The 57671-nt window shown below is 33.4% G+C and carries 39 protein-coding genes and 2 pseudogenes (1 of these 41 running past the window's edge); 10 read left to right on the plus strand and 31 right to left on the minus strand.

The window, feature by feature from the left end; all coding sequences use genetic code 11:
* Nucleotides 1-47: 47 nt before the first annotated feature.
* From nifJ to ACWJKS_RS11830, 4 genes are all read right to left on the minus strand, one after another.
* Complete coding sequence (gene nifJ / locus ACWJKS_RS11815) at nt 48-3560, minus strand: pyruvate:ferredoxin (flavodoxin) oxidoreductase (RefSeq protein WP_220285942.1); 3513 nt, start codon at nt 3558-3560, stop codon at nt 48-50.
* Between the two features lie 208 nt (nt 3561-3768).
* Complete coding sequence (locus ACWJKS_RS11820) at nt 3769-4194, minus strand: flavodoxin (RefSeq protein ID WP_216302462.1); 426 nt, start codon at nt 4192-4194, stop codon at nt 3769-3771.
* A gap of 236 nt (nt 4195-4430) precedes the next feature.
* A complete protein-coding gene (locus tag ACWJKS_RS11825) occupies nt 4431-5822 on the minus strand; it encodes an MBL fold metallo-hydrolase RNA specificity domain-containing protein (RefSeq protein WP_462959627.1) in 1392 nt (463 codons plus the stop codon).
* A 175-nt stretch (nt 5823-5997) separates the two neighbouring features.
* Complete coding sequence (locus ACWJKS_RS11830) at nt 5998-7071, minus strand: undecaprenyldiphospho-muramoylpentapeptide beta-N-acetylglucosaminyltransferase (protein ID WP_462959628.1); 1074 nt, start codon at nt 7069-7071, stop codon at nt 5998-6000.
* A 222-nt stretch (nt 7072-7293) separates the two neighbouring features.
* Between ACWJKS_RS11830 and ACWJKS_RS11835 the strand changes: the two genes are divergently transcribed.
* The 3 genes from ACWJKS_RS11835 to ACWJKS_RS11845 all read left to right on the plus strand — a co-directional run bounded on the left by ACWJKS_RS11835 (nt 7294) and on the right by ACWJKS_RS11845 (nt 8188).
* A complete protein-coding gene (locus ACWJKS_RS11835) occupies nt 7294-7479 on the plus strand; it encodes an alpha/beta-type small acid-soluble spore protein (protein WP_165412135.1) in 186 nt (61 codons plus the stop codon).
* Between the two features lie 51 nt (nt 7480-7530).
* Nucleotides 7531-7716 carry an alpha/beta-type small acid-soluble spore protein gene (locus tag ACWJKS_RS11840; protein WP_165412136.1) on the plus strand — a complete coding sequence of 62 codons (186 nt, stop codon included), beginning with the start codon at nt 7531-7533 and terminating at the stop codon, nt 7714-7716.
* Nucleotides 7717-8005: 289 nt separating this feature from the next.
* Nucleotides 8006-8188 (plus strand): alpha/beta-type small acid-soluble spore protein, encoded by a 183-nt coding sequence (locus ACWJKS_RS11845; protein ID WP_165412137.1) that lies wholly within the window; start codon nt 8006-8008, stop codon nt 8186-8188.
* A gap of 151 nt (nt 8189-8339) precedes the next feature.
* On the opposite strand, the gene recJ is transcribed toward ACWJKS_RS11845, so the two are convergent.
* A complete protein-coding gene (recJ, locus tag ACWJKS_RS11850; RefSeq protein ID WP_462959629.1) occupies nt 8340-10109 on the minus strand; it encodes a single-stranded-DNA-specific exonuclease RecJ in 1770 nt (589 codons plus the stop codon).
* A gap of 2 nt (nt 10110-10111) precedes the next feature.
* Entirely contained in the window at nt 10112-11371 is a 1260-nt protein-coding gene (locus ACWJKS_RS11855; RefSeq protein WP_462959630.1) for a M16 family metallopeptidase, read from the minus strand.
* Nucleotides 11372-11528: 157 nt separating this feature from the next.
* Here ACWJKS_RS11855 and ACWJKS_RS11860 point away from each other — a divergent pair, with 157 nt between their 5' ends.
* Nucleotides 11529-11996 (plus strand): GtrA family protein, encoded by a 468-nt coding sequence (locus ACWJKS_RS11860; protein ID WP_462959631.1) that lies wholly within the window; start codon nt 11529-11531, stop codon nt 11994-11996.
* A gap of 47 nt (nt 11997-12043) precedes the next feature.
* On the opposite strand, the gene ACWJKS_RS11865 is transcribed toward ACWJKS_RS11860, so the two are convergent.
* The 6 genes from ACWJKS_RS11865 to ACWJKS_RS11890 form a co-directional block, all read right to left on the minus strand.
* Nucleotides 12044-14968 (minus strand): DNA topoisomerase IV subunit A, encoded by a 2925-nt coding sequence (locus ACWJKS_RS11865; protein ID WP_462959632.1) that lies wholly within the window; start codon nt 14966-14968, stop codon nt 12044-12046.
* Nucleotides 14969-15071: 103 nt separating this feature from the next.
* On the minus strand, nt 15072-17027 hold the full coding sequence (locus ACWJKS_RS11870; protein WP_462959633.1) for a DNA gyrase/topoisomerase IV subunit B: 1956 nt from the start codon (nt 17025-17027) through the stop codon (nt 15072-15074).
* Between the two features lie 227 nt (nt 17028-17254).
* On the minus strand, nt 17255-17641 hold the full coding sequence (locus ACWJKS_RS11875) for a hypothetical protein (protein ID WP_462959634.1): 387 nt from the start codon (nt 17639-17641) through the stop codon (nt 17255-17257).
* A gap of 430 nt (nt 17642-18071) precedes the next feature.
* A complete protein-coding gene (locus ACWJKS_RS11880; protein ID WP_462959514.1) occupies nt 18072-19607 on the minus strand; it encodes a transposase in 1536 nt (511 codons plus the stop codon).
* An 838-nt stretch (nt 19608-20445) separates the two neighbouring features.
* Nucleotides 20446-22491, minus strand: a complete 2046-nt coding sequence (locus ACWJKS_RS11885; protein WP_462959635.1) for a hypothetical protein — start codon at nt 22489-22491, stop codon at nt 20446-20448.
* 381 nt (nt 22492-22872) lie between these two features.
* Entirely contained in the window at nt 22873-23223 is a 351-nt protein-coding gene (locus ACWJKS_RS11890; protein ID WP_462959636.1) for a hypothetical protein, read from the minus strand.
* A 248-nt stretch (nt 23224-23471) separates the two neighbouring features.
* On the opposite strand from ACWJKS_RS11890, the gene ACWJKS_RS11895 reads away from it, so the two are divergent.
* The 3 genes and pseudogenes from ACWJKS_RS11895 to tnpC all read left to right on the plus strand — a co-directional run bounded on the left by ACWJKS_RS11895 (nt 23472) and on the right by tnpC (nt 26999).
* Nucleotides 23472-24616 (plus strand): IS3 family transposase gene (locus ACWJKS_RS11895; protein WP_462959637.1). Its coding sequence is split into 2 segments (ribosomal slippage): nt 23472-23721 and nt 23721-24616, totalling 1146 coding nucleotides; the frame shifts between segments, so codons are not numbered across the junction.
* A gap of 265 nt (nt 24617-24881) precedes the next feature.
* Nucleotides 24882-25220 (plus strand): IS66 family insertion sequence element accessory protein TnpB, encoded by a 339-nt coding sequence (gene tnpB, locus ACWJKS_RS11900; protein WP_462959638.1) that lies wholly within the window; start codon nt 24882-24884, stop codon nt 25218-25220.
* A 154-nt stretch (nt 25221-25374) separates the two neighbouring features.
* Nucleotides 25375-26999: pseudogene (gene tnpC, locus ACWJKS_RS11905) on the plus strand (IS66 family transposase).
* A 49-nt stretch (nt 27000-27048) separates the two neighbouring features.
* Here the strand turns inward: tnpC and ACWJKS_RS11910 are convergent.
* The 5 genes and pseudogenes from ACWJKS_RS11910 to ACWJKS_RS11930 form a co-directional block, all read right to left on the minus strand.
* A complete protein-coding gene (locus ACWJKS_RS11910) occupies nt 27049-27756 on the minus strand; it encodes an IS66 family transposase (protein ID WP_462959639.1) in 708 nt (235 codons plus the stop codon).
* A 404-nt stretch (nt 27757-28160) separates the two neighbouring features.
* Complete coding sequence (locus ACWJKS_RS11915) at nt 28161-28355, minus strand: hypothetical protein (RefSeq protein WP_462959640.1); 195 nt, start codon at nt 28353-28355, stop codon at nt 28161-28163.
* 255 nt (nt 28356-28610) lie between these two features.
* Complete coding sequence (locus tag ACWJKS_RS11920) at nt 28611-29051, minus strand: cation transporter (protein ID WP_462959641.1); 441 nt, start codon at nt 29049-29051, stop codon at nt 28611-28613.
* A gap of 19 nt (nt 29052-29070) precedes the next feature.
* On the minus strand, nt 29071-29439 hold the full coding sequence (locus ACWJKS_RS11925; protein WP_462959642.1) for an ArsR/SmtB family transcription factor: 369 nt from the start codon (nt 29437-29439) through the stop codon (nt 29071-29073).
* 182 nt (nt 29440-29621) lie between these two features.
* Nucleotides 29622-29959, minus strand: a pseudogene (locus tag ACWJKS_RS11930) (heavy metal translocating P-type ATPase); the annotation flags it as partial.
* A 13-nt stretch (nt 29960-29972) separates the two neighbouring features.
* On the opposite strand from ACWJKS_RS11930, the gene ACWJKS_RS11935 reads away from it, so the two are divergent.
* The gene (locus ACWJKS_RS11935) at nt 29973-30155 is read left to right on the plus strand and encodes a HepT-like ribonuclease domain-containing protein (protein ID WP_462961072.1); all 183 of its coding nucleotides are present in this window, start codon (nt 29973-29975) and stop codon (nt 30153-30155) included.
* Between the two features lie 430 nt (nt 30156-30585).
* On the opposite strand, the gene ACWJKS_RS11940 is transcribed toward ACWJKS_RS11935, so the two are convergent.
* From ACWJKS_RS11940 to ltrA, 11 genes are all read right to left on the minus strand, one after another.
* Nucleotides 30586-31320 carry a 4'-phosphopantetheinyl transferase family protein gene (locus ACWJKS_RS11940; protein WP_462959643.1) on the minus strand — a complete coding sequence of 245 codons (735 nt, stop codon included), beginning with the start codon at nt 31318-31320 and terminating at the stop codon, nt 30586-30588.
* Complete coding sequence (locus ACWJKS_RS11945) at nt 31317-33533, minus strand: ABC transporter permease (RefSeq protein WP_462959644.1); 2217 nt, start codon at nt 33531-33533, stop codon at nt 31317-31319. The genes ACWJKS_RS11940 and ACWJKS_RS11945 overlap by 4 nt, the downstream gene beginning before the upstream one ends.
* Nucleotides 33530-34228, minus strand: coding sequence for an ABC transporter ATP-binding protein (locus tag ACWJKS_RS11950; RefSeq protein WP_462959645.1), 699 nt, complete (start codon nt 34226-34228; stop codon nt 33530-33532). Before ACWJKS_RS11950 ends, ACWJKS_RS11945 begins: the two co-directional genes overlap by 4 nt.
* A 58-nt stretch (nt 34229-34286) precedes the next feature.
* The gene (locus ACWJKS_RS11955; protein ID WP_462959646.1) at nt 34287-35042 is read right to left on the minus strand and encodes a thioesterase II family protein; all 756 of its coding nucleotides are present in this window, start codon (nt 35040-35042) and stop codon (nt 34287-34289) included.
* Nucleotides 35039-36172 (minus strand): saccharopine dehydrogenase NADP-binding domain-containing protein, encoded by a 1134-nt coding sequence (locus ACWJKS_RS11960; protein WP_462959647.1) that lies wholly within the window; start codon nt 36170-36172, stop codon nt 35039-35041. The genes ACWJKS_RS11955 and ACWJKS_RS11960 overlap by 4 nt, the downstream gene beginning before the upstream one ends.
* 28 nt (nt 36173-36200) lie before the next feature.
* Entirely contained in the window at nt 36201-36425 is a 225-nt protein-coding gene (locus tag ACWJKS_RS11965; protein WP_462959648.1) for an acyl carrier protein, read from the minus strand.
* Nucleotides 36426-36441: 16 nt separating this feature from the next.
* Nucleotides 36442-37182: a thioesterase II family protein gene (locus ACWJKS_RS11970; RefSeq protein WP_462959649.1), complete on the minus strand. Its 741-nt coding sequence runs from the start codon at nt 37180-37182 to the stop codon at nt 36442-36444.
* Nucleotides 37183-37210: 28 nt separating this feature from the next.
* A complete protein-coding gene (locus tag ACWJKS_RS11975; protein ID WP_462959650.1) occupies nt 37211-38599 on the minus strand; it encodes a condensation domain-containing protein in 1389 nt (462 codons plus the stop codon).
* Nucleotides 38600-38770: 171 nt separating this feature from the next.
* The gene (locus tag ACWJKS_RS11980; RefSeq protein ID WP_462959651.1) at nt 38771-48493 is read right to left on the minus strand and encodes an amino acid adenylation domain-containing protein; all 9723 of its coding nucleotides are present in this window, start codon (nt 48491-48493) and stop codon (nt 38771-38773) included.
* 1 nt (nt 48494) lies between these two features.
* Nucleotides 48495-50360 (minus strand): AMP-binding protein, encoded by a 1866-nt coding sequence (locus ACWJKS_RS11985; protein ID WP_462959652.1) that lies wholly within the window; start codon nt 50358-50360, stop codon nt 48495-48497.
* A gap of 425 nt (nt 50361-50785) precedes the next feature.
* Nucleotides 50786-52195 carry a group II intron reverse transcriptase/maturase gene (gene ltrA / locus ACWJKS_RS11990; protein ID WP_165415056.1) on the minus strand — a complete coding sequence of 470 codons (1410 nt, stop codon included), beginning with the start codon at nt 52193-52195 and terminating at the stop codon, nt 50786-50788.
* 619 nt (nt 52196-52814) lie between these two features.
* On the opposite strand from ltrA, the gene ACWJKS_RS11995 reads away from it, so the two are divergent.
* Nucleotides 52815-52997, plus strand: coding sequence for a hypothetical protein (locus tag ACWJKS_RS11995; RefSeq protein ID WP_462959653.1), 183 nt, complete (start codon nt 52815-52817; stop codon nt 52995-52997).
* A gap of 21 nt (nt 52998-53018) precedes the next feature.
* A complete protein-coding gene (locus ACWJKS_RS12000; protein ID WP_462959654.1) occupies nt 53019-53390 on the plus strand; it encodes a Druantia anti-phage system protein DruA in 372 nt (123 codons plus the stop codon).
* A gap of 352 nt (nt 53391-53742) precedes the next feature.
* On the opposite strand, the gene ACWJKS_RS12005 is transcribed toward ACWJKS_RS12000, so the two are convergent.
* The 3 genes from ACWJKS_RS12005 to ACWJKS_RS12015 all read right to left on the minus strand — a co-directional run.
* Nucleotides 53743-55185, minus strand: a complete 1443-nt coding sequence (locus ACWJKS_RS12005) for an IS4 family transposase (RefSeq protein ID WP_462959655.1) — start codon at nt 55183-55185, stop codon at nt 53743-53745.
* 543 nt (nt 55186-55728) lie between these two features.
* A complete protein-coding gene (locus ACWJKS_RS12010) occupies nt 55729-56916 on the minus strand; it encodes an IS91 family transposase (protein WP_462959520.1) in 1188 nt (395 codons plus the stop codon).
* A gap of 42 nt (nt 56917-56958) precedes the next feature.
* Nucleotides 56959-57671 carry the 3' portion of a site-specific integrase gene (locus ACWJKS_RS12015; RefSeq protein ID WP_462959521.1) on the minus strand. 91 nt of this gene lie beyond the right edge of the window, so the window shows 713 of its 804 coding nt (coding positions 92-804); its start codon lies off the right edge, out of view; the stop codon is at nt 56959-56961.

Consider the following 57671-nt stretch of genomic DNA (forward strand, 5'->3'; position numbering starts at 1 on the left):
GAAGATGAAATTTAATCCATCTTCCTTTTACTTTATAATTTTAAATACTATTTTTCACTAGCAAGTTTTTTGTATCCTGCTAATCTTTCCTTAGCATCATTTTCTGTTTTAACAAATAATTCTTCTGCTACTTCTGGGAATGTTTTTGCTAGTGAAGAATATCTTACTTCACCCATTAAGTATTCTCTAAATGAAGTAGTTGGTTCTTTAGAGTCTAATATAAATGGATTCTTTCCTGCTTCTTTTAAAGTTGGATTAAATCTATACATAGCCCAGTATCCAGATTCAACAGCTCTCTTAGTTTCAAGTTGTGTACAACCCATTCCAACCTTAAGACCGTGATTGATACATGGAGCATAAGCAATTATAAGTGATGGTCCTTTATAAGCTTCTGCTTCTTTTATAGCTTTTAGTGTTTGAGCTTTATCAGCACCCATAGCTATTTGAGCAACATAAACGTATCCGTAAGTCATTGCCATCATACCTAAATCTTTTTTCTTAGTTCTCTTACCAGTTGCTGCAAACTTCGCAACAGCAGCAGTTGGAGTAGATTTTGATGATTGACCTCCTGTATTTGAATATACTTCTGTATCAAATACAAATATATTTACATCTTCACCAGATGCTAATACATGATCAACTCCACCAAATCCTATATCATAAGCCCAGCCATCTCCACCAAATATCCATTGAGATTTTTTAACTAAATGATCTCTCTTACTGAATATTTCTTTTAATGCTTCATTATTGTCTTTTTCAGCGTTTAATAATGGTAGCATTTTAGATGTTGCAGCTTTTGAACCCTCAGCATCTTCCTTATTTTCAATCCATTCATTAAGAACTGATTTTAATTCATCACTTGTTTTCATTGTTAATGCTTCTTTAGCTGACATTTCAACTTTATTTCTTAATTGGCTAGTTCCAAGGAACATTCCAAATCCAAATTCAGCATTATCTTCAAATAATGAGTTAGCCCAAGCTGGTCCCTTACCACATTTATTAACTGTGTATGGTGAAGCTGGTGAACTTCCTCCCCAAATTGAAGAACATCCTGTAGCGTTCGCAATGAGCATTCTATCTCCAAATAATTGAGTAATAAGTTTAGCATATGGTGTTTCTCCACATCCAGCACAAGCTCCGCTGAATTCCATTAATGGTTGCTCAAATTGGCTTCCCTTAACATTTGATGTTCCCATTGGATTTTCTTTCTTAGGTAAATTTATATTGAATTTCCAATTTGGCATTTTATCTACTTGAGACGCATATGGCTTCATGATTAAAGCTTTTTCTTTTGCAGGGCATACTTCTGCACAGTTACCACAGCCGCTACAATCTTCATTACTTATACCTATTGAAAAATGTAGACCTTCAAAACCCTTACCTACACCTTTTTTACTTTCATAAGTCTTTGGAGCATTTTTAAGTTCTTCATCATTTGTTAAGAAAGGTCTTATTACAGCATGTGGACATACATACGCACATTGATTACATTGTATACATTTATCTACTTGCCATTCTGGTACATTAACAGCAATTCCTCTCTTCTCAAATGCAGCTGTTCCTGGCATTAGTGTTCCATCTTCTATCCCAACAAATGCACTAACTGGTAAAGAGTCTCCTTCTTGTCTGTTCATTACATCAGCAATATTTTTAACGAAATCTGGTCTAGCTTCTTCTGTTTCATTATTATCTTTAACAGTTTTCCAGCTCTCTGGAACATTAATTTTAACAACTGATTGAACACCTTTATCAATTGCTGCATTATTCATGTTAATAACTTTTTCGCCTTTTTTACCGTAAGATGTAATAACAGCTGCTTTAAGATACTTAACTGCATCTTCTACAGGGATAATGTCTGCAAGTTCAAAGAAAGCAGATTGCATTATCATGTTAACTCTTCCGCCAAGACCTATCTCTCCAGCTATTCCAACTGCATCAATAGTATTGAAGTTGATATTGTGATTAGCAATATATCTCTTCATTGAAGCTGGTAAATGTATTTCTAAATCTTCCATATTCCATATGCAATTTAATAGGAATGTTCCACCATCTTTAATTCCTTTTAAAACATCATATTTAGTTACATAAGCTTGATTACCACAAGCAACATAGTTTGCAGAACTAATTAAATATGTTGATTTTATAGCTTTCTTACCAAATCTTAAGTGAGAAATTGTTACTCCACCTGATTTTTTAGAATCATATGCAAAGTACGCTTGAGCAAACATATCTGTATGGTTTCCTATGATTTTTATTGCACTTTTGTTAGCTCCGACAGTACCATCTGATCCAAGGCCCCAGAATTTACATTCTTTAGTTCCTTCAGGTGTTGTTGTTATAGCTTCTCCAATTGTAAGTGATTTGTTAGTAACATCATCAACTATTCCTATAGTAAAGTTATTTACTGGAGACTCCGCTTTTAAAGCATCATATACAGCAACAATTTGAGCTGGAGTAGTATCTTTTGAACCGAGTCCATATCTTCCACCAACTATAACTGGTCTGTTTTCTTTATCAAAATAAGCACTTCTAACATCTTGGAATAATGGTTCTCCAATTGATCCTGGCTCTTTTGTTCTATCAAGTACTGATATTTTCTTAACTGTTTTAGGTATGTATTTAAAGAAATGATCTAATGAGAATGGTCTGAAAAGATGTACTTTAAGCACTCCAACCTTTTCTCCTTTTGCATTTAAATAATCTATAGTTTCTTCAATTGTTTCACAAACTGATCCCATTGCTATTATTATTCTATCTGCATCAGGTGCACCATAGTAATTAAATAAATGGTAGTCAGTTCCGATTAATGAATTTATTTTTCCCATACATGTTTCAACTTTTTCTGGAAGAACATCATAGAATGTGTTTGAAGCTTCTCTTCCTTGGAAATAAACGTCTGGATTTTGTGCTGTTCCACGAGTTACAGGATGTTCTGGATTCATTGCACTATTTCTAAATGCTTCTAGTGATTCTTTGTTTAACAAACTTCCTAGAGTTTCATAATCCCATGCCTCAATTTTTTGTATTTCATGAGAAGTTCTAAATCCATCAAAGAAGTTCACAAAAGGAATTTTCCCTTCGATAGCTGTTAAATGAGCAACTGGTGAAAGATCCATTACTTCTTGTACACTATTAGATGCAAGTAAAGCAAATCCAGTTTGTCTTGTAGCCATTACGTCTTGATGATCTCCAAAAATATTAAGTGCGTGAGTAGTTAATGCTCTAGCAGCTACATGGAATACTCCAGGTAAAAGTTCTCCTGCTATTTTATACATATTTGGGATCATTAATAATAATCCTTGAGAGCAAGTAAAAGTTGAAGTTAATGCTCCTGTTTGAAGTGAACCATGAACTGCTCCTGCAGCTCCCGCTTCTGATTGCATTTCCATCATTTTAACTTTTTGACCAAATACATTCTTTGTTCCTTTAGCTGCTAATTCATCACAATACTCTGCCATTGTTGAAGATGGTGTTATTGGGTAAATTGCTGCCACATCAGTATATGCATAGGCAACGTGTGCTGCTGCTGTATTCCCGTCCATAGTTTTCATTTTTCTCATTTAATAGGCCTTCTTTCTTAAATAATTTTATCAGAATTACAAATAAGCGTATTGTATTAAAAATAACTCTACACCTAAAATAATAACTTTCTAACAGGTTTTGTGCAAAACTAGCTAACACTCCTAAGCATTAGCTAGCCATGATAGGCTTTTATAATCTACATAATTTGCAAACTACCTCATTATTACATATTTCTGTAATAAAAAGTTACTTAGCTAACATTCTACCCATTTCTTCTGCTTTAACTAATTGTTCATTAGTAGGAGCTTCATTAACAGTTAAGCTTTGTATAACATTAAATTCATATTCTTTCATTAGACTTACCCATTTGTTCATAAATTCTCCATTATCCCATCCATAAGATCCAAATAAAGCTGTGACTTTATTATTAATTGGGATTAATTTAAACTTATCAATAAAAGGTTGCATCTCTAGTTGATCAATTCTATTATTATCCATTGATGGACTTCCAAACGCAACTGCATCTGCTCTAGTTACATCTTCAACTGTAGCTTCACTAGCTAATTTAACTAGAACCTCAGCCCCTGCATCTTTTGCACCTTTAGCAATGTGATTAGCTAAAACTTCAACGTTTCCACCATTGCTCAAATAAATTATTGTTAATTTTTTCATTACTATCACCCCATACTTTCATATTATTAGATAGTTTATATTACCCCTTAATTATACATCAAAATGAAAAATATTCAAGTTTTTTTGTTATAATTGGTGTATTCTTCTTTATTTTTTTCATACAATAATAAAACAACTGACTTCCACTAGCATCCTACTGTACGTTTACATATTAGAATATATCAATTTTAGCCATTAATTGTTATTTTTTTATCAATACTATAAGGTCTTACTCGTTATTCTAGCTTATATTTTTCTCCACTCTTAACAATTACAGACTCGTATCCTTTTAAATCTAATAATTCTTTAAAACTTTTTCGAGAATTTTCGTCACCATGTACAAGAAAAACCTGTTTAGGTTTTCCCTCAATATTTTTTATCCAATTAATTAAACCATTTCTATCTGCATGGCCAGAAAGGCTTTGCAAATTATATATTGACGCTGCAACCGAAATATCTTTCCCAAAAATTTTTACCATTTTATTCCCTTCTAAAATTTCACGACCCAAAGTACCCTCAGCTTGATATCCTACAAATACTATTGAGCTTTCGCTTCTCCATAAATTATGCTTTAAATGATGTTTTATTCTACCTGCATCACACATTCCGCTTGTAGATATTATTACTATCCCCCTTTGCATTTTATTTAATTCCATAGATTCTTCTGAGGAATGAGTAAATTTTAACCCCTCAAAATCCAGTATGTTAGTATCATGTTTTTCTAATTCCTTTGCCTCATCATCAAAAATTTCTCTGTTATTTTCAAATATTTTTGTCGCTTTTTCCGCAAGAGGACTATCCACATATACGTAGCAGTTTTTAACCAGCCCCTCTTCAATATACTTATTCAATGCATATAGAACCTCTTGGGTTCTACCTACTGCAAAAGATGGGATTATAACATTTCCTCCTCTATCGAAAGTTTTTTTTACTATATCTGATAATTCTTTCATTACATTTTCGAAATTATTATGCACTTTATCTCCATAGGTTGTTTCCATAATTACATAGTCTGCAGCGCCAATAAATGTAGGATCATTTATAAGCGGTATGTTAAAATTACCCAAGTCACCACTATAAACAAGTTTAATATTTGAGCCTTCTTTCTCTTCCATTTGAAGCTCTATAATAGCTGACCCCAATAGATGCCCTGCATCCTTAAAGATAACTGTTAATCCATCGAAAGGTTTTATTTCTGCGTTATATGAATAACTTTTAAAGAGTTTTAAACATTCTTCTGCAATTTTGGAAGAATACAATGTTTCTTTAGGTTGTAACCCTCTTTCTTTGAGTTTTCTATTTTTCCACGCTACTTCCATCTCCTGAATATGACCACTATCTGTTAGCATCACCTGACATAATTCCATTGTAGCTTTTGTGCAAATTATTTCGCCTTTAAATCCCTTCCTATATAGTAAAGGAATTCTACCACTATGGTCTATGTGAGCATGAGATAATATAACTAAATCTATATCTTTCGGGTTAAATTGAAACTTTTCATTTTTTCCATGGTCTCCGTCTCTTCCTTGGTATAATCCACAATCCAATAAAATAGTTTTATTTCGCACTTTTATCAAATGACATGACCCTGTAACGCATTCTGCTGCTCCTAAACATTGAAGTTCCATCTTTTTTCTCCTTTATTTTACATTGTAAAAATATTTTATATTTATATAATAAGCAAAAACATATTCTTATAATTACAGTTTGCACTCTTTTTTGTTTTTTATATAAAAAATGTTGCTTTTTAAATAATATTTATGATTTTATTAAATAAAAAAAGATGAAGAAATTTTACTTTCTTCATCTTTTCCTATATTTCTCTATTAATTCTACTATTAAATCAATGCTTTTTTCAGTGTTGCTAGAATTCATTTTTTCAATATATTTATACCTACCATTATACAGTTCTTTAATTTTCATTTCTAAATTTTCAGGCGTTAACTCCTCGTCTTGAATAACCATACTATAACCGCTTTTTTCAAAAGATTTTGCATTAAGTATTTGATCGCCACGGCTAGCCTTAGCTGATAATGGAATTAATAAATTAGGTTTTCTAAGTGCTAAGAGTTCAAAAATGACATTTGCTCCTGCTCTAGAGACTACAATATCTGCACTAGCTAATAAATGAGGCAATTCATCCGTCGTGTATTCAAACTGCTTATAACCATTTTTACTTTGGAGTGATTTTTCAAAATTACCACTTCCACAGATATGAATAATATTATACTCCAAAATTAATTTTTCAAGCATTGACCTCACCACTTCATTTATAACTTTAGAGCCTAAACTACCACCAATAATCATTAATGTTGGCTTTTTATTTTTAAATCCGCATATTTCGTTCCCTTTTATTTTACTTCCTTCAAACAATTCGTATCTTATAGGATTACCAGTTATTACCCCTTTCCCATTTTTTATTTCATTTAATGCTTCTGGAAAAGTTACACATACTTTTGTGCAGTAAGGAGCTACTAATTTATTAGCAAGTCCTGGTGTAATATCACATTCATGAGCAATTACAGGTACTTTATTAAAAAATGCAGCAAGCACTACAGGTACGGAAACAAATCCGCCTTTAGAGAAAACAATATCCGGTTTTTGTGTTTTTATTATTTTTTTTGCTTCAAATATACCCTTAACTACTTTTAAAGGATCTGTAAAGTTTTTCACATCAAAATATCTTCGGAGTTTCCCGCTAGATATAGGATAATACTTTATATTTTCACTCTCTATTATCTTTCTTTCAATACCTTCTTTTGTACCAATATATTCAACTTCATAACCTAGCATTTTAAGTTTTGGTATAAGTGCAAGATTTGGTGTTACATGTCCTGCTGAACCGCCACCGGTCATTATTATTTTGTGTTTTTCCACTTTAACACCCCTTCTAAAAAACATACTTTATGCAGTATGTACTAAATCATTATATACCAATTAGACTAAAAAGTTTAGTATTTATTAAAAATCATTTTACCCATAATTTTCTAAAGGGTTTATAATTTTCAAAATCACCCTTCAATTCACTAATATAAAAATCGAATATAGGGATAAACTACTATCATAAAGTAATTACAAAAAAAAAGGAGGGAATTTATTATGGCAAACAGAAATTTGGTACCACAAGCAAAAGCAGGTTTAAACAAATTTAAAATGGAAGCTGCTCAAGAAGTTGGTGTTAATCTAACAGAAGGTTACAACGGAGATCTTACTTCTAGACAAAATGGATCTGTTGGCGGACAAATGGTTAAAAAGATGGTAGAACAATACGAAAAGAATTTATAATTAGAAACCCTAGATCATATAAAAATAAAATATAGAAGGAGTGATTGACAAATGTCAAACAAAACATTAGTACCACAAGCTAAAGCAGGTTTAAACAAATTTAAAATGGAAGCTGCTCAGGAAGTTGGAGTTAATTTAACAGAGGGTTATAATGGAGATCTTACTTCTAGACAAAATGGATCTGTTGGTGGACAAATGGTTAAAAAAATGGTAGAACAATACGAAAAAAACTTATAATTTAAAATTCTAAATTGTTAAGAGGTATATGCAAGTCATATGCCTCTTAACTTTGCTATTTTGACCTAAATTGTATATGTATATGTACTCTTTTTTTATATTCATTGTGGTAAATCAACTTAATTGTATGTAATTATTTGAATCTTATTAAAATATTTCATATGCTAACAGGTATTAATTTAAAATGTTGTACTTACCTTATTTCCCTTAAGTATTCTATTATATTTTATAAATTTCTGCACAAGATACTATCATAACAAAAATAAAATATAAAAGGAGTGATTAACAAATGTCAAACAGAAAGTTAGTACCTGAAGCTAAAGCTGGATTAAATTCATTTAAAATGGAAACTGCAAAAGAGTTAGGAGTAAATTTTACTGATTATAATGGAAACTTAACTTCTAGAGAATGCGGTTCTGTTGGTGGAGAGATGGTAAAAAAAATGGTAGAGCAATATGAGAAAAATTTATAATTTAAAAATAATATGATAAAAGTACATAGACCAAGGTCTATGTACCTTTATTTAACGAAGGCTTCAGCTCTGCCGGAGATAACATCTCTGAAAGAGATGATATCTCATTAGGCGATTAGCTTGAAAAAGATGCAGCTCCGTAGGAAATAATTTAACTAAGTTTAAATTCTAAAATTTTTAATTGAATAGATTTATATCCGTTATATTCATTAATTTGAGGTGAAAAAATTAAATCTATTTTCATTCCTTTTGGGCTCTTAAGATAGTTCATATATTCTTCTCCATATTTATCTTTTAGCATTTCTATAAATTCTTCCACTCTATTAAAACATATTCCATTAATTGTTTTATTTACACCGGGCATTACGCATTTTATTTTTAATGTATTTGCATTTTTACCTAATATATCTATTTTTAAAACAGGAATATTTTTTTCTGCAAGTAATGGGGTTGAATTTCCTTTACCAAAAGGCTCTAAAATTTCTAATTCATGAATCATCTCATAATTTATTTTGTTTAATGGCATTCGCTGGTCTATTCGTACCTTAGGTACAATATCATCATTGGTTAACTTGCAAAGAGAATTTAATTTCCACCTGAATTTTTCTATATTTTCTTCTTTTATAGATAAACCCGCAGCCATTGGATGACCCCCGAATTTTTCAAGTAACTCTCCGCAATTTATTAATTCCTCAAATAAATTGTATTCATCAATAGATCTTGCTGAACCTTTTGGGTTCTCTTTTCCTTTAGTTAAAATTATTGTTGGCACATTGAAAGTTTCCCTAACACGGCCTGCTACAATACCTGCGATGCTCTCATGAATAGTATCTTTATAAATTACTAACACTTTGTCATTTTTAAAAGTGGAGTGATGTATAAGTTCTATTACTTCTTCCACATTTTCGGTTGTCATCTCTTGTCTTTTTTTATTAAGTTCAAATAATGTTTTAGCTAGTTCTTTTGCTCTAGTCTCTTCTTCGCATAGAAGTAATTCTACTGAAATCGCTGCCGATTCTAACCTTCCAGTAGCATTTATACATGGTCCTATTTGAAACCCAACATGATAACATTTTATCTCTTTATCATTAATGCTTAAAATTTCCTTTAAACATTTTAGCCCAAGATTTTTTGTATTTGTTAACATAACTAAAGCATTTTTAGCAATTATTCTATTTTCAGAAATTAAATCTACCACATCACAAATAGTACCTATTCCTGCTATTTCTATAAATTCCTTTACATATTCCTTATTAATTCCAAGCTTTATATATAGTGCTTGTACAAATTTAAAAGCAATACCTGCACCACACAATTGTTTAAATGGGTAATTACATTCCTTTTGCTTTGGATTAATAACAGCATCTGCTGGTGGAACCTTGAAAGTTCGAATGCCCTTATCATCTTCTTCAAATGATAATTCATGGTGATCAGTTATTATGACAATCATTCCTAGTTCCTTTGCCAATTTAACCTGCTCAGTAGCTGCGATTCCATTATCGCAAGTTATAATCACTTCAAAACCTTGCTCATTTAGTTTTCTTATCCTATCAATATTTATTCCATAACCTTCATGTTCCCTATCCGGAACATAGTATTCCACATTTGCACCACAATGTTTTAATGCCTTATACATTATAACAGTACTAGTAACGCCGTCCGCATCATAATCACCATATACTACAATTTTTTCATTGTTTTCAATTGCTAGTTTAATTAAATCTGTAGCTTTTTCCATATCTTTCATTAAAAATGGATCATACAAATCCTCTATACTGGCTCTCATAAATTTTTTTATGTCTATTCCATTATCAAATCCCCTGTTAATTAGGATCTTAGCTACAACCTCACTTACACCTGAGCTTTTAGCTATTGAACTAACGTCTTTAGAAGTATTCCTTATCAACCACTTTTTTGCCATATTTATTTCCCACTTCCATTCTGAAATGTCGTTAAAACCTGTATAGTAGCATTCACTAAAACTTTGTTAACCACTCTCATTATTTCTTCATCCACAATGTTTCTCATACCATCAAATTCCGAGAAAATTTGTGAACTGTCTCCATACATAATTTCATATACACATAAATTTACGCTAGTTTGAATAGATTTTTCAAGGGCTATCATTCTTCTTAATTTGTAACTTTTGCATAGCTTTAAAATACACTGCTTATCAAAAAAATTCCTAAGATCTTTAACTTTTTCAATTTCATCATTAATAATTCCTATGGTCTTTTTAACATTTTCACATGAAGTTCCAAGGGTTATTGTGAAAAGTTTTATTCCTGTTTCATTTTTTATTTTGCTACTTATATCATATACAAGCCCTCTTTTAGTCCTAATTTCATCATACAAAATACTGCTTGTACCTTCTCCAAAAGCTAAGCTAAATAGCTTTAAAGCACTAATTTCTCTCTGGTTTAAATCATGTATTGGAAAACAATATTGGATTTTTGCACCTTGCAAGTCATCTCTATATTGAAAATAGGTGCCTGGCTTATTAATTTCATATAGACACCCTTTATCCCTTTCCAAATGGTCATTCCCACTAGATAATTTAGGATTTAAATTACCCATATACTTCTCCACTATCTCTGAAACCTTTTTAATGCCCATGGAAGATATTACACTTACTACGCAATTATCCGAGGTGTAATGCCTCTCATAAAAATCTTTGATTTGCTTAATGGTTATAGCACGGATGCTTACCTCTGTACCTATAATTAAATTCTTTATTCTTCGCTTTTCAAACCCATTATAGAGCATGGAATCTTCGCAAAACTGGTACGAATCATCTTTCCATTCTTTTAGTTCAGCGCTGATCACTTCTATTTCTTCTTTGAACCCATGCACTTTAAATGAAGGATTCAAAAGAATATCAGAGTAAATTTCAAACCCCTTTTCAAAATCTTCATCTAATGTGGTTCCGTAATATACTGCGTAGGGATAATTAGTCATCGCATTACAAAACCCAAAGGTTTCATCACATAATTTGTTTATTTCATATTCCGTGCGAGAAGCCGTCCCCTTAAAAAGCATATGCTCTACCACGTGAGCAATTCCTAAATATTCACTTTTCTCTTGATTTGCCCCTGCATTAAACCCTATTGTAAATGAAGTTAAATTATTTTCCGCTTTCTTGTACAATAACTTTATTCCATTTTCAAATATTACTTTTTCCATACATCCACTTTCCTTCTTTTATTTGTTTTTAAAATATTTCCCTTTTATTTTGTTTTCTTTTGTTGTACACTAATGTGTATGAGTGCATCATAATATTCTTTTCATAAAAAGGGTGGTGACTAATTTCTTAACATATTTTATTTAAGAATAAAGTTCTATGAATAATAAAAATAAAACACTGCAGTCCTTATCTCAATTTATAAATTATACTTTAGTTGGTGCTACTAACATTATAATAGAAATTATAATACTAAATACTCTTTCATTTACCACAGGCATAACGCATGGAAAAACATTGTTTGTTTTTAACATAATCGCATTCTCAGTTTATTCAATTTCTAGTTATAAATTAAATAAGAAGTTCACCTTTAAAGAAACTCCGCAGCAAAAAGGCTACCTTCAATATGCATCTGTACTATTTTTTAGTATGATTTTAAACAGCTCTATGTTAGTGCTATTAACAAGTAGGAATCCTTTAATTTCTCTTCTGCATTACCATAGTAATATAGTCCGCTTAAACCACTTGTGGTTTAACATATGTATCCTAATAGATTCTACAGTTATAGGCCTACTTGGTTTTTTAATTAACAAGTTTTTTGTTTTTAATAAAAAGAAGACATGCTAAAATTAAGTTTTATTTAACTTTTATTGCATGTCTTTTTTATATTTTTTTCAGATGCCTAAAATAACCTCCTCTACATAATCATCTATGAGTGCACTGGTTAAGTTTTTACCTCTACCTGCTCTATTTTGAACATTTATATCCTCAAGTCTTATAATCTTTTTTTCACCTTTAAATGAATTGACTGTTAAACTTAAATTCTCGTCAAGCGTCACAAGTATTTCATTGCAGCCATCTACCTTTTCCGTTACTGAATTTACCAAATCTACAAATATAACTTCATCATCATCTTTTAAGCTTATACCCGTTACCCCAGATGCAACTTTCCCCATAAAATTAATATTATTTACGTTAAATCTTATGCACATTGCCTTTTTGGTAACCATTAACACATCTTTATCTACATTATCTTTGTTAATTTTTACAAAGATTAATTTATCTTCTTTTGTTTTAAGTTTGCACACCAACGTAGAGAAGAAATTACCATCTAATTCACAAATCTTAGTTCGTTTTGTAAATCCTTTCTTTGTAAAAAGGTATATACTTGTTTCTTCGTTGAAATCATCAACAGACATAATCCCTATTATTTTATCATCAATATTAAAATTATCCAGCAAAGTATTAATACATATGCCTTTCTTATTAATATTCTGAACCATATAACTCGGTAGTTTATGTACTAATCCTTTTTGAGTAAATATAAGCAATGTAGCCGATGATTTGGTATAAGTGCTTAATGGAGCATTAGTTTTTTTACTAGATATTTTTATTGCACCTTTTGCATTTATACTAAAATTAAATTCTTTATAATCATACCCCTCTGTAAATTCTAATTTTACCACAACGTCTCCTTGGGTTAAATTAAATAACTGAGTGCCCACTACATTTCTAGGAACATCTTCAAGTATAGGTTCTTCTACAGAAAATTCCAGGCCTTCTTTAGTCAGTATCTTTATAAACCTTTCCTGTCTTTCCACAGGGATTAACTTAACTTTAAGAAGCTTTTCATTTTCTCTTAGTTTCAAAGCTGATAATTTAGTATAACTCGTAACGAATTTATCCACCCCTGTTTTCTTTATGTTTCCTTTGTTAGTAAAGAACATAAACTCCTTGTTAGCTGATAAGTTCTCCAATAAAAAACAAGAAACCACTTTTTCTTTTGTTAAATCTATCCCGCGAATAAGGGTATCAATTCTTTCACCCTTTTCCTTCCACTTATATTCTGGCACTAAATCTCCTCTTAGTTGATACATATTGCCTAGATCAGTAAAGATAATTAATGTATCTTTAGTATTGGTCTGTAGTAAATATGTATTAAAATCTCCCTCTCTATACTCTATATCTTCTATGTTAATGTTTGATCTATTATAGGATTTCATAGGCACTCTCTTTATATAACCCTCGTTAGATAAAGTTATCATAACATCCTCTACTACTAGTATATCTTCTACTTCTATTTTAGCTTGGCTATCATCCTCAATAATTTCCGTTCTTCTCGGATCATTATATTTTTCTTTAATTTCTGAGATTTCTGCTTTTATTACTTTAAGAAGTTCATTCTCATTTTCAAGAATTTTTTTATACCCCTTAATTAGTATTTCTAATTTTTTATATTCCTTTAAAAATATCTTTATTTCAAGTCCTGTTAGCTTATATAACATCATTTCAAGTATTGCTTCTGTTTGAAGCTCAGTAAAATTAAACTTAACTATCAGGTTCTGTCCAGCATCTTTTTTAGATTTTGAACTTCTAATTGTTGCAATTATTTCATCCATTACATCTACAGCCTTAATAAATCCTTCTACAATATGGAATCTACTTTCTGCAACCTCTAGCTCTCTTTGGGTTCTTTTAGTAACAACATCTTTTTGGTGGTTTAAGTAGTGCATTAATATGGTTTTAAGCCCCATAGTTTGGGGTTTACCATTGGCTAAAGCTACCATGTTAAAAGATATATTGCACTGAAGTTCTGTTTTCATCATTAAATATTTAAGTACCTTGGTAGCAGTTTCCCTATTTGTGGACTTTTTAAATTCAATTACTGATCTAAGTCCACTTCTATCAGATTCATCTCTAATGTCTACAATAGACTCTAAAGACTTTAAATGTTTTTTATCTGCTGTCATATCAGAAATAGATTGAAGTAATTTCGCCTTGTTTTTTCTATATGGAAACTCCGTAATAACTATGCCAAGGCGTCCACTTTCTAAAGCTTCAATTTTCATTTTGGAACGTAACGTTACCTTACCTTCCCCAGTCTCATAGGCAGATTCCATAGCATTTTTGCCAATTATTATGCCTCCTGTTGGTAAATCGGGTCCTTTAATATACTGCATAAGCTCTTTTGTTGTAATTTCTTTATTATCAGCATAAGCGAGTAACCCATCAATTACCTCTCCTAAATTGTGAGGTGGTATATTTGTTGCTATTCCTACCGCTATACCAAAGGTTCCATTTACTAATAGATTTGGATATCTTGATGGCAGTACCGATGGTTCTTTCTCTGTATCGGAATAATTATCTACCATATCCACAACGCCTTTATCAATATCTCTTATCATTTCAAGCGCAATAGGAGAAAGCCTTGCTTCTGTATAACGCATAGCAGCTGCATTATCCCCATCTTGACTTCCCCAATTTCCATGACCATCTATCAATGGTTTTCTTGTAGCAAAAGATTGAGCTAGTATTACCATGGCTCCATAAACAGAGCTATCTCCATGCGGATGGTATTTACCAAGAATATCTCCAACTATTCTTGCTGATTTATAATAAGGCTTATCTGGAAATGCCTTTAGCATATATGCTCCATAAAGAATCCTTCTATGCACTGGTTTTAAACCATCGCGTACATCTGGCAGTGCTCTTTCTCTTGCAACTTCCACTGCATATGGAAGATAGTTATCTGGCATAGCTTCTTCAATTGGAATCATTACTATATTATTATCTTTAGGTACATCAATTTTTCTTGCCATTTAGCAAATCCCCCCATTAATCATCACCTATGGTGCTGTTAATCATCACCTACTGTGCTGCTTTCATCACACAATGTGATGCTAACGGCTTTCAAAAGCGTCGTTAGAACTCAGCATATTTATACATATAATTTTTTCTAGGTGCAACAACATCGCCCATTAGAAGTGAAACCATCTTCTCAGCCTTTGCTGCATCCTCTATAGTAACCTGTTGAAGCGTCCTTGTAGCTGGGTTTAGTGTAGTTTCCCAAAGTTGATCTGGATTCATTTCTCCAAGCCCCTTATATCTTTGGATAAGAGCACCTTTTCCAATTTCTTTTTTTGTCTCAGCTAATTGCTCATCACTATATGCATACCTAGCCACTTCACCATTTTTCGTGTTCTTATAAACCTTATAAAGTGGTGGCATTCCCATATAAAGATGACCTTTTGCAATTAGTGGCCTCATATACCTATAAATAAAAGTCATCCATAATGTTCTAATATGATAGCCATCAACATCTGCATCACTTAAAATAATTATTTTATCATATTTTAAATCTTTTTCATGGTAATTATCTAAAACTCCCGTTCCAATTGCAGTGTTGAATATTTTTAACTCTTCGCTAGCTAGTACATTTTCTAGCTTTTGCTTTTCTGTATTCATAATTTTACCTTTTGATGGCATTATAGATTGAAACCTTCTATCTCTAGCTTGCTTAGCACTTCCACCAGCTGAGTCTCCTTCGACTACTATAAATTCTGTAACATTTGAATCTTTTATTGTACATACTGCAATCTTCCCCGCAAGAGGAGCTGCTCCCTTACCTACTTTTTTTCTTTCCGCTTCATTAATCTTTTTTATTTTGTCCCGCCTAGATGCGGCAGAAAGTGCATTATTTATTATATTAGTAGCCATCTCTTTATTATCTTCTATCCATTCTAAAATTTTAACATAACACAATTCATTCATCATGCTGTATGCCTCATTATTTCCTAGCTTGCTTTTAGTTTGGCCTTCAAAGATTGGGTTACTTATTTTAATTCTAACTATTGCTGTCATGCCTTCTCTTAAATCGTCACCTTCAAATTCCTTATCTTTCTCTTTTAAAAGATTAAGCTTTTTAGCTCCTTCTTTAAAAGCCCTTGTCATCCCTGTTTTAAATCCAGTTTCATGAGTTCCAGATTCTGTAGTTGGTATGTTGTTAACATAGCTAGCAATGTATTCTGTAGTAGAATCAGTAAATTGAATACATATTTCTCCATACAATTGCATCCCATTTATCTCCTTTTCACCTTGAAAGAATATAGGGTCCTTGTGAAGAAGAGTTTTGCTTTCATTTAAATAATCAATAAAATCTAGAAGACCCCTGTCAGAGTGATATTCCTTCATGACGTTTCCATCTTTTCTCTTATCTTTAAACACTAAGGTAATTCCTTTATTTTGGAACGCCAATTCTTGTAATCTTTCATCAATAAAATCGTAACTGAATTCCAAAGTAGTAAATACATTTTTATCCGGCATAAAAGTAATTTTACTACCTGTTTTTTTTGTTTCTCCTATTATTTCAAGCTTACCCACCGGTGTACCTGGCATAAGTCTTTTTAACTCAGCATCATAAGCATATTCAAATCTTTGAGTGAAAATTTTCCCCTTTTGTTTTATTTCAACTAGTAACCATTCTGATAATGCATTTACAACTGCTGCTCCAACACCATGAAGTCCACCAGAAGTTTTATAATTTTTATTATTAAACTTTCCGCCAGTATGAAGCTCAGTAAATACCATTTCTACACCAGATTTATTTTTTATAGGATGTATTCCTGTTGGAATACCCCTACCATTATCAACAATAGTGACACTTTTATCTTTATTTAATATAATTTCAGCTCTATCGCCGTAGCCATTAGCTATCTCATCTATAGAATTATCCAATATCTCCCATATACAATGATGTAGGCCTTTACTTCCTGTAGACCCTATGTACATACCAGGTCTTATCCTTACAGGCTCTAGTTTTTCTAGAGAAGTCAAGTCTGTTACATCATATGTTTGAATTTCTTCTTTATCAAAACTCATAAAAATCCTCCAGTAAAATTTTATCATACATTTGTTATTTTATATGTTTATTAGCAAAAGGTAAAGGGATTTATATAAAAAATCAGAACATTAGTTTCTGTTTTCAGAGGAGTTTTTATTCTTTTATATTGCTTTTACCCAATTTTATATAAAAATATTGACCGGCAGAATAAGATTTTTCTACTGGTCAATGCAGTAATTCACTCTAATTTTAGTCACCAATATGCTCAATCTATTTTTTTATTAGTTGGTGGCAATAACGCCGCAGCTACTCTTATTAAATATTTTACGCTTTCATCATCTACATTACTTTTAAAATCCAATAGATTAGTGCCTTCTTTTACAATTTTAATAGCTTCCTCTTCTTTAAGGGTATTTTCGCTGTTTTTATAGTTAATTTCTACATATTGCACTGCTTTTGAAACAATCCTAATAATTTTCTTAGCGTTTTCAGGTGTAGATTCTGCAGCAGTTAAAGAACCAAGTATTATATAAGCAAGACCAAAATAGTCGTCCTTAATATTTACACCTTTTTCTTTTAACAAATAGGCTAAATACCCAAGTCCCATTGCTAAAAGCACTATTAATACATATTGTGTAATTATCTCTACCATCACGTACCCTCCTTATTTGAGTTTATACTACTTTAATATGCTATCCAAATAAAAAAGGGTACATGTTTTGATTAAATTACAGAAATAATAAAAATAGAACTAAGAAAAACCACTCCTTAGTTCTATCTTAGCCCTTGATATATATGACTACATAACTTTTACTATATCCACAATAGTCTCAATATGAGGAGTGTGTCTATACTTTGCATTTTATTTTATCTGTTTATATTTTATAATACTCTGTGAACATAGATATAATACCGAGTGTACTCGAAAAACAATAATTAACAATTCCCATATTTGAGGAATAAAAGTATTTATTTGGATGAAATGCTATACTTGAATTAATAGTAGGCATGACAAAAAGGCTTTTTTATACACTATTTTAAAAAAGCCGTAGGCTGGTTATTGAGTTAAAACTGATTATAAATTAGGCAGCTATTTTCTTGAAAACCGGGAAGATATCAGCAATTGTTACCTCTTTTTCATTAGCCCAAGCATCTATAAAACAGCAAAATGCACCAAGAAATACTCTTGTTATTCTGCGACCAACGGAATAGATAATCGATTTTTCAGCATGGAAGTCGTTGTTTATTCTATCCCAACACCTTTCAGTAGTTGAACGTCGTTTATAAAGAGATTTCCATTGCTTTGAACCTCTTAGTATAGGAGTAAAATATCTTGGATTATCTAATGTTTTAGTGTAATAAATTTTCTTGCTTTTAATAGGACATTTTTCACAGTGGTCACATTGAACTGGGAATAACCATTTATGCCTAAATTCCTTACGGACGATTCCCCAATTACGAAGCTGATGTCCACAAATTTTCCCATGAGGAATGCCCTTATCGTCAAGTTCAACAAAATCACTGCCTGATGAAGGTTTTAAAGAACGTGAATTTAAATCAATAATAGGATTTATTCCATAATGCATGCATAAAAGATAAAATGCATTAGCATCATAGGCAGAATCTAAGGCTACGGAATAGAATTTAATTTCAGGGTATAAATCTACAATCTCTTTAAGTGCATAAACACCGGTAACAGAATCATGCCGTGCTGCACTAACAAATTTAATATGGATAGGTAGGCTGTAAAAACTATCACAGGCAGTGAACCCGTGATAAGTTTGACCATAGTAATAGTGTTCATTAAAGCTATCCCAACCCCAGCTAGCACTGGGATCGGTAAACTTTCGATAACAAGCACAATGCTCTCCTGGTTTAAGTTTGCAATCACAAACTTTTTTACCATAAGGCGAAGCCTGTGTAGGCATACAAGTTCCATCACCAGCAATATTTAGTTTAGAAGGGTCACCCAAAATGCCCATTGATAAGGAAGGAATAACAAATAATTCCTTAAGTATGTTGTTCATTTTGGATTCTATTCTGTCAGAAAGCTTAGAATTATCATATTTTAAGATTCTTTTAACTAAACGTTCGACTACACCAGATTTGGAGTTATTCATCTTTTGGTTTTTCTTTTGTTTTTTACTTGGTTTACGTTTCAATTTACGCAGTTTGGATTTATATAGGATTTTATCCTTATGAATCAGCCTATCCATAAAATCATAAAAAGTACCTATGCCAGGTATTTGATCAGCAACTATGCCTTCGGCTTTAAAAGGCGAGTAGCAAGCAGGGATAAAGCCTGACAGAATTGCATAAAACGGTTCTGAACGTAATGTCTTTATCCAAGATGATATGCTGGTTTCTTTACAATAAGCCATAATAATAAGTGATCTGAGTAAAGCTACCGCATCTTTGGGCGGAGCCCCTTGATTGGAGTTAGAATAAGCACTTTGTATTAGAGGGACAATTCCGGTTAGGTCGGCAGACCAGATTTTTGTTATTATTGAACTACGCTCAAACAAAGTAATTTCTTGATTATTTTGAATAAAGAATTTTTCTAGAAATGTTTCAACGAAATTTTGATATTGAGTATGTGAGGCCTTAACAGTTAACATAAAAATCACTCCTTATAAATGAAAAATGGTAATAATATACATAATTCATTTTGCGAAATTTTTACTGCTGTCAAGTCTTATTTAAAACTATTTAATTAAAATAAATCGATAATACTAAGGATAGCTTAGACTATCTATGCTATCCGAAAGATATAAAACTCGAAGAAATTCTGGGGTGAAGTTGATATATGAATAAAAATGAACCTAGAATTAGCAATGGCTTGAGAGTTTCCGAGAGTACTATAATACCATCTATGAGGTATATAATAATTTTTAAGCACTAAAATTATTTAATTATATCTAATCATATTTTATGGACCGGTGGAAATTAGTCGGAATTTCCGCCGCATCATTAAGAATGGCAAACGGGTGCCATTGCCACCATAAACTTAACTTTTGTAATAACCTACATACCATATCTCAGCCCGTGGATATTTCTAAATTTACACTTAACATTCTATAAAATAGAGCTTATGATTCTAGTGCTGTTAAATATTAGTGATGCTGATAAATAAAGGTTTGATGGGGTTTTAATAAAAATTCGACATCTCTCTGTTATTCTTTGGCAGAGAGGGATTTTTATAAAATATGATTTTATAATATCCTTCACATTCCTTACACTTATCAATTAAATATTTATTTTACAACTTCTAATTGTAAGAATAATCAGAAGTTAAAACTACCGGTTTTGTATAAATATCTTTACAGGACCTATATACTCAACCAACTGTAATAGAAATTATATACGTGATTTTTTCTACTTTCCTTATTTTCTAACCAGTTTCTTCAATCCAAAAACATCAATTTGATACAGTAGCCTATACATCCATTCTGGCAATTACGTAGTTCCGGATAACCCAAATAAGTATCCTAATCCTTGTGGAGTATCGTAACTACTCAGTTGCATATATGCAATCGTCTTAACCTTTGAGAATGGGTCAGAAGCTTCAGCCATGCCTTGGGTAAGGTTATACAATAAGTCAAATGGGATGAGAAGTGTTCGTTGTGTTATATTGTGGAAGTATTGTCCATTATCACGTTTGTAGTATTCCTTCATACTATCCCATACTTTCAGCAACTCATCCCTGTCCTTATGCATTTCTACAATAGATGAATGAAGACTTGGATCATCCACCTTGTAGTCGTAATAACAAATAGCCTTTAGAATTCCTTTACTTACAATATTTTCACCTAGTGTTCCAAACCCAAGCGTAGTGCAGGATATCCTCCAAAAGGTTGGATTTTCCGGTAGCTTTAAAGTAGCGATATGTTTTCCTTTTCCTTTTCCTTTGAGAATATCCTTATCCCCATACTCTTTGTCATACAGCACCAGTTCACCAGTTCTAAAAGCAGCTTCACAGCGATATGCCTGCAAAGTACTTTTGAGATACGATTTGGACAAGTCAATCAGCAGTCTACCAATATGTCCTGAACGTGAATCCCTTCTTAAAGGCTTTGTTTTGCATTCAAAGAGAAATATATCATTCCCGTTCATAACTACCCCATCTGATTCAAACACTTGCTTATTTAAGATATACTTTCCAGTATGTACATGTAACTGTGAATTTGTCTCTATCCATCTCCTTATGAAGTCCTCGTACACTATCCCAATATTAGGGTATCCTATCTTCTCCAATATCTTATCATATAGACCAGTACATGCTACAGATGGTAGCTGAAGAAAGCATTCCCTCTGTGTAGACCCCGGCACCTGTATTAGCCACATAGAATCATCGTTGTTAGAGCTCATATCCATCGGCTGGTTAAATTTGTTGTTAACTGGAGAATCGGTTATCATATTCTGAAAATATGATGTGACCTTCTGCTTATCAATATTTTGAGATAGGATTTTCTCACTTAAAATATCTGCAGGCTTAATTCGGAATTTTGCCCTTTCTTTAAGCCTTAGTTGCTGTGTCGCATACTGAATAATCGCTCTTGAAATACAGATAAACTCATTCACATTCACCCCAATTTTTGAAATTATTTCACTTTCGTAGGGCAATAGAATATTTCCCAGGAGGATTAAAACACTTTCCGGATTATACTGCTTATCTTTAAATAACGCATCATGAAAGATGACTTTCTGTAAGTATTGAATCGGATCTCCCTGAAAAAACATAAACTCAAATTGTGAATTAATTCGGTAGTCAAATAAATTAACTAAAGCATTAGTAAGCCTATTAATAGTTTGTAGGCGGGAAGTATCACCATCTCCAGAAGAAGAAGAAGTGCTACGTATTGTAGCATGTTTGATTGCGATATGATATAAAAATTTCCGTGATGTACTATTTGTTGTAAATAATCTAGAATTTTCATCATACGCCTCCATGTACAGCAAGTATATTGCAGACAAGAATCTAAAAGCACCATAATTTACGACATTTTCTTCAATTACATGGAAAAGATATTGTGAAACATCATCCTCATTTTGCAACTCCCCATCTTCTATTACACACTGTGTTACCAACTGCTCCAACTCCAAAATATTTTCTGTATATCTCCACTCTTTTGGGTACAGTCGCTTATAGTATTCTTCAACTTCATTAGGTCCTTCACATTGCAGTGCATAATAGAAAACAGCCAGCTTTACAAGTTTGACTATCTCATGTTTATTTAGGTCTCTATCTGTTCTTTTCGCCGCCCTATTAAGCTCAGATATGCTATAAGAAACCTTTTCTAATACCTTTAGAGGCTCTTGTACATCAATAAGATTCTTTTTATATTGATAAAAGTAATGCCTTCGCAGTTTTGTTAACTTGCTTTCACACCTCTCATAGCCAGCAATTTGAAGGATGGCCTTTATTTGTTGACGTAATTCCACAATGACCCGGTCCAAAGAATAATACTCACCATCAGATTCTATTCCAAAATATTCATACAAATTATCAAGCCCATTCGGATAAATCGGAAGATAAGGTTCAATTTTTTTTTATATTTGCTGATCGCCAGGGTGAATGTCTCAATCATTTTCATTCTATTTTGCCTCACTTTACTTAATATGATTAGTTTTCCTTCTCTTTCAGAGGAGTATGTAGCCCTCGTCAGTAAATATAATAGACATGATATTGGCAGTAATAGTCTTTTGGGCAACTACTAATTATTAGCCTAATGGGTGTATGAAAGTTATAAGTTTTGTCTTTAATAAAAATTTATATAGAATTTTGCTTAAATTGTCCTTAACATTAACTAGACTAGCCTAGCCTTCACAATGTCAACAGTAACTCAATCATGGTTTTTTCTACAATAATAGTTGTGTCTTTATTTACTCTAAATTTATTAAGTTATTATATTGTTCCAATGCATACCTATCAGTCATTCCTGAAATATAATCTACAATTACAATTATATTTTTTTCATTTTTACAACTTTCGTATTTATTATAGGTCTCTTTTGGTAGTTTTGATGGATTTTCTTTATAAAAATTAAATAAACTCTTAATAATTATTTTCCCTCTTCTATCCATTTCTTGAATTTTATAATTACTTAAAAGAAGTTCGTTTAGATTGTTATGAAAATCATTAATAATAGATTTTAGAGGTTCGTTATATACAATATATTCTTTGTTTACTTCTAAAGCTTTAACATTTTCACCTTTAAGGTAAGCGTCAAACACTCCCCACATTCCTATACTTTTGAATTCGTGAGATAATAACCTCAAAGCAAGGAGGTTATTGTTATGTCAAGAACAAAAGTTAGCTATATTTGGGAACAACGAGTGACAGACTTTAAGGCCAGTGGTCAAACAGCACAAATGTGGTGTGAATCAAAAAAGATTAGGCCGGCTACTTGGTGTTAGTATAATATTGTAGACACGGAAAGCCGAACACATTAAAATATAAATAAGATAAGGATGTGTTTATAATGGCAAGAGGTCAAAAACAATATACAGATGAATTTAAAAACACAATAGTAGAGCTATATAACTCTGGAAAAAGCTTAGCAGAGTTAAGCAGTGAATATGCCCTTTCAAAATCAACGGTAACAGGTTGGATAAATAAAAATAAGCCAATAGCTGTGGATAAAAATATAACTTTAACTGCAGAAGGATACAAAAACTTATTAAAGAAAAATGCTAAGCTTGAAGAAGAAGTTGAAATATTAAAAAAAGCAATGGGTATATTCGCAAGGAAATAACTACTGTATTTGAATTCATTACTAACAACAAAAAATATCATGATATCAAACTAATGTGTGAGGTTTTAGGTGTTGCACGAAGCTCTTATTACAATTATTTACACAAGAAACCAAGCAAGCGAGAAATTGAAAACAAGAATATAGAAAAAGAAATTATAAATATCCACAGCACAAGCAAAAATCGATATGGGGCTCCTAAAATAAATAAATCACTAAATGCACTGGGGATAACTATTAGTTTAAAAAGAACACAAAGATTGATGAAAAAATTGGGGATAAGATCTTTAATAGTAAAAAAATATAGACCAACTTCATCTAAAAATAAAATAATAGAGCAGGAAAACATTTTAAAGAGAGATTTTACAGCTACTACAGTTAATGAAAAGTGGGTAACAGATATCACTTACATCCATACTATTAAAGATGGTTGGTGCTATTTAGCATCAGTCATGGATCTTTATAGCAGAAAAATAATAGGTCACGCTATGGCTAAATTCATTGATACTACATTAGCCCTACAAGCTGTTAAAAATGGTATACAGCTACAAAAACCAACTAAGCCTCTAATACTTCATAGCGATTTGGGATGCCAATATACAAGCTTCGCTTTTAAAGAATATATAGAGAGCACTAAAATTATTAAACACTCATTTAGTGCCAAAGGTTGCCCATATGATAATGCTTGCATTGAGTCATTTCATGCCTCATTGAAAAAAGAAGAAGTTTACCATGTTAAATATTTTGATTATGATGCTGCAAGATTAGGAATATTTGAATATATAGAAGCTTGGTACAATATAAAAAGGATACATAGTAGTATTGGATATATTACTCCTCAACAGTGTGAAGATTTGGCTAAAAAGGCTTCATAAAAAGTTCGACTTTTTATGTCTAAGATATTGACATAGATCCAACTCTACGTTACTGGATTCGCGTATTCAAACTAAACAATACTACAAATGAAAAAGCAACTAGTTGGATTTCAGTTGACACCTCTGAATTAAAAGTCATGTCTAAAGAACAACCCTTAATTGTGAAAATAGGTAATGCATCCCTGGAGATAAATTCAGATTTCAATAAGGATTTATTTTTAAAAGTGACAGAACTGTTGTTAGTGCTATGTTAGGAGATAATATAGTGGATAACGTTTATCTTGCTTGCGGCGCCACTGATTTCCGTAAAAATATTGATGGTTTAGCAATTATAGTCCAGGAAAGCTTTAATCTAGATCCTTTCTCTAGATGCCTTTTTGTTTTTTCTAATAGAAACAAAGACAAGCTAAAAATATTAGAATGGGAAAATGATGGATTTTGGCTTCACTACAAGCGTCTAGAAAAAGGAAAATTTAAATGGCCTTCTAATAAAGAAGGTGAAACATTAAATATAAGTCAAAGGCAACTTAGGTGGTTGTTAGATGGATTAACATTAGAACAAAAGCAAGCACATAAGCCAGTAACAGAGCGAATAATTATTTGATAAAAAACGATAAATATACAACAATAAATTCATATTGGTAATACGCTTTAAAAGCCTGTGAAATCAGCACTTTAGGACATGTTTTTCTTTCTTTTTCGGGCGAAATATGGTATAATAAAAGAAAAGAAATTAAAGGAAATATAGGTGATTATGAATGGAAATATCTAAAAAATCTTCTGCAAATACTGAAACTGAATATACATTAGATGACCTAAAAAATCGGTGCTTTAAGCAAGCGTTCCAGATTGAGGAACTAACTGCTAAGCTTAATTGGTATGAAGAACAATTTCGATTGAGCCAACAGAAACGTTTTGGAACCTCTAGTGAAAAAACAGATATTGATCAGCTTAATTTCTTATTTGATGAAGCTGAAAAAGAAGCTGATTCAAAGATTCCTGAACCTACTGTAGAAGAAATTACCTATAAGCGAAAAAAACAAGTTGGAATCGAGAAGCTGACCTAAAAAAACTTCCCGTTGAAGTTATAGAATATCGTCTTACTGATGAGGAACGCATATGTGATCAATGTGGTAATATTCTACATGAGATGACCACGGAAATAAGACAAGAGCTTAAAATAATTCCTGCAAAAGTAGTAGTTGTAAAACACATTAAATATGTTTACAGCTGCCGTGATTGCGAACAAAATGAAATAAAAACCCCTGTAATTACGGCTCCAATGCCAAAATCAATATTACCAGGGAGTCTTGTGTCACCTTCACTAATGGCATACATAATGGTTCAAAAATATGTAAATGCTATGCCTCTATATCGTCAAGAGAAAATGTTTGGTCGTTTGGATATAGAAATATCTAGGCAAAACATGGCTAACTGGATGATGCATGGAGGTAATGACTGGCTTAAAGTTCTGTATGATCGTTTGCATGTTAATTTATTGAAAAATGACATTCTTCATGCGGATGAAACTAGATTACAGGTATTAAATGAGCCAGGGCGCTCCGCGCAATCTGATTCTTACATGTGGTTATATCGTACCGGAGTTGATAATGAAACTCAAATTGTCCTGTATGAATATCAAACTACAAGGGCCGGTAAATATCCACGTAAGTTTCTAGAAAATTTCAAAGGATATATTCATGTAGATGGTTATGCAGGGTATCATGGGATACCTAATGTCAAACTAGTTGGATGCTGGGCTCACGCCCGAAGATACTTTACAGATACTCTAAAAGCAATGCCAGACAAAAAAAGTAAAGCAGCGCTGGAAGCTACAAAGGGATTGAATTTCTGTAATCAGCTTTTTTCTATAGAACACGCTACGTCAGCTCTAACGAGTGAAGAACGTTTTGAGGCTCGTTTAGAAAAAAGCAAACCTCTTTTGGAGGCTTTTTCGTCATGGCTTAATATACAAAGCAAGCGAGTTCTACCCAAAAGTGCGCTTGGTAAGGCCATTACTTATTGTAGAAATCAATGGACTAATCTAGAAGCATTTCTCTTGGATGGAAGACTAGAGCTAACCAATAATTTGGCTGAACGATCAATAAAACCTTTTGTAATAGGAAGAAAAAATTGGTTATTCAGTAATTCTCAACGCGGAGCTAGGGCTAGTGCCATAATTTATAGTATCATCGTAACAGCAGAAGAAAATGATTTAAAGCCTTATGAATATTTAACTTACCTCTTTGAGCAGCTTCCTAATACTGATATAACTGACGTAAATTCATTGGATAAGTTACTTCCTTGGTCAGCCACTATACCAGAAATTTGTAAAGCACCAGCTGAAACAGAAACTGAAAAATTAGAGAGTGCAAAAGCATAAATTACTCCCCCTCTTCAGCGGAAGGTGGGGGTCTTTTGTTTATAGTTTTTCATGAATATATGTATTTAAGAATGTGGTTAAGGTTTACGCTTACATCATACATGAATAACAAATGATTATTCTTGTATTCTTTTAACCTAGTTATTAACCTTCTTTCTTCATCTTTGTATGCATTGGCAGCATAATCAGATTGATATTGGTTATTAGCCTTATCAAGTATTTCATCATAAGTTTTAACATACATAGCCAATGAAGCTATATCAAAAAAATCAACACCATCTTCTTTTAATGAATTCTTTTGATGCAATATCTCTTTTAAGAGTTTTGACATGTCTATAGGCCAGTTATGTTTAGTAAAATCCTCAACACCCTGTAAGTACCGTAGAATATGTGCGTTACATTCTGCGTGGTTAGTTCCAAAATTATACTGTACCCTATTATGGTCATGTATTAATGTCCCTATATAATTAGGCAAAAATCCGAGTTCTTCCATAGCGTTTTTGCTTTTGCTCTCGTGTACATATTGAAGTGTATATTTATCATCGCTGTAGTTGTGCAATTGATGATTCTTGCCGTTAATATTAATTGGAGATTCATCAGTATGGACGTAATTAGCATTATATAGTCCTTGAAGAATTTCTTCTGTAAAAGGCGTAAGTTTGCCAGCTAGAGAATTGCTCCAATTAACTAATGTAGCTTTTGTAAGGACAAAGGCATCTTTTGTAATGGCTTTTAAAAAATCAACACTCTGATCCATTGAAGCTGGAACTCTATGAATTAAAAGCATAGCAACAGCTTTTAGTTCATTACCATATGTTACTACATTATTTTGTTCTTTAGGAATATCATAATTACCTGAATCGTTTAGATAATACCTGTACTCCTTAATAACTGAAATAATTTCAATGTCCTGAATATACCTAGTAACGTAAGGTTTATCCTGATTTTCATTGGTTTTGTTTACATTAATAATCGAGTGTTTAACAGCGCCAGCATCAATTAATTGTTTGATTTTATAAACATCCGTAGTACTACCTTTATGACCAGGCTGTCCGCCTTGTTTCTTTGTAGTTTCAGTCCTAGAGTTATGAATTATCTTCTTAAACCCATCTTTGCTAGACGGTTTTCCAGAGTTTGAGCTATTTTTATCTTTATTGTTTTTTAACCGTTCAATTTCAAGGATAAGTTTTTTTTTTCCTCATCTTTTTTTTCACTCGTCACGTTCATTGCATTAATGGTGTCATTAAGAGTTCCAATAGTGGAAGTAAGATTTTTTAGTAATATTTTTAAATCTCCTACTTCATAAACTAAATTTTCATATTCTTTTTGATACTGTTTTTGATAATTAGAACCCATAAAACACACCACTTTTTGATTAATTTGTATACTAAGATTATACCATAAAACGAGTAAAAAAACAAGCTAAACCGTGGAAAATACATGGTTTAAGCTTGTTTTAGTTTGAAGATTTTTTCTCAGAAAATTAAATGTTTAATATGCTTATTTCTTTAATTATTATAATAAAATAATACTGATTTTAGAGTAGACACATCTGAACTGTAACAAAGTTTTCTGTGGCAGCCTTTTTACTACTTGCGTTTTGAACTAACTCTAATATTTTTGTAACAGTAGATTCTCCACTCCACCAACTAAAACATAACTAATGAAAAACAGAGCAAATTCAGTAGCAGTAGAAAATTTAAATATAATAGCAACACCAAAAATTGCAGCACCAAGGATTAATTTTATAGGGATTTTCTTATTATTATCCCCTTCATCAGGACTACTATTAACCTGTTTTATCTTTTCATCCTCTGCTACAATTTTCACATCCGGTTCAACTTTTTTAACAACAACTTTTATTTCTTCAATAATGCTATTTAATTCAACTTCACTACTAACTTCTAAGAATAATTTTTTTGCAGCAAAATTTACTGAAGCTGATTTTACCCCACTAATATCTTTTACTTTTGTTTCAATTTTTGATGTACAGTTTGCACAATTTAAACCTTCTAATGTAAGTTCTTTTTTTATATTCGAGCTCATTTGCATCACTCCTTAATAAATCGTTTCATTTTTCATTAATATGTTGTAATCCTTGATTAAATATTTGTTTAATATGGTTATCATCTAATGAATAGTAGACAACTTTGCCTTCCTTTCGTGGCGTTATTAATTTTGATTGCCTTAATCCTCTTAATTGATGTGATATAGCTGATTGACTCATTTCTAATAATACTGAAATATCACAAACACACATTTCCTCCATAGAAAGAGCATGTATTATTTTTATTCTTGTTTTATCAGCGAAAAACTTAAAGAATTCTGAAAGAGTGTATGATTTTTCATCAGTTAACAGAATCACTTTTACCTTCTCGACTATATCATTATTCATTACCGTACATTTACATATTTGTATATTATTAATAGCTTTTTCCATTGTGTCACCTCTCAATTATTATGTATGTTCACATATAGTATCTCTCCAAATTTTTTTTATATTATATGTTTCTATATAAACTAATAAAAAAATCCACCTTAACAAATAGTTAAGGTAGATTTTATTCTATAAATAATTTATAACATTAGTTTGTAATCCAGTTGTCATTTTCAAATTTAAAACTATACATCATCTACATTCAATATTCTCATTGCATTTAAAAGTGCTAATATTGTCACACCTACATCTCCAAACACAGCTTCCCACATTGTAGCAAATCCACCAACACCTAAAGATAATATTATTACCTTTACGCTTAAAGCTAATATTATATTTTGCATTACTATAGTTCTTGTTTTCCTTTCTATATTAATTGCAGTTACTATCTTTGATGGTTCATCAGTCATGATTACAACATCTGAAGCCTCTATAGCTGCATCCGATCCTAACCCGCCCATGGCACTCCTACATCGGCCATTGCTAGTACTGGGGCATCATTTACACCATCACCAACAAACATTTCAAATTATTTTATAAAAAGAACTGGCGATAGATTAATACAGCTCATTGTGGAAAATATGGTAGATATAAATTCTATTTTAATTAGTGAAATGAATCATGCACCATCTAAAAATTACTATTCTTCATTTGAAATTATTGGTAAATTAGGAGTCATCCCAATAAATTTTGCAACTGAATTAGTACCGAGGATATAAGCATGGTGAATTGGTTATTATACATTCAGAACTATTCATAGCAGAATTGCTAACTGATTTGGTAGGAAAAATTTCATGAAAAAACATCATTATGAATATAATTTTTGCTTAATAGCCAACAATAGAATACATGCTATTTGATGTGGTAATTACTACATAAGCACCTCAAAAATGAACCCGTTATAATAATAGTAATAGTATTCCTTTTCTAGTGGATAGCTTTTTCTACTTCCTTCAATAACAAGCAAAAGCCCAGCATGGGTAGCATCAGCCCCTTTAACTAAATATTGAGAAGCTTTAGTAACAGGATGCAGTTATTTCTGAAAACTCCTTTATTTGATTATCATAAGAATTAGATTTGAAAATCACTATGTTTTGTGTTAACTATTTTCTAAATCTTATATTGCTAAATATACAAAAACTTATCAAATCAGAATCCATTTTTTGCATTTATTTGTTTTGTACAAACGGCTATCTTATACATTCCATCATCAATATTACAGAGCTGTGCATTATATTCAGCAGCATCATAATCCTGCATCACACGTATTGTATTTTGTCCGCGAAGAAAACTAAAGCGGTTGAACTGTATAGATAATCCTGTACCGATTGTCTTCAAAAAACTCTCATACAACACCCATGATTCATAAAAGGCCGACAATTGTTCCTCTCCGTGAAGCGCACAAATCCCTTTATATTCCTGTTCATTAAAAAATTTTTCAGCTATGCTAATTTCAAATGGCTGAATTTGCTGTATATCTACACCAACCTCATGTTTTGAAAAGACACAGACAACATATTTTCCTGAATGACTTATGTTGAAAAATATGTTAGGATAATATTTTAAATATGGCTTGCCATTTCTTGATATTGTCCGCTCTATCCACTTTGAGTTTTTCCTGTCATAAGCGTTGATATTAAAAAGCTCTGCAAGCCCGGATTGGAACACCAGTTCACTTCCTAAAAGTCTTCCCTTATCCTCAAAAAAACGAAACCTGTTCATTCTTTCAAATCGTTCTGCTGACATTAAAGAGTCTGCAAAAGCAAGATCTTTTTCTTCAATAAACGAAATATCCAGAAGATAAACTATTGCATCAATTCCAACAAATGAGAATTTCTGAAGATTTCGTTTTAAACAATCCTCAAATCGATCAAGCATATTCATTCTCGGTTATCCTTAAGACTTTCAATCATATTTACCTTAAATACCTTTCTCTTAAGCAGATAAAGTGAAATAACGTAGCTTGCCACAATACAGATTATATAAAGCAATATACTCTTCGAGCTAACATATGTTTCGATGTTTAATTGAAAGTCTGCGATGGACTCCTTAAAATACGCCTTACATACTAAATATCCCAGCCCGAAGCCTACAGCCGTACCAATAGGAACAAGAATATGATAAATGTGTACAACCAGTTTGTTGATTTTACTGTTTTTATAGCCCAGTACTTTCAGCATCGATATACTAGTAACACTCTCCTCAATGAGCATATTTACCATAAGGTATACACTGATTATACATATGAGACAACCGAAGAGGATTATTAAATTCATCATCATTTCCATACCATCAATACTTGTCTGCATCTGATCTTTCAGCGATGCCTTAGTTATTGTCGAGATTACTTCTTCATCTTTATAATTCAAATTCTTATTACTCATTACAATGTTATAGCTGTCTTTTGGCAATTCAAGCAAATCACAGGCTGTTGTCTTTGTTGTGTAAATAAGTATCTGGGAATCATTATCAATCAAATCGTTAATTTTAATTTTATAATCTTTAAGAGATACTGCATTTGTAAATGTAAACTTGTCCCCTTTTTTAATACCATAAAGTTTAGCAGCAAGTGTAGTCATATAGTACTTATCATCTTCAAGTTCAATGCTCATACCTTCAGTATTTTTCAAATTAAGATATGAGTTGTCAGTAGTACCGCAAAGCTGTACTGCAGTATCATTATCTTTTACCTCAAATGAATTTTGGATTAATGTTTCACCATCATCAACATTACCAACATTTATAGCGTTCAGCACATATTCATATTTGAAAGTACCGATTTTTTCGATCTGTACATCTTTATAATGATAACAGGAGTCCATAGCAATAAATCCATAAAGCATTACAAGACCGCCGATTGCAATCCCAAGAATTATAACTAGTGTTCTTGAGAAATTGCCGAGAAGCATCCTGAGCTTATACTTGCGTGAAAAATGCATCCTGCTTCTGGTGAAGAAGTTAAGATTTTTCCTCTTACGTTTAATTTCACCTGAAAGCAAACAAACTGTGTCAACCCTTAGTAATCTTCTTACCGTAAAGACAGCAGCAATTCCATAAGCGATAACAGGAGCTATGAAACTTACTATACTTTCAACTATAGGGAACTGATAAATTACAGGGTATTTTTCCAGTTTAAAGAATAGCATTTCTGCAACAGGTTGAACAGTGAGTTTGGTAACAATGATACCGATTATACTTCCTATAAGACCGGGAACAACTGCAAAAAGCATATAGTGCCAAACAATCTCTCTCTTTTTATATCCTAGGGCCGATAACGTACCTATCTGTTTCTTTTCGTTTTTAACCTTACGGCCTAAGACAACAGCAAGTAATATAATAACAAAGGTAAGCATACTTGGAAGTATTGCACCAGTGGCCGCCTGATACTGGTCAATAACAGAATTTGCAACATAAATTCTTCTGTTAGACTTTGCAGAAATGTAGCTTATAGCGCTGTAGTCGTTATAAAGCTGTTTTCTGAATTCAGTCTCATTTTTATCCTTATATCTTACAGACGTATATTCTGAAATAGCACCCAATTTTTCAAGGACATCCTTTTTAGTAATACCTATACCAAATTTATCATTTGAATAAGACATATCGGTTATATTTTTCAACATTGTACCATAGTCAGGACGTTCACAGTAGCCCTTTACAGTAAATTGAATACCATTAAGTGGTAATCTATCGCCAATTTTAATTTTATTTTCAATTGCAAAATTTTTAGAAATAAGGATATCATGGTCATCTTGAATATCCTCACCTTCAATTACATCATAAATATTTATATCCTTATTAGGAGCAAACACACGTAATGTATAGCTGTCAGTGTCCACATTGACATATCTGTTCATTTCAAGAACAACGTTATATTTATCCTCTAATTTTTTCACATCCACTGGCTTGGCTGTAATAAAATTACCGTCTTCAATTTTACATTTCTCGGTAAAATTATCTAGATATTCTCTTTCACAGGAAACACCTGAGGCCAGACACAGGTATAGCCATACGCTTATAGCGGTCAAAAACACTACATTTATGTAGAAAGGAATGGAAGATTTTAAACTTCTTTTATATCTCTTGTTAAGTACCATCATAATTCAAGCTCCTTAGATGATATTTTGTTTTTATTAATTATATTTTCACACACTTTTCCATCCTTAAGTCTGATAATACGGTCAGCCATGTTCTTAATTTCCTCATTATGAGTTACTATTATAACTGTGGTGCCGTATTTCTTATTAACCTTTTCAATAAACATGAGAACGTTTTTAGAGGATTTTGTATCTAAAGCACCTGTAAGCTCATCACACAATAGGATTTTAGGATTTTTTATAAGAGCTCTTGCAATGGCAGTTCTCTGCTGTTGGCCTCCTGACAGTTCTCTCGGAAATCTGTATTTGTATTCTCCAATGCCAAGCTCTTCAAGTACTTCATCAATATCAAGCGGTTTATCTGCAATGTCTGCAACCACCTCAACGTTTTCTCTTACTGTAAGGTCAGGAATGAGATTATAGAACTGGAACACGAATCCCACGTCCTCACGACGATAGTCCGTTAGTTTGCTGCTTTTCATGTCAGACACTTTTTTACCTTCAACCTCCAATGTACCTTCATCCAGGCTGTCAAGTCCCCCTAATATATTAAGAACTGTTGATTTTCCCGAACCGGATGGACCAAGGATGACGCATATATCTCCCTTTTCTACTGTAACATCGGCATTATTGAGAGCGTAAACAAGAGTTTCACCTTCACCATATTTCTTTATTCCTTTATTTAATCGAATTTGCATATTCGTTTTCCTCCTTATATTTAGCATTAAAACAGATAATGAGCTGATTATTAATTGGTTATGCTTCTACAAGCATATCTTCCTTAGCTATATCAAACAGTACATGGGCATAGCATTTTTCTTCATCCAAAATAAAAAAATGTTCACCATTAAACTCTGTTATTGAAAACTGCTTATTTGTCATGTTAATCCATTCTTTCATATAAACCATTCCGGCATCGGGGTCGTCACTTCCACAGTGAGCAACAATAGGGATATTTAGTACTCCATTATTATAAACGTAGTTTTCATGCATTTTATAATCATTTGTAATAACTGGAATATAATAATTAAGAAAAGCTTTGCTGTTGAGTAACTCCTCGTTTGTTAGCTTCATACGTCTTAAATCATCCACTAGCTTTTCAGTTCCCATGGTTGTTCTGTATTCAGAAGGATCTTCTTTATGTGGAGCATGTCTTCCTGATACAATCAGTTTTCTTAAATTAATGTCCGGATAATTGTTTTCTATTACGTAAGCAGTTTCAAAAGCTGTTAAAGCACCCACACTGTGACCGTAAAGATAAACAGGACGGTTAATTTTAAGTTCAGCGATTTTCTGCGCTGTGTCCTTTGCCAATACAACTATATCTTCACAACAGCCTTCTGAATATCTTGCTCCATGACCTGGATACTCCACAGGTACAATCTGCACGTCATTTTCCTGCATCATCCATGAGCGAAACATATTGGCGTTGCCTCCTGCATGACTAAAACAAAAAATATAGGCTTGTTTATCTGGGTTTATCTCAAAAGGAAAGCAATCTTTATAAGTCATATGTTAACCTCCGTTTCTGTTATTTTGAAATTGTCAATTTCATTAAGGAATGGTAAAATATCACCAAAACTTATGATCTCATAGGCGTAAAAACAACCATACTTTTCAGTACCGTTAATAAGCATACTTAGTCCGGCTGCTGCTGCTACAATACCTGTCAGGTTTTCACCTGAACCCTCAAAGCTCATTTCATAACTAATTTCTACAACCTTGCCGCATCTTTCGCCGCTGCCTTCAGCCAAAATAATGCCATATTCCATATCACAGGCACTGGCCTCCGACATTTTCCTTGCAGCTTCACGTTTCTTATCTTCGGTATCAATATCAAGAATATACCTATTGTTAATAAGAGGAATTAAATAGGAGTCATAATAATAAACAGATTCAGCGTTACACTTACTTACCATATTGTAGAAATCACTGCTGATAAAAGGATATGTGGCTTTTCTACCTACAGGCTCTTTATATTCTTTTTTTCTAATGAATTGCTTAGCTTTTTCCTTTTTACCGTTGTGAATATAAGTGAACATTTTTCTTTCATTTCCTCTTTCTGAAGAACCTCTTCCTACAGTCTGAATAATATCGTATGATGCATTGTATGACAACTTACCCTTTCCAGCCAGAAAAACATTGAGTTCCGTGGTAAAATCAAATCTATTAGTCATTATGTAATATGGAATCATCTCTGTAAGCCCAGGATTTATTCCTGCGGCTATTATGCAAGTTACTTGATTTTCAGTCGCTCTATCATGAAGTGCTTCCATTTTTTCTTGCAGAACGTCATCAGCTGAAGCGTCAGACAGCGAAACCTTGTTTTTTATACAAAGTCTGGCGATGCTGTCACCAATAAGACTTACAGGGCCTGCACAATTGACAATAATATCACATGTTTTTATAAAATTTTCACACTGTACTGAGTTGGTTATGTCTACAATGCTGTATTCAATTTCATTTTCTTTTTCGGGAGCAATTTCACAAACGGCGTTTTTCATGCGCTCTATGTACCTTCCTGCAATGGAAATTTGATACTCATTGCAATGATACATAAGGAGTTTCAATGCACCTTTTCCTACAAGCCCCGTTGCTCCGAACAGGCCTACTCTACATTTCTTGTTTGAATTTCCAGACATAGTTTCACTCCTTTCTTACTTATGGTATTTACATTTTTGTCTTAATAAAGTCAGCTAAATTATTAATAGTTTCATTGAAGAATACATCAGTGATTTCAACCTCAATTCCTAACTTTTCATAGATTAAATTGATACATTTAACAAAACGAATCGAATCTGCTCCAAGTTCCAGAAAAGAAGTATCATAATCAATTTCGTTAATTCCTAATATTTCTTTCCATATTTCTTCAAGTACTTTATAAATATTTTCCATTTTGATTTCTCCTTTATTACAGTAATTTATTTCTAATTTTCACGCAAATATCTTCAAAATTATCATCTACAAAGAAATGACCAGCATCATACCTGTAAATTTCGAAAAAACCATTAGTAACGTTCTGCCATTCCTCTGCTTTACAAGGGTTAACTGATTTGTCTTTCACTCCAAAAGCTACGTCAATATTAAATTTAAAATTTTTGACCTTGCTTGCCTCGTAAGAGCTTAAAAGCTTTGAGTCAGCTATTAATATCGGCAGATAATATTTCATAAAGCTGCTACTCGTAATGGTTTCCTCATCAAAAGCATCAAGTGAGCGTAAATAGTTTAAAACTGTCTGATTTTTATCCCCTTCTCCACTAATAATAGCTGAATCATTGACATATGCGGGAGCTTCAGAAGAGGCAGCCATAAAATAAACAGGATCTTTACCTGTTAACTCCTTTATCTTTACTGCAACCTCAAACCCAATTGCTGCACCTGCACAGTATCCGAAAATAGCAAAATCTTTATTAAACAGTTCTATATTCTCCTCTATAAAAGCATCAACAAGTTCTGCAACACTATCAGGCAGATTTTCTTTTCTTCTGCGCTCTCTCATGGGGTAGAGTACTGGACAGACGTTGATTTCGTCATTAAACTGTAATTTCCACTTGGAAAATCCGCCAGCACTCCCTCCTGGATAAGGAAAGCATAAAAGATTGATTTTAGCGTTATCATTATTGCTTCCATGAGCAATCCACTTAGACTCCATTATAAAACCCATCCCCTATATATAAATTTTATGATTTCAGCATTTTTTTTACAGTGTCACAAAAATGTCTGTATTCTAACCCCCTATTGTGTTTACCTGAATGAACATATTCAAGATATTCTGCAACGGTAGCATCGGGATTTTCGTTCATCATAAAAACCAAATCTTCAAATGCCTTTTTCAAGTTCATAATATCTTCATTTAATAAATATTTCTTATGATTTTGAAATTTAATTATAGTTGCACCGCAATGCTCCAAACCAACAAGACCAAGAAGCGGCGTATCCATTCCACCAATTGTCGGAGTAGGAGAAAATGGAGCATAGTCAAAATCTGGTAGTGAATTATCATTTTTCAGAGCCAACGTAGAGCCGATGGACATATAAGTGAGAATAACTCTGGTAAGTCCCGAATCTCCTATGGGAACCTCCCTGTGCTGAAGATTTTCAAGCAACTTTAGCTTTGAAGTTTTAAGCAACTCAGAAAGTTTCAGATCAGCTGAAATCTTAAGCCTGTTACTTAACATAGTTGATATCATCGCAACAGTTCTCAGGTCCTTTTCACTCATTCTGTTTCCGCTTGCCACTGTAATGCAGGAATCATTTATTCCATAGACCGCATGAATTGCTAAATGCGTTGCCATCGTAATTATGTTAAAGGCGGTAGCTCTGTTACCAGAAGCAATCTTGTTTATTAATTTAGATGGTAAAATGACATAATCGTTTTTATCAGACAAATCACTAGTGTTAGGTAAAAGCTCTTCTCTGAAGGGTATAGAGGGAACTCCCTCTATTTCCCTCTTCCAGTATTTCAGATTTTTTTCATTGTTCAGCTTTTTCAGCTCATTACAGTAATACTCTTCAAATGTTGCGAGATTTTCAAAATTTTTATTTTTAGGATCGTTATAGTAAACAAGTATCATCCGCATTATCATAGATACAGCATATCCGTCACCTGCACAGTGATCTATAAATAAAGCTATAATGTAATCTTCCTTATTAATCTCATAAATTCTAATCTGCATTGCAATGTCGTTGTGGACTTTCGGCCCTTCACTGTTAAATTTATTAATATCATCGAGAGTCGCTTTTTTCCTCTGCGATTCTGATTTTTCAGAAAGTCTTATAGGCTTTAGCTTGTATTCATACTTTTCAAAAATTCTGAAATACTGCTTTTCGACTTCCTCAACAATAACAATTCTTGAATTATCTACCTTATCATATACTTTTTGAATAGCGTGTTCCAGCCTATTAAGATCCATTTCACCTCGGAGCTCCATACAGCTTGGTACAAATATCCCTCCCATAGGACCAGTGTTAATACCGTCCAAAAATGTAAATCCATTTAGGCAGCCATCCATAAATTTCAAAAGTTCAAATCTGTCTTTACCATTCACTATTTTCCATTTTTCTTTCATTTCCTCAACCTTTCTACGCAAAGCGTTAACCTTATTATTTTTAATGACATTTCAGAAGGAAAGTCTCCCACTTCTATAAGTGGGAGTTACATGCTATAACAAAGCGATAACTTTAGTGGGAGTCAAATCTCCTTCTGAAGTCGTTAATATCGTAGCATCGAAGATGATCATTTAATCCTCACCAGAAGTTCCATCATCAATTCTTGCAGCAATACCATGAATATTCTGTTCTTCAAATACACAACCCATGGATACATTATATCCATATCGTTCCTGAAGGAGGTTAATAAATTTAACCATCAATATTGAGTCGCCCCCCTGATCAATAAAGTCTTCATGAATATCCGATGAGACTATTTGTAGTACTTCTCCCCAAACATCAGCAACCTCTTTTTCAGTTGGAGTAAGCTCTATATCGCTAGCTACTTCCTTTATGGCCTCATATTTTAGTTTTACCGCTTCTGACACAATTTTTTCAAGCTCTTTGCGATGAATTTTGCCGTTATTTGTGAGCGGCATCTTTTCAACAACACAGTAAACTTGCGGAATCATGTAGCCTGGGATGGAATTTTTAATATATCCAGTCGTCTTTTCTTCATCAAAAACACCAGCTGATTTAAGAACTACGCAAGCTGCAATAAATTTCTTGCCGTTAGCCCCTGATATAACAAGTGCTGTAGCTTTTTGTATATTTTCTTCCTCAAGAAGAGCATTTTCAATCTCGCCTAATTCTATCCTGTGGCCGCGGATTTTAACCTGAAAATCATTTCGTCCTATAAATTCTATTGTACCGTCCGGCCAGAACTTACCAAGGTCTCCCGTGTCGCACAAACGTTCACCACTTGTAGGATGAATTATGAATTTTTCGTCAGTTTTTTCTTTATCGTTTATATAACACATAGCAAGTCCCTCACCTCCAATAAACAACCTTCCGATTACGTTTGCAGGACAATCCAGCAACTGATCGTTAAGTATTTTGAACTTTTGGTTGGTTAGAGGATAGCCGTAAGGAATAGATTTCCACTCTTTTTCAACCTTATTAACATAGAAGTAATTTGACCAAATGGAAGCTTCAGTAGCACCGCCAAGGCTGATAATCTTTGTGTTCTCACCAAAAACATTTCGAATTTTATCTGGAAGTTCAAGTGGAATCCAATCGCCGCTAAGCATCACTGTTTTCAAGTTGTTTACAGCCTTATCCAGTTTAGCCTCGGAATATTCCGTCAGCATCTGCATAAATGCGGGAACAGTATTCCAAACACTTACCCCGTAATTTTTAATAAGTTCAATCCAATGATCTGGATATTTTCGCTTTTTATACTCAGGAACTACAATTGCTCCACCCGCAGCTAACATTCCGAAAATATCATAAACAGATAAATCAAAATTAAGGTTTGAAATAGCTATTGCCCTATCTTCATCTGTAATACTAAAACGAGAATTTACGTCTAAAATAGTATTAACTGCACCATGATTTGAAATTACAACACCCTTTGGTACTCCTGTTGAACCTGAAGTGAAAATTACATAAGCACGCTTATTAAATCCAGCTTTGGATTTAAAACAGTTGATATCTATCGTATTATCCGGAACGACAGTATCAATACAATAAACCTTTTCGCTTTCAAAACTTGCCTGTTCATTCTTAAGCCAAGACTGTGTAAGTAATAATGAAGCACCGGAAGAATGATAGATTTTTTTTCTATGCTCAACTGGATTATCAGGATCAATAGGCATATATGCGCCGCCTCCCATTATTACTCCTATGGCAGAAACAATCTGCTGCCATCCCTTTTCCATTACTATTGCAACAATTGAATCTTCACTAACATGCTTTGAAATTTCATAAGCGTAGCTAAATACTTCCCTGTAGCTCAGTGTCTTTTTAGGTGAAATAATTGCGGGCTTATCACTATATCTAATTGCTGATTTCACAAATAACTCATCCAATGTCAGTTCGGGAACACGAACATATTCTGATTCCCGATTGAGAGGATACTTAATATCAACAAGGCTTTTTGATTTGGAATTCCAGTTGTCATGATTTTCCGCCAGTTTGCTAAGTACATTCATGCAGCCGTCCAAAATTTCCTGAGGCATACCTTCAACAAACAGTTCTTTAACCGCTTCAAAACTGATTTCTATGTTTCGATTTACTTCCATAACCTGAAAATCAAGCCATATCTGAGGAGTTTGGGTTGCTGTGTACGTCAAATTACCGATAAGTTTGCTCGTATCCAGTGAACCAAAGCCTACGGTACTGGTAAATACTACAGGCATAGTCTGCATACTGCCGTTTTTACGTGTCAGTTCTCTCTGAACAAGAACTCCACCAAAATAAGGATGCTCCATATCGCTTACGAGCTGTTTTTGTATTAAATTGGCTCTTTCAGCAAAACTCATGCCGTCGTCTACATTAACCGACAACAATACCGGGGTAGTAAAATCACCAATAACCTTATTGATTTGTTCGTGTGAAAATAGGCGATTATACTGCGTAAGATTAATAGTAAATTGAGGTTTGCGGCACCATCTGCCCAAAGCCTCTACGTAGGCTGTAATAAGTACGCAGGACGGAGTTACATTATTGTCCATAGCAGCCTGCTTTATTTTTGTCCAGTCATTATGATTAATCGTACCCTTAAGATGTAGAAATGTATGTTCTTTGATTATATCTGCATCCGTTATTGTAGGTAACTCAGGCTTAGGATAAATATCATCAAGTCGGTTTATCCAATATTCCTTATCTGTATTAAACTTTTCAGTTTCCTTAATATCATTGAAACCCATAACATAATCCCGATAAGAAATTTCTAGTTCATCTAATTTATAATTATCATCTTTATAACAATTGCTCAGCTCGTCTAGTACGAAAAATACGCTCCAGCCATCAAAAATTATATTATCGAAAGCAACGTGCAGAATTTGGTCAGTGCTTCCGTTATCAGATAAAGATAAACGGAACAGCGGCCAAACGGACGGATCACAGCTTTCTTGTGACATATTGTCTCGGATTTCCAATCTCTTTTCTGCAACTTCTACTTTATCCAATCCTCCTAAATCAATTGCCTCAATTTTATATTCTGGAACCTCATTAAGAATCAGTTGCATACCATTCAAGAGAATAACTGCTCTCATCATTCCCTGAGACTTTATAATCCTGTTCCAGCATTTATTAAGACGATTTAGGTTGATATCATTACACTCTAGTTCAAAGTAACAATGTGTAGATGTTCCGCCTAACGACATATTGTTTTGGCTCCCTATCCAATAAGCATGCTGAATATCTGTCAACGGGAATGGTTCATTCCATGCTTTCTTATTGACTATAAGTTCGGGAAGTTCTCCGTTTTTACTTGCACTGTCAAAACTTTCGATATACGCCGCCAAATCTCTTAGAACCGGCATTTCAAATATTTTCCCTAAAGCTATCTCCATACCAAAGGACGACTCAATTTTGGAAATCATGTGAACCCCCATTAGTGAGTCTCCACCCAATATGAAATAACTGTCGAGCACACTGATATTTTCAGTTTCAAACAGCTTGCCCCATATTTTACAAAGTATGCGTTCTGCTTCTGTTTCAGGCTCAACGAATTTTCTAACAATTTCTTCGGGCTTAGGTAGCATTTTACGATCAATCTTTCCATTGGCTGTAATAGGTAGATTGTCTAGTCTCATAAACGTAACAGGAACCATGTAAGCAGGTACACGTTTGCTAAGATACTCTGTAAGAGTATCTGGTTTAAAATCATCTTCACCAGTTACAACGTAGCCCGTAAGATACTTCTCACCGACTTTGCTTTCATGAGCAACAACAATTGCGTCACTTATGTAGCATAAATTCTTTAATGCATACTCAATTTCGCCCAGTTCAATTCTGTGACCGCGGATTTTAACCTGGAAATCATCACGTCCTAAAAATTCTATTGTACCATCTGACCAAAACTTACCAAGGTCTCCGGTATCGTAAAGGCGATCACCCGTTACTGGATCAATTATGAATTTCTTTTCAGTATTTATTTTGTCATTGAGATAGCATAATGCTAAACCGCTTCCTCCGATGTACAGCTTACCAGGTACGTTAGCAGGACAATCCTCAAGTTGGTCATTAAGAATTCTGAATTTTTGATTTGTGAGCGGATAACCGTAAGGGATGCTGTTCCAATTCCCTTTTACTTCGTGAATAATGTAGTAATTTGACCATATAGATGCTTCTGTCGCTCCACCAAGACTTATAATATTGGTCTCATATGAAAATACCTTACGTATTTTTTCAGGCAAATCCAAAGGAATCCAATCACCGCTGAGCAATATAGTTTTAAGTTTATTAACCAAACTAATATTTTTTTCATTTGCATATTCTGTCAGCATCTGCATAAATGCGGGTACGGTATTCCATACAGTTACACCGTAATTTTTAATCAATTCCATCCAATGCATTGGATCTCTTATTTTGTCATTATCAGGAATAATTACTGTACCGCCTATACAAAGCATTCCAAATATATCATAAACTGATAAGTCAAAGTTCAGATTAGAAAGGGCTATAGTACTGTCATTTTGGGTAATTCCGAAACGAGAGTTAACATCAACTATTGTGTTCAAAGCTCCCTTATGGGAGATAACAACACCTTTTGGCACACCAGTAGAACCAGAAGTAAAAATTATATAAGCAGGTTCAGTGTTTGAAGCCTTTGCTTTGTAATTTTCAGGTAAAACTTCAACTGATTCAAGTTCATCAACACAGATTATTTTCTGTCCGTTTATGAAAGACATTTGTTGTTCTTTAATTGATGACTGTAAAAGTATAACAGTTGCTTTTGAACTTTCAAGTATTGCTTTCTTCCGTTCATCTGGATTGTCCGGATCAATTGGCATATAGGTGGCACCCGCTATTAAAGTACCCATAGCAGCAACAACCTGTTCCCAGCCTTTTTTCATCACTATTGCAACGATACTTCCTTTTTCAATTTTCATGGAAACTGCTGATGATCTTTCAAACAGTTCTTTATACGTAAGTTCCGTTCCACTTGAAATAACGGCGATTTTTTGCCCGTTTCTACAAACCTGATCAACAAACAGCTTATCAAGTGTTTCTGTAGGCAAAGGCACCGGCATAGACTCTCGATTAGGAACTTTATTGATTTTTACAATACTTGATAAAGGCTTTGTCCATAACAGTTTATTCTTTGCCAGAACATGCAGCGTTTCTGTAAAGGCCTCAAAGATTTCTTCAGCCATACCATCCTCAAACATTTCACGTACTGCTTCAAGGCCTATGTATAGCTCGCCATTCTTTTCAATAGCCTGATAGTCAAGCCATACCTGTGGAGTCTGGGTTGCAGTGTAGCTTAAGCTGCCCAACATTTTTTCGTCGTTCAGCGAGCCTATACCTAGCATACTTGTAAATACAACAGGAATTGTACGCTGTTCACCACCTGTGTATTTTGCCAGGTCTCTCTGTATTTCAACACCGCCAATGAAAGGATGCTCCATATCGCTTAAAAGCTGCTTCTGAATGTCTTCAGCACGCTTTAAAAACGAATTTGCATTCTTTAAATTAACGGATAGAATAATTGGTGTTGTAAAATCTCCCACAATATCATTTATCTGAGGATGTCTGAAAAGTCGGTTAAACTGTGTGAGATTAATGGAAAATTCAGATTTTCTGCTCCAACGCGCCAGTACCTCACAATAAATAGTAAGCAACACACAAGATGGTGTAATAGACAATTCATTTGTAATCTTTTTTATATGATTCCATTCATCAACAGGAATACAATCTCTTAGATGTATGAATGTTTGTTTTTTAAGCATCTCCGGAGATTTTTTAAGAGGAAGCTCTGGAGCAGGTTTCAACTCTGCAAGACGGTTTGTCCAGTATTCTTTATCCTCTATATATTTATTGTGGGTCTTCATAGCATCAAGGCTCATTACATAATCGCGATAAGAAATCTCCAGCGGTTCACTTTCATAATTTTCATTCTTATAATATTTAGCCCATTCTTCAATGACATAAAATACGCTCCATCCGTCGAAAATTATATTATCAAACGCAATATGAATACGATCTTTACCGTCAGCAATTACAGAGTGCATTATTCTGAATAAAGGCCAGTTTGATGGATCAAAGCTTTCATTCGACATTTCGTTCCTTATTTTTTCTAGGATCTCGTTCCTTTCATATTCAGTTTTATTTGTTAAGTCAACCTTTTTAATTTTATACTCAGGTACATCTTCTAAAATTTTCTGCTTACCTTTTTTCAGGATTACGTCTCGCATCATTCCTATAGATTTCACAAGCTGGTTCCAAGTCTTGTTAAGACGCTCTTCGTCAAACTTATCACAGTCAAATTCAAAATAACAATGGGTGGAAGTTCCTCCAAGAGCCATTTCGCCCTGACTTCCAACCCAGTAAGCATACTGAATATCGGAAAGAGGAAATTCTTCATTCCATCTGTCTCTATCAACCACCAGTTCGGGAAATTGATTTTTTTTCTTAACTGCCAAAGTATCAATATATTTAGCCAGACCTCTTAGTACCGGTAATTCAAAAATTTTAGACAGTGATAATTCAACATTAAATTGCTTATCTAATTCAGTAGCCAGGCGAATTCCAAACAATGAATCGCCGCCAAGTCTGAAATAGTTATCATTGACACTTATTTTTTCAGTGCCGAAAAGCTTACACCAGATTTCAACCAAAACTTTCTCTGTTTCGGTTTCCGGATCAATATATACTTTTTCAGCTATTTGTGGCTCAGGAAGATGCTTTCTGTCTAACTTACCGTTAGCTGTAATCGGAATTCTGTCCAATTGAGCAAATACTGCAGGTATCATATACGAAGGAACTATCTTTTCAATGTATTCACGAATAACATCTGAATCGTATGAGGTATTATCATTCATCACAACATAGCCCACAAGATAATGCTCTCCTTGCTTTTCGCCAGCGGATATTACAACAGCATCTTTAATATTTTCATTTGCTTTAAGTGCACTTTCAATCTCGCCTAATTCAATTCTATGACCACGAATTTTTACCTGAAAATCCGTTCTACCTAAGAATTCAATTGTGCCGTCAGACCAATAGCGTCCGAGATCACCTGTCCTGTACCATCTTTCACCGTTATAGTCGATGAACTTTTTTTCCGTGAGAGCTGGATCGCCGCAATAACCCTTGGCAACGCCGGCACCACCAATCCATAATTCACCCACTACCCAATTAGGGCAGGGTCTGACCTTTAAATCCATTACACGATAAGACTGATTTGTAAGTCCATGCCCATATGGAATCGAAGCCCATTTTTCTGGCAAAGGAAGTTCAACATCGAAATAATTGGACCATATAGATGCTTCGGTAGCACCGCCCATTGCCACAAGTCTGCAACTTTCCGATGTTTTTTTCAGCATACTAGGAATTTCAAGACCAATCCAGTCGCCGGATAGCATTGCAACTCGCAATGACGGCAATTTTCTATTTTTACCTTTGGCAAATGTGAGCAACATTTTCATGAGTATCGGAACGGAGTTCCATACAGTAACTCCGTATTTTTCAATAAGGTCAATCCATACGGAGGCATTTCGGAGGTTTTCATCAGAAAGTATAATCAATGTACCGCCTGCACTCAAAATTCCGAAAACATCATAAACTGATAAATCGAAGTCCATCGCTGAAATAGCCAAAGCAACATCAGTGTCAGATATTTCATAACGCTTGTTTATATCTTCAATAGTGTTCCATGCACCATAATGACTTATTTCAACGCCCTTTGGTTCGCCAGTAGACCCAGATGTTAGTATAATATATGCCGAAGCATATGGAGAAACCTTAACTTTATCAATAGGAACACATGTATCGGTATCTTCCATATAAATTTTCACAACACCATCTGGGAAAATAACATTACTTTCAGTTTTTCTGTCGGTTAATACACATCTAATATCCATGCTTTTATGGACTGTGTTTCTACGCTGAGCAGGTTGTGAAACACTTACTGGTACGTAACAGGCTCCGATCGAAAGAATTCCCAAAACAGCTTCAATCTGGCAAATGCCTCTCGGCAAAGTGAAAGCAACTTTATCTCCTTCATTAACACTGTTTTCTTTAAGCAATGCACCAATTTTGAGAGCACTTTCAGCAAGTTCACCATATGAAATTCTACGATCAGTTTCAGAATCAACAAGCGCGATTTTTGTGGGATTGCTTTTACCATTTCTGAAAAACTCATCAATTAAAGTTTTGGTATGAGCTGGAAGATTGAATGTGGCTCTACTTTCTATACTTTCCAACTGAGTATTGCCAAGATATTCTATATCCTTTGACCAATCAGCATTCTCACAGATTAAAAGATTAATCAGTTTTTCAAATGATGAGAACATGTCATCTATCATATTTTCAGGAAACAAACCATCTGGAGTATCCCATGACAGCATTAATCGGCCATCGACTTCAAATATCTGACAGTCTATCCATACCTGAGGAGTCTGGGAAATCATATATGAAAGATTTCCAAGATTATCAATAAAGTCACTGCTTATAAGTTCAGTACCCAAAGTACAAGAAAAAACAACCGGTGCAAAATCATGCTCACCGGGATATTTTGATGCAAGATTTCTTAATACCTGAACTCCACTATAAGCAGTATAGTCCATATCCTTATAGAACTGTGAACTGATTTTCTTAAGATTATTTATAAATGATTCTTTTTCACTAAAATCAATCTCTAAAAGCATAAGTGTAGTGAAGTCTGCAATTACATTTTCAACCGATTTGTCCTGTGTGTTGCGGTTGAAAAGCGGAACATTAATCATGAAATTAGCCTGTGAACTCCAACGCTCCAAAATTTCAGCATAAACAGTGAGTAGTACCATTGAAGGAGTTACGTGATATTTGTTGGATAGAAGCTGTAGCCTTTCAGTCTTTTCAGCGCTGAGAAACATAGCATGTCTTGAGTATCTCCTCTTTTTAAGCTTTGCTGGAGAATTTTCCAGAGGTAGTTCAGGACGTAATGGTAAAGTATCTAATCTTTCATCCCAATATTCCTTTGCTCTCTTCTTTTCTTCTGAAAAAGATATTTCAGTATGTTTAAGATAACTTCCAAAATCCCATTCCGGATTAACATCTGGAGCTGTATCTTTGACATAGCCGTTTTCCAGATCTCTTATTATAATACGAATACTTTGGGCATCGCAAACAAGCATATCAACATCAAAATGAATTCTAGTTTTATTACCAGGCAACAAGCTTAATGCAAGACCTGCTGTTTCACCTATCTCCGTTCTCAGCTTTCTGTGTGAAATTTTATCCCTGAATTCAATCAAGTGCTCTTCAGCTTCCTCAACGCCACAATTTGTAAAATCTTTAATTGTCAGAAAATCAAATTCAGTTGTTTGCATAACTTCCTGCACACCATTGTAAAATTTAGCTCGCATCATCGAGTGAGTTATAAATAATTGCTTCCACGCTCTTTCAAGTCTTGAAGGTTTCACATTTTCACCGTCAAATTCCATATAGGCATGACATCCGACACCACCCAAGGGCTGCTCATCGTCACGCCCTATCCAGTATGAATACTGAACGTCAGTCATTGGAAAAACCGACATTTTCCCTTTATCAAATTCCTTATCCTTTAATTCTTCCGCTTTTTCTAATGTAGTAGTCGTATTTCCGTTAATTAGTATGTTCCATTCATTTATCGTTGGATTATTCATCAACTTCTCAAATGTTATCTTAATATTTTTTTTTCTTAGTTGGCCTGCAATTCTCATTACCTGTAACGATCCTAGACCTAACTCTAATAAATTCTGATTTAAATCAATCTCAACGTCCTTATTAAGAACGCTGAGTATTATATCTTTTAGTTCTGTTGTATTAATTCTCTCAGGCATGTTAATATTCTCCCTTGCTGTAGATTTCATTTGCAATTTTTTCGAGTTCTTTTTTATTAAGCTTACCCATTCTAGTCAATGGCATTTTACCTATAATTTTTATTACGTCCGGTCTTTTGTAGGCGCATACTCCTAAGTTATTAAAAAAACGGTTTATAATTTCAATACTTACTTCTCTGCCATTTGACTGTATAATGAAAGCAAACACAATTTGCCCGAGAATTTCGTCAGTTGCACCCACAACTGCGGCAGTTTCAATCTCAGGCATCATACACAGATTCTCCTCGATTTCGGAGGGCATTATTTTTTCGCCAGCACGATTTATCTGTTCTCTAACCCGACCAATAATCTGAATATTACCCTCATCTGTAATCTGCGCCTTATCTCCAGAATGATAAAAGCCATCTTCCGTAAAAACAGTATGATTTGCATTGTCATTCATATAGTAAGAGGTAATTGTATATGGGCCCTTAACAATGAGTTCACCAATTTCACCCTGTGCAACTTCCTTGCCTTTATCATCAACAATTTTTACGGTGTCCGCTGATGACAGCGGCGTGCCTACGCAGTTTTCGATAATATCCGGAGTGAAATTTTCATGAGTTGAAGTAATAAGACCTTCTGAAAATCCATATACCTGATACAACTTTCCGGGCAAAGTATTCTGAATTTTTATACCTAATGCGGGCGTTAAATGTGCCCCACCAACAAGTACCTTTCTAATTGATGAAATATCATAATCATCACACTGCAGGAACTCCATAAGTACTGCTGCAAAAGATGGCACCATAGCAACTATATCAGCCCTTTCTTCTTCTATTAAAGGCAAAACATTATCAGGACTTGCCACCTTGCACATTACGACTCTTCCACCGTTAATCAGCGTACCCAGAAGACCTGGCAAAGCAAACCCAAATGTATGTTGAACTGGAAGTGCAAGTAAAAATACACTTTCCTCAGTAATACCAAATCTTCCAGCTGCCAGACTGGCATTGCATATATAATCGGCATGGCTTCTCGGAATAAGCTTCGGTATTCCGGTAGTGCCGCTGGATAGTAATAACAAAGCCATATCATAATATTCAGGATATGGAATGTTGCTATCACTTAGCGTAGCAAAACTGTTACATACCCTTTCAAGTTCACTTGAAAACATTAAATATTGAATAGTCGGACAAATATTTTTCAACTGCTCTCCAAGATTATGATAATTAAATCCCATATATTCATCATCCGCAAAATATGCAACTGGCCCTGTAGCCTTTACGATACCCTTAAGTTCTGCAAATCTTAGCGCAGGTATGGTAAAAACCGGTACAGCTCCAATACGCCATAATCCGAAGCATACCTCAGCAAAAAGTATTGAATTAGGAATTTGCATTATAACCGCACTGCCCTTGCCTATTCCTTTCGAGATAAAATAGCTGGCATATTTTAATGCGTTGACCTTCAGTTCAGTAAAGCTGACTGATTTTTCTCCTTCTGTAATAGCAGTTTTGCAGCTATATTTTTTTTCAAGTTCAATCAGCTTTTCATAGAATGTAATCTTTTCAAGACTTCCTACTTCAGCATAAATACGGTTTTTGTCTATGCGCTTTTTACTTTCATATAAATCATTGACCATTTGATGTTTTTTTATTTCTAACTGAATTATACTTTCTACATGCGTTGGCTTATTTATATATGACGAAGGACTATAGTCCACTTTATCCTCGCAGGAATGAGGCAAAACTACAATATGTTCTCTCGTGGACTCATAGCAATCTCTTTCAATATTAGACCTAAAATTAGAAACACCCGATTTATCCAAATGTACATTCTCACCACCGATCTCCTGCAATATGCAATCTTTTACGTATTTTTGCATAAATATTCTCCTCATTAATTCTTATTATTTCATATTACTTTTAAAAACTATAATTTTATACATAGTACAACCTTATAATTGTAAAAATAACAATTAATTCATAACAACTATCTTAGTATACTATTAAATATTGTAAATATCAAACATTTATTGGTAATTATTTATAATCATTGGAACAATTGGATAAAATTAAATTTTATAATCCATATCTATCCAGTTAATTGCGGCATATTAATCTCTATTTTCGATATGAGTTTAATAAAAACCATGAGCCTATAAACATGGATGTAATAATTCAAGACCTAGCTCAGTTTCAGGTAATTTGACAGAGCTGAAGCAATCGAGTAGGAGGCTAATCATTATTTGATTAGCCGACCTCTCACACCACCCTGCATACCGTTCGGTACAAGGCGGTTCTATAAGAACTAACAAGTTCTAAGATAATATTTCGTTATACTGATTAGACCTAGACTTTCTAGGTCTTTATCTTTATATGCAATATTCATAATTGGACTCTTGGATATTCTCCAATAACTTCTTCGTGTATTTGCATATTCCCAAGACTTTTGTTTTGATAGCCCTCTCTTTTTAAGTTCCTTGAATCTCGTTCTGACCCTTTTCCATTGTTTCCATATACAGAGGCGTATCCTTCTCCTTAACCATCGGTCTAGCTCTTTTGCTATAGTTTTCATATTAGCTATTCTGAAATAATTTATCCATCCTCGAAGTTTCTGATTCAGTTTTTGGAATCTCCATTCTAGGCTTTTCCCATTACTTCTTGAAGTTACTTCTTTGATGTTTTTCTTAAGTTTTTCTATAGCTTTCGGGTGTACACGTACTTGAATTCCACCTTTGCCATTGTAAAATGAAAAACTTAAGTATTTCAGTTTCCATGGCCTAGCTACCTTACTTTTGTTTAGATTTATTTTCAGTTTCAGTTCTTCCTCCAGAAATTTTGTAACTGACCTCATTACTCTTTCCGCAGATCGTTTGCTCTTAACGTAGATATTGCAATCATCTGCAAAACGACAGAACCTTAATCCACGCCTTTCCAGTTCTTTATCCAATTCATTTAGATAAATATTACTGAGTAGCGGACTACATGGACCACCCTGCGGGCATCCGAGGTCTGTTTCTGCGACCACTCCGTTTATCATTACACCTGATTGTAAATATTTCCTTATTAATCTTAATACCTTTTTGTCATCTAAATCCTTGGATAGGATGGACATGAGTTTATCATGATTTACAGTATCAAAATACTTAGATATGTCAATGTCAACGACCCATTTATAACCGTCGTTGATGTGTTCTTTACATTTTTCAATCGCTTGGTGTTGACTTCTTCCTGGTCGGAATCCAAAACTTGTTTCTGAAAACTTTTCCTCGTAGATTGGTGTTAACACTTGGGCTATCGCCTGTTGTACTACCCTGTCTACTACCGTAGGTATTCCTAGAAGTCTTTTCCCACCGTCGGGTTTATCTATTTCTACCCTACGGACTGGCATTGGGGTATAACTTTCTTCTATTAAATCCTTTTGAAGTTGGCTGTTGTTACGTTTTAGGTATTCTAGTAGTTCATCTACTGTCATTCCATCCACGCCACTACTTCCTTTATTTTTCTTCACCTTTTTGTATGCTTTGTTCAAATTGCCACGATGAAGAATTTGCTCCATTAGGTTATTAGTATCTCGTTTCTTGTCGTCTCTTCCATTCCTTGACGCCGAAGAAATACTCATCACTTCTATGTTATCTTGGATTTCCAACCCTACCTCGCATAGATAGTCTTCATTATGAAGTTTTCTGATTTCTACATATTTCTTTGAGTTCTTCAAAATTTTCAAAACCTCCTATAGTTCAGCCCTTCCCAAAATATTTATAAATATTTTGGTACTATGGCGTCGGCTGACTGCTCATGATAAATCTTATTTCAACCATGTATCGAAATACATCTTAACATGTCCATGAGCTCTCCCCGGGTAAGAACGCAATCTTTCTCTCCATGTATCTGCTACATTTACACAGTATATTTTTTTGAATAGTTTTGGGCTTCAATTTGTTTAGCAATTTTACCCAGTATACCATGCCTTATATGTAATTTCTGTTCGTCAGACTGGAAATTTGTCTACACCTGCCTTCAGATTCCTCGTCGCCGAGGACACCCTTGGTGTTCAACTATGTGCTTGGCACTATCAACCCGCACTCGGGACTTTCACCCGTTAGATTACGCCCATGCCGGGCACACTAAAAATATAGCCCTTGTATATCAAGGGCTATAAGTTTTTTTTAAAAAACTTTTTCTTAAATGCACCTGAACAACTACATAGTACAAATGTTATTATAATATTGGAAAGGTAGGTGGGGCACAATATGGACAAGAAATAAATATTCACATTTATCAAGAAAAGAATTAGCAGTCACTGTATGTGAGTTTCTAAACTGGACTACGCCAGCTTGAAGAGCCAAACACCTCAATGCGTAGGATTTCTAGTAAAATTAGAAGATGCAGGCATTATTAAACTACCAAATTTAGTTGTTGTATTTAAAAAAGTAGCAATTTCAATAATACCGGACTTTGTGATAGATATCACTCCTATAATAGGAGAACTAAAAGATTTTGAGCCAATATATTTATAAATTGCAAGAGCAGGAGTCCAATTGAAACTGTGGCAAAAATATGTTAATGATTATCATATGTTAGGAGATAAGCAAATATTTTGTTCTAGATTATATTATTTTGTTAAAAGTGGAGACAAGAAGCTCGGATGTCCTCAATTTTCCGCGTCAGCGTGGTCATTGAAATCACGTGATGAACGGATAGGCTGGAGTGTTGAAAATAAAAATGTAAGGCTTAATTTTATACTTAATAACAGTAGATTTTTAATATTTCCTTGGGTCAACATTAAAAATTTAGCAAGTAAAGCGTTAGCTTTATCCATAAAACAAATTCAAAAAGATTGGCTGAGAGAATATTGTTGTTTCGCTTGTGTTGTTAGAGACCTTTGTAGATACCTCTCAATTTGCGGGTAGATCGGATAGGTATGGAATAAAAAATTTGTTTTAGTTGTAGATGTTTTATAAAATTATTGCATCCAGCATGGCCTGAGCTAACTTTAAAAAGTTTTCTGAATATCCCCTGTGCTAATGGAGTTATCTTGAATAATATTTAATATTTTCTAATAGGGGTAGTAACCCATAGCCATCAAGCTAAGCCATATTGAATATTAGTAAGTCAGTATTAAATACTATATTTTACCATCAAAATTTATTTTGAAAGATTTTAATGGTAAATTTTAAGTGTACAATAGTATTCAAACAATTTTAGGGTACACTAAAAAAAGCCACGTATATAGTGGGGCTTTTACAATTTTATCAAGTTGTTTTATGCTGCAACTTTAGCCTGCGATGATGTTAATTTATAACAAACTCCAAGAATATCAAAAACAGTTTTCTTGTTCTTTTTATGAGATTTCAGACCATTCCTAACTACATTTTCAAATATTAATTTTAAGGTATTGAGAACTTTATTAGGGAATTTGATAAGCTCAAAATACAGACTATCAATATATTCATGAACTATTTCACAAGTTTTAATTTCACTGGCTTCAAGGCCTTTATTTTCTAAAGCTAAAGTCCTCATTTTAAACATTACAGCAGAGCTTATTAGTAGCAAAATAAGTTTTCCATAAAGCTGACATTGAAACCGTTCTATTTTAACTAACTTTACAACCTGTATACTAAATATGGATTTCCACGTTTTAAATATTATTTCGATCTGCCATCTTAAACTGTAAAACTCATGAACCTGCTTTGAACTTAAAACTTCTTCCTTAATATTCGTTATATAAATAGATATACCTAATAATTCAATCGTATTATTACTTTTTTCTATACCCTTTTTTTTAGCATTCTTCACAGATTTTTCTGTTCTTTTTTTCAATTGCCCATTTGTTAGTTTATACAAAATAAGCCTTGTTTTTAGCGTCTTTTCCTTGCCTACATAGACATCCTTAATTTCATAACGGTCCCCCTCGCCCATCTGTTTCATTATGTCAGAAATATAGATTCTTTTAAAAAGGCTTGATTTTTTAGGAGCGCCATTCTTATAGTACTCTATATCCTTATTTTCTATATATACTGCTATATTAGGTTTGAGTCTTGATATGTAAAACGCTTCTCTATCTTCTATGTCCAAAAAATCTTCAAAGTTGAAATACCCAAGATCTCTTAAAATAAGATCCCCAGATTTGATAGTATCTCTTATTTTGCTCCCAAAAGTATTGTCGCTTCCTGAGCCAGCTCCTACTTGTATATTAAGAAGATTTCCAGATTTCAATTCATATTCTAGTTGTATTTTTACACCTGAAGCTTGAGAGCAGCCACCAGATCCAGGATAAATATCTTTATAGCTTTCTGGTACTTGAAAAGCAGTAGAATCAAGTATTCTTATTCGTTTGAAATGTTCATCCCATACACTTGGTATACAAGTATTATTTGTTATTGTTTGGCGCAACAGGTTCTCAAAAATCTTCTTTAAAAATTCCACACATCTTTCATTTAAACGTTGATCTAATGCTTGATTAGAAATAACTATTCCTATTTTTGCACTAAGTTTTGTACATAAGGTAACAAGTGTATTATTCGCAACCTCTGCATCCATAAAGCAGCATAAGCAAACGAATTCCCATGCTTTAATTTTACCTTTTCTTTTCACAAAGCCTGTTACTCTAGCTATTTCTTCAATCTCCTCTTTTGAAAAACATCTTTTAATTTCAGCTGCAAAATGTTTCATATCTTTATCCAATTTTAAGTTTTCTTCTATCATTTGTAAATTACCCCCATTGATGTGTTTTGTTATCTTTTAAATGATAACATTTTTACAAATGGGGGGCTTTATTTTTATAGACTTCCCTTAGCTTGATGGCTATGGGGTAGTAACCGCAAAACGCGGATTTTATACGTCAATACATATATTACCAAAACACCGATATATTCAACGAACTTTTGAATATATCGGTGTTTTAATTACTCTAAAATATATTTTAAACATATTTCTTAAGAATGAAAAAAGTAGGACTTGGGTCACACTATGAATAGGTTTGGATTCAGATGTTGAGCCGATAAAAACTATCACCTTAAGTATATACTTAAAAGATGATAGCCACTAAAATTGCTCAATTTCTGAAACAAGCTATAGAACGATGCCGCGTTAGCACTGCTATGGGGATTCAATCTTCTCCCTCTTTCTGAAATTAGCTTTAACATTAAGGTTATTAACTGTAATTTCCAGAAATGTATCTGCACTCCTTTTAAATTTTGATTATTTTCTAAAAATAGACGTACTTTCCCCCTCCCCTAAATAAACACTTTATGCTATTCTATTTGTTTCTCCTGGCGGAGAATAGTTTTGGCGAATTAACTTCTCTTTTGTCATCATTTTACCTTTACCACAGCATGAACAAATATTTATATCTATTCCTGTGAGCTTAAGAAGAAGCTCCGCTGCATTTAATTTAACCTCTGAGTCTTGTTTTTTACTTTGTACTCCACCTATAAGCTCTTTGCATTTTTGAAGCTTGGTTGACCTATTTCTGTTACTTAATATCCCGTAGTGTCTAATTTTAACAAACTTTCTTGGCAAAACATGCATTAGAAATCTTCTAATAAATTCATCTACTGTTAGAGTCATAAACTTTTCCTTGTTATGCTCTTTATAATCTCTCCACTTGAAAGTGACATAGCCATTTTCTAAATTTACAATCCTATGATTAGATATAGCTACTCTATGAGTGTATCTTCCAAAATATTCAAGCACGTACTCCGCACTACCAAAAGGAGGTCTACAATAAACAATCCATTCTTTTTTATATAACTTATCTATGAAACCCTGAAATATATGTTTTTCTGTTAATTCCTCAATACCAGTTGTGTATTTAAGGGCATTACTATAATATGCTCTTTTAAGGTAAAATAAAAATTTACCTCTAAATTTTCTTGAAAGCACTTTAACTGGGATAAAAAAATCTTTCTTCGAGTTTATCCATCGGTTACCATCTAAAGTTAACCCACCACTTGGAACTATACAATGTATATGTGGATGGTTCATTAAGTTCTGACCCCAAGTATGTAAAATTGCCATAAACCCAATTTCGGCTCCTAAATATTTTTTATCTCTTGAAAGTTCAAGCAGTGTTTCTGAAACAGCTTTAAAGAGAATAGAATACATCTCCTTTTGGTTAGTTAGAGTTATATAGTTAAGTTGCTCAGGTATAGTGAAAACAATATGAAAATACCCTACGGGTAATAAATCTTCTTTTCTTTTTTCAAGCCATCTTTCCTTAGCTAAAGTTTGGCACTTAGGACAATGCCTATCTCGACAAGAATTATAAGAAATTCTCATGTGACCACATTCATCACACTCATCTACATGACCACCAAGCTCCGCTGTTCTACAGGCTTCAATAGAAATCATAGTCTTTTGAATATGTAGTGGAAGCTTATGATTTCTTCTGTATTCATCACCATATTTATTAAATATATCTTGAATTTCAATCATCCTGTTCACCTTTATTATCTAAGAGTATATCCAATGGACTCCTTATATTAAGTAAATCCATTCTCCTAAGATGTAAATAAATAGTGGAGTTATTCGAGTATGTCCTAAAAGCCTTTGAATATAACAAATATCTGTACCAGCATCTAGCAAATGAGTTGCAAAACTGTGACGAAGGGTATGAACCGTTGCATTCTTAGTAATTCCAGTTTTTTTTATAGACTTCTCCAACATTTTTTCAACACTACGTGATGTTATTGCATCTGTACGACCCCTTCCAGAAAATAAAAATTCTTTAGGGTGATATTTTTTCCAATACTCTCTAAGAATTTCAAGATTTGAGTTTGATAACAATGAATATCTATCTTTTTTACCTTTACCTTGTCTTATTAATATTTGCATATTTCCACTATCAATATCTGTTACTTTTAAATTACAAACTTCACTAACCCTTAATCCTGCGGAGTAAACTGTCATAAGAATTGTTTTATGCTTAAGGTTTTCAGTAACATCAAAAATGGATTTAACTTCCTCAGGGGACAAAACAGCAGGTAATTTTGTTGGTTGTTTGACTCTTGCTAGCTTATCCATATTCCAGTATCTATTAAGAATTTTTGTATAAAAAAATTTTAAACTTGCATTAATATAATTAACTGTACCTTCACTTAATCTTTTTTTCATGATACAATAATGCAGATAGTCACGTATTTCTTTTTCTCTTAAAAGCTCTGGTGATTTGTTGTAAAATTTAGCGAAAC

Source organism: Clostridium sp. CM038 (assembly GCF_055081105.1).

What these genes read in the sequence shown, in the direction of transcription:
- nifJ (WP_220285942.1), bottom strand. Translation starts at nt 3,560, where the DNA reads ATGAGAAAAATGAAAACTATGGACGGGAATACAGCAGCAGCACACGTT.
- ACWJKS_RS11820 (WP_216302462.1), bottom strand. Translation starts at nt 4,194, where the DNA reads ATGAAAAAATTAACAATAATTTATTTGAGCAATGGTGGAAACGTTGAA.
- ACWJKS_RS11825 (WP_462959627.1), bottom strand. Translation starts at nt 5,822, where the DNA reads ATGGAACTTCAATGTTTAGGAGCAGCAGAATGCGTTACAGGGTCATGT.
- ACWJKS_RS11835 (WP_165412135.1), top strand. Translation starts at nt 7,294, where the DNA reads ATGGCAAACAGAAATTTGGTACCACAAGCAAAAGCAGGTTTAAACAAA.
- ACWJKS_RS11840 (WP_165412136.1), top strand. Translation starts at nt 7,531, where the DNA reads ATGTCAAACAAAACATTAGTACCACAAGCTAAAGCAGGTTTAAACAAA.
- ACWJKS_RS11845 (WP_165412137.1), top strand. Translation starts at nt 8,006, where the DNA reads ATGTCAAACAGAAAGTTAGTACCTGAAGCTAAAGCTGGATTAAATTCA.
- recJ (WP_462959629.1), bottom strand. Translation starts at nt 10,109, where the DNA reads ATGGCAAAAAAGTGGTTGATAAGGAATACTTCTAAAGACGTTAGTTCA.
- ACWJKS_RS11855 (WP_462959630.1), bottom strand. Translation starts at nt 11,371, where the DNA reads ATGGAAAAAGTAATATTTGAAAATGGAATAAAGTTATTGTACAAGAAA.
- ACWJKS_RS11860 (WP_462959631.1), top strand. Translation starts at nt 11,529, where the DNA reads ATGAATAATAAAAATAAAACACTGCAGTCCTTATCTCAATTTATAAAT.
- ACWJKS_RS11865 (WP_462959632.1), bottom strand. Translation starts at nt 14,968, where the DNA reads ATGGCAAGAAAAATTGATGTACCTAAAGATAATAATATAGTAATGATT.
- ACWJKS_RS11870 (WP_462959633.1), bottom strand. Translation starts at nt 17,027, where the DNA reads ATGAGTTTTGATAAAGAAGAAATTCAAACATATGATGTAACAGACTTG.
- ACWJKS_RS11875 (WP_462959634.1), bottom strand. Translation starts at nt 17,641, where the DNA reads ATGGTAGAGATAATTACACAATATGTATTAATAGTGCTTTTAGCAATG.
- ACWJKS_RS11880 (WP_462959514.1), bottom strand. Translation starts at nt 19,607, where the DNA reads ATGTTAACTGTTAAGGCCTCACATACTCAATATCAAAATTTCGTTGAA.
- ACWJKS_RS11910 (WP_462959639.1), bottom strand. Translation starts at nt 27,756, where the DNA reads ATGGATCAGAGTGTTGATTTTTTAAAAGCCATTACAAAAGATGCCTTT.
- ACWJKS_RS11915 (WP_462959640.1), bottom strand. Translation starts at nt 28,355, where the DNA reads ATGGGTTCTAATTATCAAAAACAGTATCAAAAAGAATATGAAAATTTA.
- ACWJKS_RS11920 (WP_462959641.1), bottom strand. Translation starts at nt 29,051, where the DNA reads ATGCAAATGAGCTCGAATATAAAAAAAGAACTTACATTAGAAGGTTTA.
- ACWJKS_RS11925 (WP_462959642.1), bottom strand. Translation starts at nt 29,439, where the DNA reads ATGGAAAAAGCTATTAATAATATACAAATATGTAAATGTACGGTAATG.
- ACWJKS_RS11940 (WP_462959643.1), bottom strand. Translation starts at nt 31,320, where the DNA reads ATGAATATGCTTGATCGATTTGAGGATTGTTTAAAACGAAATCTTCAG.
- ACWJKS_RS11945 (WP_462959644.1), bottom strand. Translation starts at nt 33,533, where the DNA reads ATGATGGTACTTAACAAGAGATATAAAAGAAGTTTAAAATCTTCCATT.
- ACWJKS_RS11950 (WP_462959645.1), bottom strand. Translation starts at nt 34,228, where the DNA reads ATGCAAATTCGATTAAATAAAGGAATAAAGAAATATGGTGAAGGTGAA.
- ACWJKS_RS11955 (WP_462959646.1), bottom strand. Translation starts at nt 35,042, where the DNA reads ATGACTTATAAAGATTGCTTTCCTTTTGAGATAAACCCAGATAAACAA.
- ACWJKS_RS11960 (WP_462959647.1), bottom strand. Translation starts at nt 36,172, where the DNA reads ATGTCTGGAAATTCAAACAAGAAATGTAGAGTAGGCCTGTTCGGAGCA.
- ACWJKS_RS11965 (WP_462959648.1), bottom strand. Translation starts at nt 36,425, where the DNA reads ATGGAAAATATTTATAAAGTACTTGAAGAAATATGGAAAGAAATATTA.
- ACWJKS_RS11970 (WP_462959649.1), bottom strand. Translation starts at nt 37,182, where the DNA reads ATGGAGTCTAAGTGGATTGCTCATGGAAGCAATAATGATAACGCTAAA.
- ACWJKS_RS11975 (WP_462959650.1), bottom strand. Translation starts at nt 38,599, where the DNA reads ATGAAAGAAAAATGGAAAATAGTGAATGGTAAAGACAGATTTGAACTT.
- ACWJKS_RS11980 (WP_462959651.1), bottom strand. Translation starts at nt 48,493, where the DNA reads ATGCCTGAGAGAATTAATACAACAGAACTAAAAGATATAATACTCAGC.
- ACWJKS_RS11985 (WP_462959652.1), bottom strand. Translation starts at nt 50,360, where the DNA reads ATGCAAAAATACGTAAAAGATTGCATATTGCAGGAGATCGGTGGTGAG.
- ACWJKS_RS12005 (WP_462959655.1), bottom strand. Translation starts at nt 55,185, where the DNA reads ATGATAGAAGAAAACTTAAAATTGGATAAAGATATGAAACATTTTGCA.
- ACWJKS_RS12010 (WP_462959520.1), bottom strand. Translation starts at nt 56,916, where the DNA reads ATGATTGAAATTCAAGATATATTTAATAAATATGGTGATGAATACAGA.